Annotated in this window: 49 protein-coding genes and 1 riboswitch (2 of these 50 running past the window's edge); of the genes, 25 read left to right on the top strand and 24 right to left on the bottom strand. The window is 62.6% G+C overall.

Going from position 1 to position 57,146, the window contains the following annotated elements; genetic code table 11:
* Positions 1–127, top strand: partial view of a cytochrome b/b6 domain-containing protein gene (locus tag AC1DWZ_RS09985; RefSeq protein WP_477168736.1) — the 3' portion only. It extends 416 nt beyond the left edge of the window; only the last 127 of its 543 coding nucleotides appear in the window; its start codon lies beyond the left edge, outside the window; the stop codon is at positions 125–127.
* Positions 128–267: 140 nt separating this feature from the next.
* Here AC1DWZ_RS09985 and mddA read toward each other — a convergent pair whose 3' ends face one another.
* Positions 268–1,071 (bottom strand): methanethiol S-methyltransferase, encoded by an 804-nt coding sequence (mddA, locus tag AC1DWZ_RS09980; RefSeq protein ID WP_477168735.1) that lies wholly within the window; start codon positions 1,069–1,071, stop codon positions 268–270.
* A gap of 215 nt (positions 1,072–1,286) precedes the next feature.
* Between mddA and AC1DWZ_RS09975 the strand changes: the two genes are divergently transcribed.
* From AC1DWZ_RS09975 to AC1DWZ_RS09965, 3 genes are read left to right on the top strand one after another with little or no spacing between them, the layout of a single operon-like run.
* A complete protein-coding gene (locus tag AC1DWZ_RS09975) occupies positions 1,287–3,065 on the top strand; it encodes an outer membrane protein assembly factor BamB family protein (RefSeq protein WP_477168734.1) in 1,779 nt (592 codons plus the stop codon).
* Between the two features lie 43 nt (positions 3,066–3,108).
* Entirely contained in the window at positions 3,109–3,732 is a 624-nt protein-coding gene (locus AC1DWZ_RS09970) for a TetR/AcrR family transcriptional regulator (RefSeq protein WP_477168733.1), read from the top strand.
* Positions 3,729–5,837: an alpha/beta fold hydrolase gene (locus AC1DWZ_RS09965; RefSeq protein ID WP_477168732.1), complete on the top strand. Its 2,109-nt coding sequence runs from the start codon at positions 3,729–3,731 to the stop codon at positions 5,835–5,837. The genes AC1DWZ_RS09970 and AC1DWZ_RS09965 overlap by 4 nt, the downstream gene beginning before the upstream one ends.
* A gap of 6 nt (positions 5,838–5,843) precedes the next feature.
* Here the strand turns inward: AC1DWZ_RS09965 and AC1DWZ_RS09960 are convergent, their stop codons facing one another.
* Together AC1DWZ_RS09960 and rpmE are read right to left on the bottom strand one after the other, a co-directional pair.
* The gene (locus AC1DWZ_RS09960) at positions 5,844–7,421 is read right to left on the bottom strand and encodes an alkaline phosphatase D family protein (protein ID WP_477168731.1); all 1,578 of its coding nucleotides are present in this window, start codon (positions 7,419–7,421) and stop codon (positions 5,844–5,846) included.
* 372 nt (positions 7,422–7,793) lie between these two features.
* A complete protein-coding gene (rpmE, locus tag AC1DWZ_RS09955; protein WP_477168730.1) occupies positions 7,794–8,027 on the bottom strand; it encodes a 50S ribosomal protein L31 in 234 nt (77 codons plus the stop codon).
* A gap of 240 nt (positions 8,028–8,267) precedes the next feature.
* Between rpmE and cyaY the strand changes: the two genes are divergently transcribed.
* The 8 genes from cyaY (at position 8,268) to AC1DWZ_RS09915 (ending at position 17,237) form a co-directional block, all read left to right on the top strand.
* On the top strand, positions 8,268–8,615 hold the full coding sequence (gene cyaY / locus AC1DWZ_RS09950; protein ID WP_477168729.1) for an iron donor protein CyaY: 348 nt from the start codon (positions 8,268–8,270) through the stop codon (positions 8,613–8,615).
* Positions 8,616–8,622: 7 nt separating this feature from the next.
* Positions 8,623–10,413 (top strand): ABC transporter transmembrane domain-containing protein, encoded by a 1,791-nt coding sequence (locus tag AC1DWZ_RS09945; protein WP_477168728.1) that lies wholly within the window; start codon positions 8,623–8,625, stop codon positions 10,411–10,413.
* A gap of 5 nt (positions 10,414–10,418) precedes the next feature.
* Positions 10,419–11,354 (top strand): carbohydrate kinase family protein, encoded by a 936-nt coding sequence (locus tag AC1DWZ_RS09940; RefSeq protein WP_477168727.1) that lies wholly within the window; start codon positions 10,419–10,421, stop codon positions 11,352–11,354.
* On the top strand, positions 11,351–12,262 hold the full coding sequence (locus tag AC1DWZ_RS09935; RefSeq protein WP_477168726.1) for a pseudouridine-5'-phosphate glycosidase: 912 nt from the start codon (positions 11,351–11,353) through the stop codon (positions 12,260–12,262). Before AC1DWZ_RS09940 ends, AC1DWZ_RS09935 begins: the two co-directional genes overlap by 4 nt.
* Before the next feature lie 347 nt (positions 12,263–12,609).
* Positions 12,610–13,836, top strand: a complete 1,227-nt coding sequence (locus AC1DWZ_RS09930; protein WP_477168725.1) for an aromatic ring-hydroxylating oxygenase subunit alpha — start codon at positions 12,610–12,612, stop codon at positions 13,834–13,836.
* A 68-nt stretch (positions 13,837–13,904) separates the two neighbouring features.
* A complete protein-coding gene (betI, locus tag AC1DWZ_RS09925) occupies positions 13,905–14,546 on the top strand; it encodes a transcriptional regulator BetI (protein ID WP_477168724.1) in 642 nt (213 codons plus the stop codon).
* A 30-nt stretch (positions 14,547–14,576) separates the two neighbouring features.
* Positions 14,577–15,764: an acyl-CoA dehydrogenase family protein gene (locus tag AC1DWZ_RS09920; RefSeq protein WP_477168723.1), complete on the top strand. Its 1,188-nt coding sequence runs from the start codon at positions 14,577–14,579 to the stop codon at positions 15,762–15,764.
* Positions 15,765–15,959: 195 nt separating this feature from the next.
* Positions 15,960–17,237, top strand: a complete 1,278-nt coding sequence (locus tag AC1DWZ_RS09915; RefSeq protein ID WP_477168722.1) for an MFS transporter — start codon at positions 15,960–15,962, stop codon at positions 17,235–17,237.
* Positions 17,238–17,385: 148 nt separating this feature from the next.
* On the opposite strand, the gene AC1DWZ_RS09910 is transcribed toward AC1DWZ_RS09915, so the two are convergent.
* Positions 17,386–19,452 (bottom strand): oxidoreductase, encoded by a 2,067-nt coding sequence (locus AC1DWZ_RS09910; protein ID WP_477168721.1) that lies wholly within the window; start codon positions 19,450–19,452, stop codon positions 17,386–17,388.
* Positions 19,453–19,594: 142 nt separating this feature from the next.
* Here AC1DWZ_RS09910 and AC1DWZ_RS09905 point away from each other — a divergent pair, with 142 nt between their 5' ends.
* Positions 19,595–21,070 (top strand): M81 family metallopeptidase, encoded by a 1,476-nt coding sequence (locus AC1DWZ_RS09905; RefSeq protein WP_477168720.1) that lies wholly within the window; start codon positions 19,595–19,597, stop codon positions 21,068–21,070.
* A gap of 44 nt (positions 21,071–21,114) precedes the next feature.
* On the opposite strand, the gene AC1DWZ_RS09900 is transcribed toward AC1DWZ_RS09905, so the two are convergent.
* The 7 genes from AC1DWZ_RS09900 to AC1DWZ_RS09870 form a co-directional block, all read right to left on the bottom strand.
* On the bottom strand, positions 21,115–22,038 hold the full coding sequence (locus AC1DWZ_RS09900; RefSeq protein WP_477168719.1) for a ribokinase: 924 nt from the start codon (positions 22,036–22,038) through the stop codon (positions 21,115–21,117).
* Positions 22,035–24,245 carry an MGH1-like glycoside hydrolase domain-containing protein gene (locus AC1DWZ_RS09895; RefSeq protein WP_477168718.1) on the bottom strand — a complete coding sequence of 737 codons (2,211 nt, stop codon included), beginning with the start codon at positions 24,243–24,245 and terminating at the stop codon, positions 22,035–22,037. Before AC1DWZ_RS09895 ends, AC1DWZ_RS09900 begins: the two co-directional genes overlap by 4 nt.
* Positions 24,242–24,832: a cysteine hydrolase family protein gene (locus AC1DWZ_RS09890; protein WP_477168717.1), complete on the bottom strand. Its 591-nt coding sequence runs from the start codon at positions 24,830–24,832 to the stop codon at positions 24,242–24,244. Before AC1DWZ_RS09890 ends, AC1DWZ_RS09895 begins: the two co-directional genes overlap by 4 nt.
* A complete protein-coding gene (locus AC1DWZ_RS09885; RefSeq protein ID WP_477168716.1) occupies positions 24,829–25,902 on the bottom strand; it encodes an ABC transporter ATP-binding protein in 1,074 nt (357 codons plus the stop codon). Before AC1DWZ_RS09885 ends, AC1DWZ_RS09890 begins: the two co-directional genes overlap by 4 nt.
* The gene (locus AC1DWZ_RS09880) at positions 25,895–26,710 is read right to left on the bottom strand and encodes an ABC transporter permease (protein WP_477168715.1); all 816 of its coding nucleotides are present in this window, start codon (positions 26,708–26,710) and stop codon (positions 25,895–25,897) included. The genes AC1DWZ_RS09885 and AC1DWZ_RS09880 overlap by 8 nt, the downstream gene beginning before the upstream one ends.
* Positions 26,710–27,570, bottom strand: coding sequence for an ABC transporter permease (locus AC1DWZ_RS09875; protein WP_477168714.1), 861 nt, complete (start codon positions 27,568–27,570; stop codon positions 26,710–26,712). The genes AC1DWZ_RS09880 and AC1DWZ_RS09875 overlap by 1 nt, the downstream gene beginning before the upstream one ends.
* 74 nt (positions 27,571–27,644) lie before the next feature.
* On the bottom strand, positions 27,645–28,760 hold the full coding sequence (locus tag AC1DWZ_RS09870; protein WP_477168713.1) for an ABC transporter substrate-binding protein: 1,116 nt from the start codon (positions 28,758–28,760) through the stop codon (positions 27,645–27,647).
* A gap of 306 nt (positions 28,761–29,066) precedes the next feature.
* Here AC1DWZ_RS09870 and AC1DWZ_RS09865 point away from each other — a divergent pair, with 306 nt between their 5' ends.
* Together AC1DWZ_RS09865 and AC1DWZ_RS09860 are read left to right on the top strand one after the other, a co-directional pair.
* Positions 29,067–30,308, top strand: coding sequence for an aminotransferase class V-fold PLP-dependent enzyme (locus AC1DWZ_RS09865; RefSeq protein WP_477168712.1), 1,242 nt, complete (start codon positions 29,067–29,069; stop codon positions 30,306–30,308).
* Between the two features lie 31 nt (positions 30,309–30,339).
* Positions 30,340–31,011 (top strand): Fe2+-dependent dioxygenase, encoded by a 672-nt coding sequence (locus AC1DWZ_RS09860; RefSeq protein WP_477168711.1) that lies wholly within the window; start codon positions 30,340–30,342, stop codon positions 31,009–31,011.
* Between the two features lie 4 nt (positions 31,012–31,015).
* Here the strand turns inward: AC1DWZ_RS09860 and AC1DWZ_RS09855 are convergent, their stop codons facing one another.
* The 7 genes from AC1DWZ_RS09855 to AC1DWZ_RS09825 form a co-directional block, all read right to left on the bottom strand.
* Complete coding sequence (locus AC1DWZ_RS09855; RefSeq protein WP_477168710.1) at positions 31,016–32,827, bottom strand: S9 family peptidase; 1,812 nt, start codon at positions 32,825–32,827, stop codon at positions 31,016–31,018.
* The gene (locus AC1DWZ_RS09850; protein WP_477168709.1) at positions 32,824–34,659 is read right to left on the bottom strand and encodes a S9 family peptidase; all 1,836 of its coding nucleotides are present in this window, start codon (positions 34,657–34,659) and stop codon (positions 32,824–32,826) included. Before AC1DWZ_RS09850 ends, AC1DWZ_RS09855 begins: the two co-directional genes overlap by 4 nt.
* A 3-nt stretch (positions 34,660–34,662) precedes the next feature.
* The gene (locus AC1DWZ_RS09845; RefSeq protein WP_477168708.1) at positions 34,663–35,646 is read right to left on the bottom strand and encodes an ABC transporter ATP-binding protein; all 984 of its coding nucleotides are present in this window, start codon (positions 35,644–35,646) and stop codon (positions 34,663–34,665) included.
* Positions 35,643–36,659, bottom strand: coding sequence for an ABC transporter ATP-binding protein (locus AC1DWZ_RS09840; protein ID WP_477168707.1), 1,017 nt, complete (start codon positions 36,657–36,659; stop codon positions 35,643–35,645). Before AC1DWZ_RS09840 ends, AC1DWZ_RS09845 begins: the two co-directional genes overlap by 4 nt.
* On the bottom strand, positions 36,634–37,536 hold the full coding sequence (locus AC1DWZ_RS09835; protein WP_477168706.1) for an ABC transporter permease: 903 nt from the start codon (positions 37,534–37,536) through the stop codon (positions 36,634–36,636). The genes AC1DWZ_RS09840 and AC1DWZ_RS09835 overlap by 26 nt, the downstream gene beginning before the upstream one ends.
* Positions 37,529–38,449: an ABC transporter permease gene (locus AC1DWZ_RS09830; RefSeq protein ID WP_477168705.1), complete on the bottom strand. Its 921-nt coding sequence runs from the start codon at positions 38,447–38,449 to the stop codon at positions 37,529–37,531. Before AC1DWZ_RS09830 ends, AC1DWZ_RS09835 begins: the two co-directional genes overlap by 8 nt.
* Before the next feature lie 73 nt (positions 38,450–38,522).
* Entirely contained in the window at positions 38,523–40,112 is a 1,590-nt protein-coding gene (locus AC1DWZ_RS09825; protein ID WP_477168704.1) for a peptide ABC transporter substrate-binding protein, read from the bottom strand.
* Between the two features lie 260 nt (positions 40,113–40,372).
* On the opposite strand from AC1DWZ_RS09825, the gene AC1DWZ_RS09820 reads away from it, so the two are divergent.
* Positions 40,373–41,680, top strand: coding sequence for an aspartate aminotransferase family protein (locus AC1DWZ_RS09820; RefSeq protein WP_477168703.1), 1,308 nt, complete (start codon positions 40,373–40,375; stop codon positions 41,678–41,680).
* Between the two features lie 149 nt (positions 41,681–41,829).
* Here the strand turns inward: AC1DWZ_RS09820 and thiQ are convergent, their stop codons facing one another.
* From thiQ to AC1DWZ_RS09800, 4 genes are all read right to left on the bottom strand, one after another.
* The gene (gene thiQ, locus AC1DWZ_RS09815) at positions 41,830–42,531 is read right to left on the bottom strand and encodes a thiamine ABC transporter ATP-binding protein (RefSeq protein ID WP_477168702.1); all 702 of its coding nucleotides are present in this window, start codon (positions 42,529–42,531) and stop codon (positions 41,830–41,832) included.
* On the bottom strand, positions 42,518–44,125 hold the full coding sequence (gene thiP / locus AC1DWZ_RS09810; RefSeq protein ID WP_477168701.1) for a thiamine/thiamine pyrophosphate ABC transporter permease: 1,608 nt from the start codon (positions 44,123–44,125) through the stop codon (positions 42,518–42,520). Before thiP ends, thiQ begins: the two co-directional genes overlap by 14 nt.
* The gene (gene thiB, locus AC1DWZ_RS09805; RefSeq protein WP_477168700.1) at positions 44,125–45,150 is read right to left on the bottom strand and encodes a thiamine ABC transporter substrate binding subunit; all 1,026 of its coding nucleotides are present in this window, start codon (positions 45,148–45,150) and stop codon (positions 44,125–44,127) included. Before thiB ends, thiP begins: the two co-directional genes overlap by 1 nt.
* Before the next feature lie 64 nt (positions 45,151–45,214).
* A riboswitch (TPP riboswitch) is annotated at positions 45,215–45,328 on the bottom strand.
* A gap of 28 nt (positions 45,329–45,356) precedes the next feature.
* A complete protein-coding gene (locus AC1DWZ_RS09800; protein WP_477168699.1) occupies positions 45,357–46,238 on the bottom strand; it encodes a phosphotransferase in 882 nt (293 codons plus the stop codon).
* Positions 46,239–46,378: 140 nt separating this feature from the next.
* On the opposite strand from AC1DWZ_RS09800, the gene AC1DWZ_RS09795 reads away from it, so the two are divergent.
* The 3 genes from AC1DWZ_RS09795 to pip all read left to right on the top strand — a co-directional run bounded on the left by AC1DWZ_RS09795 (position 46,379) and on the right by pip (position 49,071).
* A complete protein-coding gene (locus AC1DWZ_RS09795; RefSeq protein ID WP_477168698.1) occupies positions 46,379–47,296 on the top strand; it encodes a diguanylate cyclase domain-containing protein in 918 nt (305 codons plus the stop codon).
* A gap of 210 nt (positions 47,297–47,506) precedes the next feature.
* Entirely contained in the window at positions 47,507–48,031 is a 525-nt protein-coding gene (locus AC1DWZ_RS09790; protein WP_477168697.1) for a hypothetical protein, read from the top strand.
* A 98-nt stretch (positions 48,032–48,129) separates the two neighbouring features.
* Positions 48,130–49,071: a prolyl aminopeptidase gene (gene pip / locus AC1DWZ_RS09785; protein ID WP_477168696.1), complete on the top strand. Its 942-nt coding sequence runs from the start codon at positions 48,130–48,132 to the stop codon at positions 49,069–49,071.
* 131 nt (positions 49,072–49,202) lie between these two features.
* Here the strand turns inward: pip and secA are convergent, their stop codons facing one another.
* The gene (gene secA / locus AC1DWZ_RS09780; protein WP_477168695.1) at positions 49,203–51,839 is read right to left on the bottom strand and encodes a preprotein translocase subunit SecA; all 2,637 of its coding nucleotides are present in this window, start codon (positions 51,837–51,839) and stop codon (positions 49,203–49,205) included.
* A 214-nt stretch (positions 51,840–52,053) separates the two neighbouring features.
* On the opposite strand from secA, the gene AC1DWZ_RS09775 reads away from it, so the two are divergent.
* From AC1DWZ_RS09775 to AC1DWZ_RS09755, 5 genes are all read left to right on the top strand, one after another.
* Complete coding sequence (locus tag AC1DWZ_RS09775; protein ID WP_477168694.1) at positions 52,054–52,989, top strand: peptidylprolyl isomerase; 936 nt, start codon at positions 52,054–52,056, stop codon at positions 52,987–52,989.
* A gap of 67 nt (positions 52,990–53,056) precedes the next feature.
* Positions 53,057–54,292 (top strand): bifunctional glutamate N-acetyltransferase/amino-acid acetyltransferase ArgJ, encoded by a 1,236-nt coding sequence (gene argJ / locus AC1DWZ_RS09770; protein WP_477168693.1) that lies wholly within the window; start codon positions 53,057–53,059, stop codon positions 54,290–54,292.
* Positions 54,273–54,857, top strand: coding sequence for a GNAT family N-acetyltransferase (locus AC1DWZ_RS09765; protein ID WP_477168692.1), 585 nt, complete (start codon positions 54,273–54,275; stop codon positions 54,855–54,857). Before argJ ends, AC1DWZ_RS09765 begins: the two co-directional genes overlap by 20 nt.
* A gap of 28 nt (positions 54,858–54,885) precedes the next feature.
* Positions 54,886–55,278, top strand: coding sequence for an 8-oxo-dGTP diphosphatase MutT (gene mutT / locus AC1DWZ_RS09760; protein WP_477169491.1), 393 nt, complete (start codon positions 54,886–54,888; stop codon positions 55,276–55,278).
* Between the two features lie 75 nt (positions 55,279–55,353).
* On the top strand, positions 55,354–56,046 hold the full coding sequence (locus AC1DWZ_RS09755) for a FecR family protein (protein ID WP_477168691.1): 693 nt from the start codon (positions 55,354–55,356) through the stop codon (positions 56,044–56,046).
* A gap of 12 nt (positions 56,047–56,058) precedes the next feature.
* Here the strand turns inward: AC1DWZ_RS09755 and AC1DWZ_RS09750 are convergent, their stop codons facing one another.
* The gene (locus tag AC1DWZ_RS09750) at positions 56,059–56,961 is read right to left on the bottom strand and encodes a methyltransferase domain-containing protein (RefSeq protein WP_477168690.1); all 903 of its coding nucleotides are present in this window, start codon (positions 56,959–56,961) and stop codon (positions 56,059–56,061) included.
* A 105-nt stretch (positions 56,962–57,066) separates the two neighbouring features.
* On the opposite strand from AC1DWZ_RS09750, the gene AC1DWZ_RS09745 reads away from it, so the two are divergent.
* On the top strand, positions 57,067–57,146 hold the beginning of the coding sequence (locus AC1DWZ_RS09745; RefSeq protein ID WP_477168689.1) for a double zinc ribbon domain-containing protein. It continues 673 nt past the right edge of the window; the window shows 80 of its 753 coding nt (coding positions 1–80); the start codon lies at positions 57,067–57,069; its stop codon lies beyond the right edge, outside the window.

Genomic DNA, 57,146 nt, shown 5'->3' with positions numbered 1-57,146 from the left:
GCTGGCACTCGTCGGCCTGCATGTGGGCGGGGTCATCCTGGCCGGATTCCGGCACCGGGAGAATCTGATCCGCGCCATGGTGACCGGCCGCAAGCGTGCGCCAAGCAGGCATGAAGCGGCCGAATAAACGAGATCTAAACAAGAATGCGGCGACATCGCGGGAAGCTGTTCCAGCGATGTCGGCAGCAATTCGTCGACGCGGCGCATCATGTCGGCGACGCTGATAGTCCGCTCCAAAAGGCAGAAACAGGACGAAGTCGCAGCGGATTAAAGAGGTGGTGCCCGATCTGCCATCCGCTGGGTCATCTCCGGCCGTTTCCCCGCTTGGTCGCCGGTGTATTTGCGGCCGGGCAATGGAATGAGCATGCCGACCTGCCGGCGATAATGGCGATACTGATCGCCGAAGAGGGCGACAAGGTCGCGTTCTTCGAGATAGATGCCGATGAGAATGTAGCCGGTCGTGGCGAGCGCAAAGAGCAGGTGACCGGCCGTCATGGTGGGCGCTGACCAGAAAGACAGCAGGAAGCCCAGATAGATCGGATGCCGCACCCGGCGATAGACCGATGGCGTCTTGAATTCCGGCTTGGGCGTTTGCCAATGCAGCAGGCGGCCGATGACCTGGCGCAGGCCAAAGAGTTCAAAGTGATTGATGAGGAATGTGCTGAACAGCAGCAATGCCCAGCCAAGCCAGAAAATTCCCTGAAGCAATGCCACACCGAGCGGGTTCTCGACCGACCAGATAATTGGTTCTGGAATCGGTCGCCACTGCCAGCACAGGAGCGCCAGCGCCGCGGTGGCGAAGAGCACGTAGGTGCTGCGCTCGATTGATTCGGGCACGATGTACGTCCACAATTTCTTGAAGCCGGGACGCGCCATCACGCTGTGCTGCAGGGCGAAAATTCCCAACAGCACGATGTTGATGATCAGCGTTTCGCCGAGCGGGCCAAGGGCTTCGGAATCGATCGTCTTCGGTACGACAATATTGCCCACGAAGCAGATCGCGTAAGCGAACGTCACCAGAAAGAGCAGGTAGACGATTGCGCCATAAATCGTTGCCAGAAAGCGCGACATGGAATCCTCCTGTCCGAGATTCCCCGTACCACCGCGGGCCGGCGCATGCGCTCAGCTCAGGGTTGACACTAGGGCGCCGATTCTTAATAATTCGGTCGACCGACCGAATTTGGCCGAAGACGATAGCTGAAGTCAAGAGGGACTTAAAACCGCATGGAATTGTCCTGGAAAAGCGCGGGCGAATTCGATGGCCCGCTCACTGTGGAGGCCCGCTGATGACCAAACACCCTACGCTCGTTCGCGCGCTCTTGGGCTCGATCGTGCTTGCGGAAATGATCGCCTTCTGCCTGTTCAGCCCCGCAGCGCACGCCCAGGCATGGCAGCGACCACATGCCGACGGTGCCAATAACGGATTTCTGAATGTGACCACGGCGCCGGCGAAAACGGCGCCGATCACGGTTCCCGGCCTTGGCAAGTTCGCCGTCGGCGCCGGGCCGGTCGTGGCGCCAGACGGCACGGTCTATCTGGGGACACGCGAAGGCAAGCTGATCGCCCTCCATCCCGACGGCAGTCCGTTCTGGAGCCGCGACATCACCCGCGGGCAGTCCATCGTCGCTTCACCGGTGATCAGTTCCGATGGCTCGATCTACGTCGTCGGCGTGCGGCAATACCGCGACAACCGCGCTGGCGCAAATCCGCCGGGCGAGCGGGCCGAATCGATGCTGCATCATTTCACGTCCAGTGGCGGCTGGCTGGAACAGACGCCGTTCCCTATGCATGACCGCGGCCCCGCGGCACTGGCCGCGCCGAACATCTGGCGCTCGGGGAACACCGAAATCATCATCGTGCCGACCAGATACCAGTTCATGTATGGCGGCGGCCATTCCGTGGAACTGATCGCCTTTTCCACTGACAGCAGCTACGTGGCCCGCCAGGTGGTGACCAGCTACGTGCCGGAAGTCCATGGCGGCGCCGGGGTGTCGAACCTCAGGCTCGCTCTCTGTTTAACGCCGGCGTTCCTGACTTGCATACTTCCCCCGGGTTTTAACCCCGGGGAAGTGCGCTCAAACTTTGTGCTGCCGCCACCCAGCGTCGACATCTTCACCGCAGCCGGCGGCGCCATACCGTTCGTCATCGTGTCGGATCACATCAAGGATTTGGTCGGCTATTCCTTCTCCGGCACTGAATTTACCGAGCGCTTCCGGGTGCACAGCGACGACCGTTTCATGCGATCGGCCCCCATGACCCTGCCGGACGGGCGCACGTTGATCGGCATACAAAGCGTGGAACGTGATCCCAACGGAGGGGAATCCGTTGGCCCCGACGGCGGGATTGTCTTTGCCGGCCCGAACGCGGACAACTCGGCGCCAATCACCGGCCTGCGGCCGGTCTTTGCCACGCCAACCCGCATGGCGGATGGGCGGGTCTTCATCGTCGGGGGCTATGGGCACCTGGCCGTGCTGCAAGGCAACCAAGTGGTAGCGAAAATCGACGTCCCCAGCGGATCTCTTGTTTCCGCTGCGGCGTCGCGCACTCATGTCTTCGTGTCGACCGCAGATGCGTTTCTGACCTACGACACCAACTCCTTGGCGGAGGTCGCCCGGTTCGACTGGGCCGGTGGCGGGCGGAACCCGCCGGCGATCGGACCCAAGGGCCATGTCTATGCCATCGCCTCCGATATGCTCTTCATTTTCCCCCCGTCGATGCCGAAACCGGGCGACACCGTGGCGGAACCCGGTGCGCCCCCGGTTGCGACCGGCGCAGCAACCGCGCCAGAAGCTCCGGCCGAGGCGCCGCAGGCGCGCGAGCAGAGCTACCAGCCACCGATGACGGTGAGTGGCAACCGCCTCTTCGCCTGCGAAAAGCTCGACGGCGACGATTGCGGCAAGGGCGATTATCGCACGATCGCCAAGGCCTTCTGTGCGGCCCAAGGCTTCACCGCGGCGGACGATATCGACGTGGACACCAAGAAGGTGAAGGCCGAAACCCTCGACGGGAGATTCTGTGCCAAGAACAAGTGCAAGGTATTCGACCGGATCGTCTGCAAGCTCTAGGATGGGCTCCGGTGGCGTGACGATTGGGATGAGAAAACAGGAAATGGCACGGAAAGAAGCCGCGGCGGCCAAGCCGGACTCGGAGACGCGGCTGGCCCTTCTCGCGGCAGCGGAAGAATGCCTGCACGCGCATGGCTATGCGGGCCTGTCGACGCGCCGTGTCGCGGACGCGGCCGGTATGCCGCTCAGTCAGATCCACTATCATTTCGGCTCGAAGGATGCCCTGGTCTTGGCCCTCCTCGATCATCAGAATCGCCGGCTCCTGGAGCGACAGCGGGTGACCTTCGCAGCCGACCTCCCCTTGTGGAAACGTTGGGAAAAGGCCTGCGACTATCTCGACGAGGATCTGGCGTCCGGCTATGTGCGGGTGCTGCAGGAGATGATGGCCGCCGGCTGGTCCAACCCGGAGATCGCGGTCGCGGTGCGGAAGTTTCTGAAAGGCTGGTATGTGCTGCTGGAAATGGTCGCAAAGGAAGCGGCGACACGGTTCGGCGGCCTCGGCCGCCTGCGCCCCGACGATGTCGCCTGTCTGGTCGGCAACCTTTTCCTGGGATGCGAAGCCATGCTGCTGCTGGATTTCGAGGAGGAAGGCATGGCGATCCGGCGGGCGCTCAGGCGATTGGGGACGCTGATCCGTCGCCTGGAGGAAAGCGGGGGGACGCGGTGACACGTGCGCGGCAACCCGACCATAGCGGTTACGTCCTGCGCAACGGCGTCCGTACTTACTACGAGATCCATGGGTCAGGTGCTGCCACCATCCTGCTTCTGCCGTCCTGGTCGATCGTGCATTCCCGCTTGTGGAAGGCGCAGATTCCCTATCTCGCCCGGCACTACCGCGTCATTACATTCGATGGCCGCGGCAACGGCCTCTCGGACCGGCCAACGGGCGCCGACGCCTATATTTCGCAGGAATTCGTCGCCGATGCCGTTGCCGTCCTCGATGAGACCAGGACCGATCGCGCCGTCATTGTCGGCCTGTCTCTTGGCGGGCATTACGCGGCGATGCTGGCGGCGCTGCATCCGGAGCGGGTCATCAGTGCCGTCCTGATTGCACCCACTGCGCCGTTCGGACCCAGCGCCGAAGGGCGTTCCGCACAGAATTTCGAAGTGCAGCACAATTCCTATGAAGGCTGGGCCAAGTACAATAGATATTACTGGCAGCAGGACTACCGCGGCTTTGCGGAGTTCTTCTTCGGCGAGGCGTTCAGCGAACCCCATTCGACCAAGCAGATTGAGGACGCCGTCGCATGGGCTTTGGGGACGACGGCAGATACGTTGATCGACACGGTCCTGGCGCGCGCACTGTCGCACGACGATGGCGAGGCGCTCTATCGGACCATTCGACGACCGGTCCTTGTCGTGCATGGCGACCAGGACCACATCGTGCCCCATGCCAAGGGCTTGCTCGTGGCAGAGGCCATTGGCGCGCCGCTGGTGACATTGGAGGGTGCCGGCCATATTCCGGTCGCACGCGATCCCGTGATCGTGAACCGGCTCATTCACGATTTCGCGGACCGCACGACGGGATGCCTCGTGCCGGCACCTACGGTTCTGCGGCGCGGTCCAGGCCGCCGTAAGCGCGCACTCTATCTCTCCTCGCCCATCGGCCTGGGGCACGCGAGGCGCGATATCGCCATCGCGCGCGAGCTGCGAAACCTGCATCCCGACCTTGAGATCGATTGGCTGGCACAGCACCCCGTCACAGCGCTGCTCGAGGCGGCCGGCGAGGCGATACATCCGGCAAGCCGCCTGCTGGTCAATGAATCGGGCCATATCGAGAGCGAGGCGGGCGAGCATGATCTTCATGTGTTCCAGGCACTGCGCAGCATGGACGAGATCCTGGTAGCCAATTTCATGATGTTCCAGGAAGTCGTCGAGGAGTGTTCCTATGATCTCGTCATCGCCGACGAATCCTGGGAGGTGGATCACTTCTGGCACGAGCATCCTGAGCTGAAACGTGCTGGGCTCGCCTGGTTTACCGATTTTGTCGGCTATCTGCCGATGCCGGAGGGCGGCGACAGAGAGGCCTATCTGACCGCAGACTATAATGCCGAGATGATCGACCATATCGCGCGCTATCCGCGCATCCGCGACAGATCGATCTTTGTCGGCAATCCGGACGATATCGTCCCAGATAAATTTGGTCCGGGCCTGCCGGAAATCCGCGCCTGGACGGAACAGAATTTCGACTTCTGTGGTTATATCACCGGCCTCGACCAGACCGAGATGGCCGACCGGGCCGCACTACGCGCCCGCTTCGGTTATGGCGATAGCGAAAAGATATGCATTGTCACGGTCGGTGGTTCAGGCGTCGGTGCCCCGCTCTTGCGGCGGATTATCGCCGCCTTTCCGGCCATCCACCGGCAATTGCCCGAGCTGCGCATGATCGTCGTCGCCGGGCCGCGGATCGATCTACGCAGCTTGGCCCGTCCTGCCGGCGTTGAAATTCATGGCTACCTCCCGGACCTCCATCTTCGCCTTGCCGCGTGCGACATTGCGCTGGTGCAAGGCGGCCTCACGACCTGCATGGAACTGACCGCCGCCCGCATACCTTTTCTCTATTTTCCACTCCGGAATCATTTCGAACAGAATGTGCATGTGCGCCATCGCCTCGGGCGCTATGGCGCGGGCCGCGCCATGGATTATGACACGGCGAGCGCCGAGGAGATTGCCGATGCACTGTGCGATGAGCTGCGGCGCCCGATCGCCTACCGCATTGTCGAAAACGACGGTGCAATGCGCGCAGCGAAGATGCTGGCATCGCTCATCTGACGGCTATCAGGCCTTCTGCGGAGGCAGGTCGACCGACCAGAGCGCCTTGTCGTCTGTGTCGCGCAGGGTCACGGTCATGGTGCCACTGTCGGCCGCAATCTTTACATGACCGAAGAACTGCAGGCCCGCGGCGGGACCGATCTTTTCCTGCCCCGGTTCCGGCGCCTTCACGAACTTCACCTGTGGGCCGAAGGTCTTGTCGATCTCGTTGGGGCCGAAGCTGCCGGCATGGATGGGACCTGACACAAACTCCCAGAACGGGTCGAACTCCTGGAAGGCGGCCTGATTGGGATCGTAATAATGTGCAGCCGTATAATGCACGTCGGCAGTGAGCCAGATGGTGTTGCGCACCTTCGCCGATTTCATGAAGCGCAGCAGGTCGGCAAATTCGAGTTCGCGGCCCAATGGCTTGCCGGGTTCGTTGTTGGCAACCGCCTCGAAGCCTTTCTTGTCGGCAGCGTTGTTCCAGACCAGCAGCGAGAGCGGCATGTCAGCGGCGATCACCTTCCAGGTGGCGGTCGAGAGTGCCAGTTCCCGCTTCAGCCAGGCGAGCTGTTCCTGGCCCAGGAAAGCGGCACGACCGCCCTTCGCGGTTTCCAGATTGTCGCCGTTGGGGCCGCGATAGGTACGCATGTCGATCATAAAGACATCGAGCAGCGGGCCATAGGCAATCTTGCGATAGACGCGGTTGGGTTCCTCCGCCACGGTCGCGATCGGCATGTATTCGTGGAAGGCGCGGGCGGCGCGGGCCGACAGCAGCGCAATCGACTTCTCCTTGTAGGTGTCCGGCAGAACCTTGGAGTCAGACCAATTGTTGGTCACTTCATGATCGTCCCATTGCGTCAGCACCGGGACCTGCGCATACATCGCCTGCACATTGGCATCCATGAAATTGTATTTGTACTGCCCACGGAATTCGTCGAGCGTCTCGGCCACCTTGGATTTCTCCGGCGTCACCAGATTCTTCCAGACGGTGCCGTCAGCCAGGGGCACTTCTGCCTGAACCACGCCGTCGGCATAGACGTTGTCGCCGGAATGGATGAAGAAGTCGGGCGCGTGCTTCAGCATCGTGGCATAGCCCTTCATGCCGCCGCGATCCACGTCGATGCCCCAGCCCTGCCCCACCGTATCACCGGACCAGACGAAGGAGACATCGCGCTTGGCGCGGGGTGCGGTCCGGAAGTGGCCGATGATCGGCTCGCTGTCGAGGCTTGAATCGGCGAGGTCCTGGAAGCGAACGCGGTAGAAGATTTCCTGGTCCGATGGCAGATGCGTGGCCAGGATCTTCGCCGTGAAATCCGATTCCGGCAGGGCCGCCACCTTCGGCAGATGGCGCACATCCTTGAAACTCTCGGTCGTCGCCCATTCGAAGATCGCGTTGGCAGGACGATCCGTCCGCGACCACAACACACCACGGTCAACGCCGATATCGCCCGATTGGATACCATGGGTGATGACCGGCCGCTGCGCCGCGCGGCTGAGGCGCGGGCAGGCGATGCTGCCCGCCGCGACCAGGCCGGCCGCCGCCGTACTGCGCAGGAAATGGCGACGGGAGAGGCGGTTTTCGATCATGCGGAAAGCCATCGGGGACTCCATGCTAGCTGAGCAAGAAAGCGACATCGTTATCGGGGCGCAAGAATTGCCAACCGACCATGACAGAACGTTAAGCGTTTGATGACGAATGCGTCACAGTTGCTGCGGTTGGCTGAGTAATGGACAGTGAGGGTGCGGGCGACAGAATTCGCCTCCCCCCTTGAGGGGGAGGCCGCGCAGAGCGCGGGAGGGGGGGTGCGACAGGGTTCGCTCAATCGAGTGGTGGAGAGATACCCCCCTCCCCGGCCCTCCCCCTCAAGGGGGGAGGGGGAATATTGGAGCGGAGAGGCAACGCCCCCAAACGCAAAACGGCCGCCCCTGGGGGCGGCCGTTCGCGAACCTTGCGGCAAATGATTTGCCGTCTTAGTCGTTGTTGTTCTTGAGACCGAGGCCCGAGAAGCGCTTGTTGAACTTCGCGAGCTGGCCGCCCGAATCCAGGAGGCGGTGAACGCCGGTCCAGGCCGGATGCGACTTCGGGTCGATATCGAGGTTGAGCGTGTCACCCTCTTTGCCCCAGGTCGAACGGGTCTTGAACTTGGTGCCGTCGGTCATGACGACATTGATCTCGTGATATTCCGGATGAATGTTGGCCTTCATGGCGAAAACTCCTAGTCGATACCCATGGGTTAAGACCCACGGGCTAAGACCCTTGGGCGAATTTGGCCGGGTTATAACCAAGGGGACCCTATATGGCAAGCAGGGATGTCGTTTGCCGTCCCATGGGCCAGGCGCCTTATTTATGGTTAACAAAATGGTTAACGGTGCGACGACAATAGCCGTTGCAGGCCGTGATCCAGGCGGTTATTCCAAAGTCGACCAATGAAAGCTTGAAATACCATGGACGAAGCCGCGTTCGACCGCCTTGCCAGCCTGACCCTGAAGCGTCTGCTGACCGCCCTGGAAGACGGGATGGAAGATGTTCTCGACGATATCGACCTGCAGGGATCGGTCCTGACCGTCAAACTGGAAGATGGCGGCACCTACGTCATCAATAAGCACGGGGCGAACCAGGAAATCTGGCTCTCCAGCCCCAAGAGCGGGGCGGCCCATTTCAAGCCGGACCTCACCAGCGGCGAATGGCTGCCGACCCGCGGCGGTGACCCGCTGCATGCCCGGTTGGAGGCGGAATTCTCCGCCGTGCTCGGCCGGCCGCTGGGCCTCACCGCCCTCACCAGCGAGGCCTGACCCGATCATGGCGCGTGGTGCTCCCCTGCCCGACCGGCCGACCTCCCGCGAATTCCGGCGCTTGACCGACCTCCTGCGCTTTGTTGCCCCCTATCGCCTGCGCGTGGTGGGCGGGACGCTGGCCCTGCTGGTTTCAGCGAGCACGGTCTTGGCGCTGGGCAGCGGCATGCGCTATCTGGTCGATCGCGGCTTTGGCCTCGGCGATCCGCATATCCTTGACCAGACGGTCCTTGCCCTCTTCTGCGTCACCGTCATCATGGCGGTCAGCACCTATGCCCGCTTCTATTTCGTGACCTGGGTGGGCGAACGTGTGGTAGCCGACATCCGCACGGCGGTGTTCGACCATATCGTGAGCCTGTCGCCCGGTTTCTTCGAGGTGACGCGCACCGGCGAGGTGATCTCGCGCCTCACCACCGATACCACCTTGCTGCAGACCGTGGTCGGCTCCTCCGCCTCGATCGCACTTCGGAACACCATCATGATGGTGGGCGCCACGGTGATGCTGTTCATCACCAGCCCCAAGCTCACCGGGCTGGTGTTCCTGGTGGTGCCGTTCGTGGTAGCGCCGATCATCATCTATGGCCGCAAGGTGCGGGTACTCTCGCGCCTCTCCCAGGACAAGATTGCCGAAGTGTCGGCCGATGCCAGTGAATCGCTCTATGGCATCCGCACGGTGCAGGCCTTCGCCCATGAGGTCGAGGAGCGCAAGCGCTTCGGCGCGCGGGTCGAGGAATCCTTCGATGCGGCGACCGCCCGGGTACGCGCCCGTGCCTTCCTCACAGCGCTCGTCATCCTGTTGATCTTCGGGGCGATCAGTATTGTGTTGTGGATCGGCGGCGCCGACGTGCTGGCAGGCAGCATTTCAGCAGGCCAGCTCTCGGCCTTTGTCTTCTACGCCATCGTGGTGGCCGGTTCCTTGGGCGCCATCACGGAAGTGGTGGGTGATCTACAGCGGGCAGCCGGCGCCATGGAGCGGATCATCGAGCTTCTCAACACCAAGCCGATCATCACGGCGCCTGCCTTGCCGAAACATCTGCCGCAGCCCCTCACCGGCCGCATCAAATTCGACCATGTCACCTTCTATTACCCATCGCGGCCGGAGACGAAGGCGCTCGACGATTTCAACCTGGAGATCGCGCCGGGCGAAACGGTCGCCATCGTCGGCCCGTCGGGTGCCGGCAAGACCACGGTCATGCAGCTGCTGATGCGCTTCTATGATGCCGACCAGGGCGGTATTTCCGTCGACGGCATCGACATCCGCGACGTGGTGCCGGAAACCTTGCGTGGAACCATGGGGCTGGTGCCGCAGGACCCGGTGATCTTCTCCTCAAGTGCCGCCGAGAATATCCGTTACGGCAAGCCCGATGCCGACGATGCCGCTATCCGCAAGGCCGCCGACGCCGCTCATGCCACGGAATTCCTCGACCGGCTGCCACAGGGGATCGACACGCATCTCGGCGAGCGCGGTGTACGCCTGTCGGGCGGCCAGCGCCAGCGCATCGCCATCGCGCGGGCGGTCCTGCGCAACCCGGTGCTGCTGCTGCTGGATGAGGCAACCTCGGCCTTGGATGCCGAGAGCGAACAATTGGTGCAGGCAGCGCTCGACAAACTGATGGTCGGCCGCACCACGCTGGTGATCGCGCACCGCCTCGCGACGGTCCTCAAAGCCGACCGCATCGTGGTGCTCGACAAGGGCCGCATCGATGCCATCGGGACGCATGCCGAACTCATTCGCCAAGGCGGCCTCTATGCGCGCCTTGCCGAACTGCAATTCGACCAGCCGCAAGCCGCGGCTTAAGTTTCATGAGCATCATCGTCATCGGTGGCGCCAATCTTGATATCAAGAGCGTCATCCAAGGCAAGACTGTGCCGGCGACCTCCAATCCCGGCAGCAGCTCGCTGAGCCTGGGCGGTGTCGGGCGCAACATCGCTGAGAATCTGGCGCGTCTCGGCGCTGACGTGGCATTGCTCTCCGTGGTCGGCGACGACGATGCCGGCGCACGGCTGATCGAGGGCTCGGCCGCCGCCGGCATCGATATGAGCCTCACCAGCCGCGCCAAGGGCAATACCGGCACCTATGCCGTCGTGATCGACCGCAAGGGCGAGATGGTGATCGGCGTTGCTGACATGCGCCTGGTCGATGGCATGACACCGCGCCTCATCGCACGGCATCGGAAACAGCTGGCGGCGGCAAGGCTGCTGGTGGCCGATTGCAATTTGAGCGCCGAGACTCTGGCGGAGATCGCGAAGATTGCCGCCATGGCCGGGATTCCGTTGATCATTGAGCCGGTCTCGGTGCCCAAGGCCAAGCGCCTGGCTGACCTGCTGCGCAGCGGTCTGCCCATCCACGCCGTGACGCCGAACCGCGATGAGCTGGCGGCGCTGGCGGGCTTTCCGGTCCGGACCGACGCAGCCTTGAAGCGCGCTGTCCGCTTGCTGCACCGGCGCGGTGTCCGGCATGTGCTGGTGGGGTTGGGGCCGTTGGGTTGCTATCTCTCCTCCGCGCATGACGACATCAATTTTGCCGTGCAGCTGCCGGCACCAGCGGGTGCCAAGGTGCGCGATGTCACCGGTGGCGGCGATGCCATGGTGGCTGGCTTCGCCCACGGCCTTGCCCGCGGCAAGAGTGCCGCGCAAGCTGCAAGGCTGGGCCAGGAACTCGCCGGCCGTGCCGTGCATTCATTGACCAGCGTCGCCATCACGGCACGTGCGGTCACGAAACAGAAGGAGCGGCCATGAACCAATATCTCGATATCGCCCCGGAAGTCGCTGCCGCCCTCACGGCCGGCGCGCCGGTGGTGGCGCTGGAATCGACCATCGTCGCCCATGGCATGCCCTACCCGCAGAATCTGGAAACGGCACGCATCGTCGAAGACATCGTGCGCGACGGCGGCGCCCTGCCGGCCACCATCGCCATCCTCGATGGGCGGCTGAAGGTCGGCCTGTCCCCGGCCGAACTGCAACGCGTGGCACAATCGCCGGACATGGTGAAGGCTAGCATCCGCGATATGCCCGTGCTGGTCGCCACCCGCGGCAACGGTGCCACGACGGTCGCCAGCACCATGCGCATCGCTGCCATGGCCGGCATCCAGCTATTCGTCACCGGTGGCATTGGTGGCGTGCACCGGGGTGCTGCCAAGAGCTTCGACATCTCCGCCGATCTTGAAGAGATGGCAGAGAGCAATGTGGCGGTGGTCTGCGCGGGGGCCAAATCGATCCTCGATATCGGCCTCACTCTTGAATATCTCGAAACCGCCGGTGTCCCGGTCATCACCATGGGCAGCGATATTTTCCCGGCCTTCTATTCGCGCGACAGCGGGCACAAATCGCCCTTTACCGCGGACACTGCCGGCGAGATTGCGGCCATCATCCGCACCAAATGGGAGCTCGGCCTCAAGGGCGGGCTGGTGATCGCCAATCCCGTCCCGATCGAGGACGAGATTCCCGCCGCCGAGATCGACCGCCAGATCCAGGGCGCGCTCATCGAAGCCGACACCACCGGCTATCGCGGCAAGAATTTGACGCCCTTCCTGCTGAAGCGTGTGGCAGCCCTCACCGAAGGCCGCTCGCTCACCACCAACATCGCCCTGGTGCGCAACAACGCACATCTGGGTGCCGCGATCGCGGTGGCGTTGGCGCAAGGGTGATATTCGTCGGTTAGGCCCTACCCCCCTCCCCGGCCCTCCCCCTCAAGGGGGGAGGGGGAAGATTCTCGAAACTCTCATCCGTCTCGTTGCAATCCTCTCCCCCCTTGAGGGGGAGAGTTAGAGAGGGGGGTGTCTTCAGCCCCCCAACCTTCGCCCTTCCCACTTAAATCCCGCCCCTGTCCCGGCCGCTTAGGACTCCCCGGCCAAGTCTTTGATTTTCTTCATTTTTGATTGAACCATCATTCAATATATTAACTCTATTAATATGAAATCATTGACTTTATTGATTATACATTGTAGAAATCATCTCATATAGACGCGGACAAATCGGGAGCGGGATGATGACCATGATGGACCAGATCAAGACGAAGGCGGTGCGGGACGAATTGCATGGCGGGTTGGCGGTGAGCTTGCCGGCCTGGGCCTACACCAGCACGGAGCTGGTCGACCTCGAATACGAGAACCTGATCCTGCCCAGCTGGCAGTTCGTCTGCCACATCAGCGAAGTGGCCAAGCCCGGCGACTATGCCACCCTGGACCTCAAGCGCGATTCGATCCTGGTCATGCGCGGCAAGGACGAGACCTTGCGCGCCTTCATGAATGTGTGCCGCCACCGGGCGGCGAAGCTCCTCGACGGCACCGGCAATTGCCGGGCGCGCATCACCTGCCCCTATCATGGCTGGAGCTATGACCTCTCCGGCGAACTCAAAGGCATCCCGGCCGAGAAGACCTTCCCCGGCGTCGAGAAGGACAAGCTTGGCCTGCGGGAGATCGAGATCGAGATCCTCTCCGGCCTGGTGTTCGCCCGCGTGGTGCCGGGCGGCCCGACCTTGCGCGAGACCTTCGGCGAGATGGCCGACATCATCGCCAGCTACCGGCTGGAGGAAATGGTTCCGGCCGGCAAGGCCTGGACCGAGACCTGGGACTGCAATTGGAAGATCGCGGTCGACAACAATCTCGAGAATTACCACATCACCATCGGCCATCCCGGCCTCAACCGGATGCTGGACAGCGACTTGACCGGCGTCATCAACGAGCATGGCGTTGCCTACAGCAAGAGCGTGCTGAAGGGCATTCCCTCGGCCAACCGGGCGGAGCGGATGTATCAGCACCTCGCCAAGGAGGCTTTCCTGGACCTGCCCGAAGAGGCGCGCAAGACCTGGACCTTCTTTTCGCTGGCACCCAATATCGGCCTCGACATCTATCCGGACAGCTTCGACATTTTCCAGATCCTGCCCATGACCGGCCAGACCTGCGTCATGCGCTATCCGATCTATGTCCGGCCCGTGAGTGCCGAAGCCACCCGGGAGGCCAAAGCCATGCAATGGTTGAATGCCCGCATCAACCGCCAGGTGGGTGCCGAGGACCGGGAACTCTGCGAGCGGGTCCAGCTCGGCATGAGCTCACACGGCTATGAGCCGGGGCCGCTTTCCAATTACGAGCATGCGGTGGTAGATTTCCACGACCGGATTCGGGCAGCCTGCCCCATCGTGAATGAGGTGCAGGCGCCGGCGGCCGGGACATTGCGGCGGCGCAATGACGCTTTGCTGGGCGAAAGCCGGTCGGCGGCCTGACACTTGGGGGCCCCGACATGGCTGTGATCCGCTGGCCGGTTCTGCCGCCCGAAAGGGAAATACCTGGCATGAGCCGCGAATTGGCCAAGGAGGCCCGGCGCCGGCAGCTCATTGAGGCGACGATCGACGGGATTGCCCGCAAGGGCTTTACCGAGCTGAAGATCGCTGACGTCGCCGCAGAGGCAGGGCTTTCCGTCGGCATCGTCAATTTCTACTTCAAGAGCAAGGACGCGCTGCTCATCGCGACGTTCAAGCATCTGGTCGAGGATTACGAGCAGCATATGCAGAGCGTGCTGGCCAAGGCCGGGAAATCGGCCGCCGCCCAGCTCGACGCCATGATCGAAGCCGATTTTGCCCGGACGCATGCCAACCGGAAGCAGGTCACCGTCTGGTATGCCTTCTGGGGCGAGACGCGCTGGCGCCCGGAATTCCTGAAACTCTGCGCCGACCTTTCGACCGCCTTCCAGAAAAGTACCACCGAGACCTTCCAGGCCCTCATTGACGAGGGTGGCTATCAGGGGCTTGACGCCGGCCTCATCGCCCGCGGCTTCAACGCCATGATCGACGGGCTGTGGCTCGACATGCTGCTCAATCCCAAGCAGACCGACCGCGACACGGCCCGGGCCAGCGTCCGCGCCTTTCTGGGCGGGCTGTTCCCCAAGGAATTCGGCGGCAAGGTGGCGGCTGCCAACGGCAACGCCGCGGCCTGACCCTCCCTCTTTCCAACCGGAGCTTTCGTCATGACCATCCCCTTGCCGCCCCGTGCCCGCGAGATCAAGGCGCGCGTGCGCGCCTTTGTCGAAGCCGAGCTCATCCCCTGGGAAGAGCATGCCGAGATGCATGAGGGGCTAGTGCCAGACGACATCTGGACGCGCATGAAAACCAAGGCCAAAGAAGCCGGCCTCGACAATATGGACATGCCGGAATCCATGGGGGGCCGCGGCTATTCCAAGCTGGAGCAGGCGGTGGCGCAGGAGGAGACCGGCCGCGCCACCAATGCGCTGGGCTGGTGCTCGAACAACCCGCAAGCCTGGATGCTCGAAGCCTGCTCCCCCTATCAGATCGAGACCTGGATCAAGCCGCTGATGACCGACGCGCGGCACGAATGCTACGCCATCACCGAGGCCGAGGCCGGCTCCGACGTCGATGCCATCCAGGCCACCGCCCAGTTTGTGAGCGGGGGCGACGGCGATCATTATGTGCTCAACGGCGAGAAGTGGCATGTGACCAGCGCTAATCTCGCCGACTTCATCTTCTTCCAGGCAAAGATCGCCGAGGGGCCGAAGAAGGGCGCCCATGCCCTCTTTTTCATCGACCAGGGAACGCCCGGTGTCGAACTGGTGCGGACGCCGGCCTATACCCATACCTACCGCGCACATCACCCGATCTATCGCTTCACCGATGTGCGGGTGCCGGTCGAAAATCGCATCGGCGCGGAAGGGGCCGGCATGGATTTCACCTATGCCTGGTTCCGCCATGAGCGCCTCATGATCGCCGCCCGCTGCTGTGGTGCCGCACAGCGGTTGATCGAGGAGGCGACGGCATTTGCACAGAAGCGCATCATCTTCGGCAAGCCTTTGGCCGAGCAGCAGGCGGTGCAGTTCATGCTGGCCGACAGCTTGACCGAATTGTTCGCGGCGCGTCTCATGACCTACGAAACTGCGCGATCCATCGACGAGGGTGCGGATTTGAAGACCGCCCATGCGCAATGCGCCATGGCAAAGCTCTATGCCAGCGAGATGGCCGGCCGCGTCGCCGATCGCGCCGTCCAGATTTTCGGCGGCCGCGGCTATATGCGCGAAAACGTCGCCGAACGCTTCTTCCGAGAACTCCGCGTCGACCGCATCTGGGAAGGGGCCAGCGAAATCCAGCGCGCGATCATCGCCAACGGGCTGTTGAAGCGCGGCGCGAGGGCGCTGGTCGATTAGAAATCTTATCCCTCCCCCTAAAGGGGGATGTTAGGTGGGGGCATGGGCGGCAATTGCCGCAAAACGAAACTGGCATCGCCCCCCACCCCGGCCCTCCCCCTAAAGGGAGAGGGGGAAGATATAGCCAAACCACCCACCGACGCACTACAGTCCGCCGGGGTCCAATCCGCGGAAAGCGGGCAGTCGGGGGTTTTGATGTTTCAGGCGATCTGGCGCACCACACAGCCGGTCCTGCCCGTGCTCATCGGCATTACGCTGATCGAGCTGGCCTTGGGCGTACTGATGCCGCTCATCGGCATCCAGCTGGCGCGCTGGGGTGTTTCCACCATCATCGTCGGTGTCGCGGCCTCGGCCTATTTTGTGGGCTTCCTCGCCGGCACGCTGGTGTGCCAGCGTATCATCCGGCGCGTTGGCCATATCCGCGCCTTCGGCGTCTTCGTGGTGCTGGCGGCGGATGCCACGGTGCTGCATCTCGTCATCCAGGACGCCTATTTCTGGATCGCCTTGCGGGCCATCGCCGGCTTTTCCCTGGCCGGCGGCTTCGTGGTGATCGAATCCTGGCTAAACGACAAATCGACCGACGAGACCCGGAGCCGTATCTTTGCGATCTACACGGCAGTGAGCTGGGGTGCCTCGGGCGTCTCACCACTGCTGCTCAATGTCGACGACCCCACCGGCATCCTGCTCTTTGCGCTCTGCACCTTGTGCCTGGCCAGCGCCATGATCCCATTGGGCCTCACCAAGATCGGCAATCCGATCATCAGTGAACACACACATCTTTCCATCCGGCGCCTGTTCAAGATTTCACCGCTGGGTGTTGTCTGCTGTTTTGGTGCCGGTTTCCTCAACGGCGCGCTCTACGGCCTGCTGCCGGCCTATATCGACGCCATGGCGATGGGTGAGCGGGAGCTCTCCTTTCTCATTTCGATCGGCACCATCGCCGTGCTGATCGCACAGTTCCCGATCGGCCATGCGGCGGATGTCTATGGTCGTCGGCCGATCATCATCGGCACGGTCACGGCCTCGGCGCTGCTGTGCCTGATCATCTACGCGACGCCGGAACTCCCCTACATGTTCCTGCTGGCGCTTTTCTTTTTGCTCTCGGCCTTCCAGTCGCCGCTTTATGCGCTGGGGATCGGCCAGACCAGCGACTATATCGCCAGGAAGGATTTCGTCGCAGCCTCGAGCGGCCTGCTGTTCGCCTGGGGTCTTGGCGCCTCGATCGGCCCCTCGCTCGCCGGCCTTGCCATGAACGAGCTGGAGCCGCGCGCCTTGTTCCTGTTCGTGGGATGCGGCTATGCCCTCATCTTCGCCTTCGCCCTCTACCGCGTGTGCCGCCGCAAAGCGAAGACACCACAGGAGCAGGGCAATTACGTCGCCGTCCCCGCCGTCCAGGGTGCCTACGGTGCGCCGGAACTTGATCCCCGCGGCGAACACATGCCGCATGTGGGCGTGAGGGCGATGCCGGATTAGAGGCGAGCGAGGGGTCCCCCTCACCCCAACCCCTCTCCCGCGAGGGGAGAGGGGCTATTCCACGCGGCACCTCTGAGATCGTTTACTTAAGCCGACAGATCTCATCCCCTCTCCCCTTGCGGGAGAGGGTCAGGGTGAGGGGGCTCTATCAGCTTGTCGTCATCAGCGGCAGCGGTCTCCGGAATTTCACTTCGCCGACATCATTGGTATCCAGTTCGCGGGCGTAGCGGTGGCCGGCATAGACGGCGTAGGCGATGAGGCCTGGTGCCAGGCAGTCGCCGATGCGGGTGACGGATTTGATGCCGGCATCCTTCAACGCCGCCTCATCCGACATGAGATCGTGATAGAGCGCTTCTTCCGGCAGGCGTGCGGTCACCGGCACGACGGCATCGAGGGCGATGTGGAGCGGCTCTTCACCATAGGCGGAGGCGAGTTCGGCCACTCCCTCGCGCACGGCCACGAGGTCATGGGCGGTGATCACCTTGACGCCAAGGGCGCGCAGCCGCTTGTTGATGAACAAGACTTCCAGCGTGTTGATGGTCCAGCTCGACGCCGTGTCACCCGGCGTCACATAGACGACATCGAGCCCCGCCTTGACCAGGCGTTCGGCCAGCACACCGGCCAGATAGAACATGTCATCGTCATAGATGAGGACCGTGCCGGCGGGCGGCAGGCGGCCGGCCATGATGTCGTCCGGCGAGAAGACATTGGCATCGTCGAGACCGGGAATCATGAAGGCGTGAGAGCGCCCCACCCCGTCCTTGCGCCAATGGCAGCCGGTCGCCAGCACCACCCGCTCGAAGCCCTGCTCCAGGATGTTGGCAGCACTCATGCGACTGTCGAGATATGTCTCGACATTGCTCATCTTGGCAATCTGTCCCAGGCGATAGTCGCGCACACGACCCCAGGCCGATAAACCAGGCAGGCGCGATTCCGAATTCACGCGGCCGCCAAGTTCGGTCGAGGCCTCCGCCAGCGCCACCTCATAGCCGCGCAGACCCAGGGCGCGCGCGGCTTCCAGACCGGCCGGGCCGCCGCCCACGATCAGGACGCGGTCGGATGAGGCTTTCACCGGCATGATTTCCGGATGCCAGCCCTTGCGCCATTCCTCGCCCATGGTCGGGTTCTGCGTACAGCGGATCGGCGTGATCGTGTAATCGCCGGAAACGCAGATGTTGCAGCCGATGCATTCGCGGATGTCGTCGAGGCGACCTTCCTCGATCTTCTTCGGGAGATAGGGGTCTGCGATCGAGGGCCTGGCGGCGCCGATCATGTCGAGGACACCCTTCTTGATCAGCGAGACCATGCGGTCTGGCGACGTATAGCGGCCGACACCCACCACTGGCTTGGTGGTGAGCGATTTCACGAAGGCGGTGAAGGGTTCCTGGAAGCCTTCCTCGGAAAAGCGCGAGGTCTGGGAATCGTATTTCCAGCTGGAAAGATTGACGTCCCAGAGGTCGGGATGTTCCGCCAGCATGGCAACGATCTCGGGCGCTTCGCCGTCTGCGCTGATACCGTCCGCACCCATCATCTCGTCGACCGCAAAACGCACGGCAACGGCGCAGCGATCGCCCACCGCGGATTTCGCCTCCTCAATGAGCTCGCGGAACAGGCGCACGCGGTTCTCGAGCGAGCCGCCATATTCGTCGGTGCGCTGGTTCCGGCGTTTCTGCATGAAGTGCATCGGCAGAGAAAGATCATGCCCCGCATAGACATAGACGATATCGAAACCAGCCTTCTTCGCGCGAACGGCCGCTTCGCGGTGCCAGCGGCGATAGTTGCGGATGTCCTCGCGGTCCATGGCACGGGCCTGGAACGGGTAATAGCTGGTCGGCTGATGGATCGGTCCCATCGGCACTTCACGGCTGTAGAGGTTGGAGGCGGACGGGCCGTTATGAACCAGTTCCACCGCCGCCAGCGAACCGTGGCGATGGACGGCCTCGGTCATCATCGAAAGATAGGGGATGTCGTGATCGTCCCAGATGCGCGCCTCGACATAGGGGGTGACGTCGCCGGAGGGATGGATTTCACATTCCTCGGTCGCCACCACTGCCCAGCCGCCTTCCGCCTTCATGCCCCGCATGGCGGCATGGCCTTGGGGATGCTGGTGGCCCATGCCGTTGCAATGCGGCACCTGGAAGAAGCGGTTGCGGGCGGTCACCGGCCCGATCTTCACCGGTTCGAACAGGATGTCGTAACGTGGGTCGCGGGCCATAATCTTTCCCCATTACCTAATACTTGGGCCTAGAACGTGGGTATGCGGGTCGCGCCGGGACTGTAGACGCGGTGGCGAGATGGACGCAAGCCGCAGCCTGGGCTATTTTTTGCACCAGATCTGCTGACAATAGCCGGTGGCAATGACAAAAAAATTGGCGGTGGCGCGGCTGTGGTATGAGGGCAATTCCTTTTCGCCCCTCACGACCGATCTCGATACTTTCCAGGCGCGGGAATGGGCGGAAGGTGCTGACGCCATCAAGCTCTACCGCGACACGGCAACCGAGATTGGTGCCGCCGTCGCCTTTGCCGACAGTCACCCCGATTGGGAGGTGACGTTCCTGCGCTGCGCCGCGGCACCGCCGGGCGGGCCGGTCACCGACACGGCCTTTGCCACCATCCGCGGCGAGATCCTTGATGGGCTGCAGCGGCAAAAATGGGACGCGGTATACCTGTCGCTGCACGGCGCCATGGTGACCTGCGGCAACCCGACGCCGGAACTTGAACTGCTGGAAGATGTGCGGGCGCTCATTGGCAAGACACCGCTTGCGGCCAGTTTCGATCTCCATGCCAACCTGGGTGCGGCGATGATCGAGCTCGTCGACGTCGCCACCGGCTACAAGACCTATCCGCATATCGACATGGACCAGACGGCCGCAAGGGCACTGGAACTGCTGACCGGGATGGCCGAGGGAAAAGTGAAGCCGGTGGGGGCGATTGCCAAGGTGCCGGCGATCTATACCAGCTTCAACATGCGCACGACCGACGGGCCGATGGCGGAGATGGCCAAGCTCGCCGCCGACTGGCGCGCGGAACCCGGCATTCTGGAAGCCGCCATCTTCGGTGGCTTCGCCTATGGCGACTCACCCTTTGCCGGCCCCACCGCCATGGTGTTCGCCGATGGCGACCGGATGCTGGCGCAACGCGCGGCAAAGGCGCTGGCCAGCGAAATGGCAGCACGGCAGGCGCGCTTTCAATCGCGGCCACCCTCGCCCGCCGATGCCATTGCCCTCGCCTTGGCGACACAAGGCGACAAGCCAGCGGCGATCACCGATCCTGCCGACAATCCCCTTTCGGGGGGCATCGGTGATACCACGGCCTTGTTCCGGGCACTCCTTGATGAGAAGCCCGATGTGCCTTGCGTGTTCGGCTTCTTCTGGGACCCGGATCTGGTCGAACGCGCGCGCAAGGCCGGTATCGGCGCCATGATGGATGTCTCTTTCGGCGGGCGTGTCAGCCCGCATTTCGGCAAGCCGGTGCGGATCGGCGCCAAAGTGCTGGGTCTGACCGACGGCAAGTTCCGCAATGTCGGCCCGTATGAAAACAATCTCACCGTCGACGTCGGTAATACGGCCCTGTTCGAGGCCGAGGGCATAAAGGTGATCGTCACCTCATCCTGCCAGACACCCAACGATCCGGCCTACTTCACGTTGCACGGCATCGACCTTGCCAAGGTCGGGCTGCTGTGCGTGAAGGCAAAGAACCATTTCCGCGCCGGCTTCACGCCGCTCACCCGCGCCATCATCGAATGCGATGCGCCTGGCCCCGCGGGCGTGACACTCGATCACTATGATTTCCGGTATGCGCCGAAGACACTGTATCCGCTGAGTTTGCGGTAGCGCTCTTTTAACGTCATGCCCGGGCTTGACGCAGTTTAGAATGGTCAGACCTTCTGCACCGCCGGCAAATCCGCGAGCCGGCTTTCGATCGCTGCCAGTAACGGCAGGCTTGGTTGCGCGCCAGGTTTCAGGCAGGCGAGCGCACCACCCACCGCGGCGTAGCGCAGGGCATCGGCAAGATCGTGACCGCGGTCGGTGGCGGCAGCGAAGCCACCGACGAAGGAATCGCCGGCACCGACCGTGTCCACCGGCTGGATAGCCAAGGCGCCGACCGCTACACCACCGCCTTCTCCGAGATAGGCCGCAGCACCGGCTGCACCCAGGGTCACGATGACGGTTGCTCCATGGGCCTTGGCAATAGACTGGGCCGCTGCCCGTGCGTCGTCCGTCTTGTGGCCGAGACCGGTTGCGATCTGCTTGGCTTCGTTCTCATTGACGATCAGCCAATCAAGGAGCTTCAGCACATCGGCTGGAATGGGAGCTGCGGGCGCTGCATTGAGGAGGATGCGCGCGCCCTTTTCCTTGGCGCGGCGGATAAGCGACCAGTTTTCAGTAAGCGGCACTTCCATCTGCAGCACAAGGAGCGTCTTTGGCCCCAGCAGCGCGTCCGGAAATTGCGAAGCCTTGGTCTGGCGGTTGGCACCGGACGCCACCACGACATGGTTTTCGCCGAGCTTGTCAACACAGATGGCGGCAAGGCCGGTGGGATCAGCGACGGTGGTGAGTGTCGAGAGATCGACCCCCGCCGCACGAAGATCGGTCAGAGCCGTCTCCGCCAGCGGATCGCCGCCGACGCAGCCGATCATCTTGACCTCGGCGCCAGCGCGCGCGGCGGCCAAGGCCTGGTTGCCACCCTTGCCGCCCGCCGTCAGCTGATAGCCGGGGCCGAGCACGGTTTCGCCAGGCAACGGCAGATGATCGACTGCGATCATCACATCGACGTTGAGCGAACCGAACACAACGATCATGAAATTCCCTCGATCACACAAAGTTGGCGCACGGTCGCAGGGGGCAACTCGATGACAGTCTCCCCACCGATCTGCCGCGCGGTCACGACACTGGCACCGTAACTGACACGGCCCACGGGACCCTTCAAGAAAATCCTGCCGCCGGCGATGGGCGGCTCAAAGGCAAGCCTGCCCGCCGCGATGTCGATATGCCGGAAGCGGCCGGCAATGTCGGTGGTAAAGACCTCGCGGTCCTTCACGGTGAGGGTAAGGCGCCCGTGCCGCGCCTGGATCAGGGTCTTGGCGCCGAAGGCGTTCAGTGGTCCCAGCTGCCAATTGCCTGGCTTATGAGTGAGTTCCCAGCCATGCCACGGGGTGACGTCGATGATCTCATTGACGGCGATGATGGGCATCAAGGCGCCCCAGCCGTAGAAAAGATCGGTATCCGGCTGGTCGTCGCCAAGGCCGGTCTCGGCGGAGAAATTCTCCGGGCATTGCCGGCGCGCCCAGGCTGCGTTGAATATCTCGCCGGAATCGGCAGCAAGCTCACCGGCCATATCGTCAAGCTCAGCCCGCTTCAGCCCCTGATAGGTGAGGTAGTTGAGCGGCGGCCAGACGCGGCCGCGCCAATAGACATTGTCGTGATAGCCAGGATCGTCACGGGTGATCGAGGGCAGGCGCCATTTGCCGCCGAACTTCCTGGGGTCGTTGAGTGCTGCGCAGATACCTTTCTCCTGGCGCGCATCGGCGGCGTCCGCCAGCAGCGGATAGCAGCTGGTGGGTGCGAGGCTGCGTACGAAATCGCCGGACCAGCGGCGGTTGGCGAAGATCTGGCGGCTGTCGTCCCACAATTCGGCGCCGATGCGGGCCCGCAGCGCATTGGCGCGCGTAAGCAGCCGGTCGGCGGTCGCCTGGTCGCCCAGGGATTTCGCCCAGGACGACAGCACTTCGGCATCCACCACCAGGATGGAATTGAGGCCGACATCGGCAGCGTCCAGGCAACCGGTCGCGGGATCGAAGATCGTGTCATCATGGAGCGGCGAATTGTCCATGGTGGATTCGTTCTTGGCGCCGAGCTTGGTACCCTTGTAGAGCCCGTCGCCGACACTGGCGGAGGTGCCCCAGCCCATCAGTCCCTGCTTCTTGCCATCGCGATGGCTGAACCACCAATCATGATTCTTCAGCAGCTTCTTGTAGCCGAGTTCGATGAGATCGTCGGCGCCGGTATGCTGCCAGATCTTCCACAGCACGAGCGAGCAGACCGGCAATTGCGAACGGTCGATCCAGCTGTCGCGACCGGTGAGCAGGCAGGCAAGGTTGCCCTCCGGCGTTTCGCGGTCGAGGACGGCGCGGATGTTCTCGCGTGCCATGTCGGTGTTGAGCAGGCTGGAGGCCAGCGCGTGATAGAAGATATCGTCGAGCCACAGGCCGAAGCCGCCGAACTTCTGGGCGACCCAGGTGCGGCTGAGGCTCATATAGGGCCAGTCATTGATGAAATCATGGACTGAGTTCCAGCCCACGATGTCGCGGATGGCATCGAGCGGCTGGGCTTGCGGCAGATCGCCGGGTTCCGGGGCAGCGAGTGCTGCCCCGGCGCGGGCCAGGGCATCCGCCTCTGTCGCCGCAACGCCGACGGCAAAGCGCATCTTGGGCGTTTCGTCGAGATTGTAGCGCAGCGCCGGGATGCGGCCCTTCGTACCGCGGGAGCCGAGGAAGAAATAGCCTTCCCGTTCGAACTCATCAGCGAGAGCCTGGCGGCTGTCGTGGAAGGTCGCCATCAAGGGGATGGCATCGCCCACCACAGCCACGTGCTGGCCATCGATCACGCTGGTGAGCACACCGGTCGCGGGATCGAAGCGCCATGAAATGTCGTCACGGCCAACGACTGTAAAGACCGGCATGATCCAGAAGCGGAGGCCCCACTCGCCATAATCGGTGGCAACCCACGCGCCACGCACGGCGCCTTCCACGGGCTGGTCCCAGCGCCAATCAAAACCCGTGCCGGCATGGCGTGCGCTGAAGCCGATCTGCGATCCGGTCACATCGCGCGGACCGTAGGTGAGCTGGCCCTTTGCTGCCGGAAAATCGGTGAAGCTGTTCTTGGCCCCGGAATAAGCCGCCACCGTGACGGTGAGGCCCAGGGGCAGGTGCATCATCTGTGCCGGATATTCGCTCTGCCAGCTGTTCCAGTGCCGTGCGGGCGCGAGCGCCGGATAGGACCCGCTCACGGCCATTGCTCCAGGATCGTCGCCACATCGGCGGTGAAGACCTGGGACTTCAGCCGGCGCGGGATCACGTCCATGATCTGCTTGTGGCCGTCCACATCGCTGCTGGTCAGCGCGTCTTCCGGCATCACCACGAAATAGCCGCGATCGACCGCCTCCAGCAGTGTCGCGAGGACGCAGACATCGGTCTCGATGCCGGACAGCACCAGCGTGTCGGCCTGACGTTCTTTCAGGGCCGCGACGAAGGCCGGGTTGTGAAAGGCGGAATAAGTCGGCTTGTCGAAGACAGCGTCAGACCTTGCCACCAACGGCAGCAGCGAGGGCAGAATATCCATCTGCGCACCGGCCTCGAGTGTTGCACCCGGCCACAGGCGATAGAGCGCCGCCCAGGATCCTTCCGCCTGCTCGGCCGAATGGGCCGAGATGAAGCGGGTCCACAGCGTTTGCGCCGGTTTGGCTGCGGCCAGTCTGGCAATTGCCGGCACGATGGCATGGATACCGGCAAAGCCCCATTGCGGGTTGCTGGCGAAGACTTCCTGCATATCGACGACGACGTGCTGGCTGCGATTGGTAAGCGGCAATTTGCTCAAGGTTTCACCACGACATTATCTGCAGCCGGCCATTCCAGGATGACGGCACTCTGTTCAGGCAAAGGCGCCCGGCTTTTATTCTGTTCGAAGACGATGACAGTCCGGTCGCCAACCGCCACCCGGTAGGTGAGGCTGGAGCCCGAGAAGATCGCCGCACTTACTTTGCCGAGAATTCGGTTTGGCTGGACCGTGGCAGCAGGTGGCGCCGGATCGATGCTGATCTTTTCCGGCCGCAAGGCAACCAGGACCGGATCGCCAGCAGCCAGACCGTCGGCCGGTGTCAGAATCTCCCCGCCCGTGTCCAAAGCCACGCGGGCGCCACCGGCGCTGATGCTCCCCACGCGGCCTTCGAGGAAGTTGGCCTCGCCTAAGAAGCCGGCGGCAAAGCGGTTGACCGGGCGTTCATAGACCGCACGTGGCCCACCTGCCTGCACGACCTGGCCTTTGTTGAAGATGGCAACGCGGTCGGAGAGCGTCAGCGCCTCTTCCTGGTCGTGCGTCACGAAGATGGTGGTGATGCCGATCTGGCGTTGGATGCGGCGGAGTTCGACCTGCATTTCCTGCCGCAAATGCTTATCAAGTGCACTTAGCGGTTCATCGAGTAGGAGCACCTGCGGCCGCGTCACCAAGGCACGCGCGAGGGCCACGCGCTGCTGCTGGCCACCGGACAATTGCCTGGGCCGGCGCTGCTCAAGGCCGGAGAGGCGCACGAGATCGAGGCTCTCGCCCACCCGCTGCTTGATCTCGGAGACCGGCACACCGCGCACATCGAGGCCAAAGGCGATGTTTTCCGCGACACTCATATGCGGGAACAGAGCATAATTCTGGAACACCATGCCGATATTGCGCTGGTGCACCGGGATACGCGAGATATCGGTACCATCAATGCGGATCTCGCCCTGGTCCAGCTCGATGAAACCGGCGATGGCGCGCAGCAAAGTGGTCTTGCCGGAGCCGGACGGCCCCAGCAGGCCGAAGAATTCGCCATCGGCGAAGGTCAGATCGACCCCGTCCAAGGCGGCGACAGTACCGTATCTTTTGACGGCGCCGATGACGGCAACTTCACTCATTACCCGACCTTTCCCCACCGAAGCGATAGAACCTGGCCACGATCAGCATCAAGCCCATCGACACCGCGATGATGATGGTCGAGATGGCGTTGATCTCCGGCGTGAAGCCCTTGCGGATCGAGGTATAGATCTCGACCGGCAAGGTGGTGACGCCAGGTGGGGCCAGGAAATATGAAATCACGAATTGATCGAACGAGACGGCAAAGGCAAAGAGCGATGCCGCCACGACACCGGGCGCCAGGATCGGCACAGAGACACGCCGGAACACCTGCCAGGGTGTCGCGCCCAAGGTGGCGGCCGCTTCTTCCAGCGCCTTCGGATAATCGTTGAGCCGGGCACCCACGACGAAGATGACATAGGGCAATGACAAGGCGACGTGGCCCAGCAGGATTGCGTGCAGGCCCCGTGCGATGCCGGGATAGCCGATCGCCCGGCCGATCCAGAAGAAGAACACCAGCATCGCCGTGCCGATCACCAGCCATGGAATGGCAATGGGCGGAAAGAGCAGCGCCTGCATCATGGTCTTGCCGCGGAAGGTGTAGCGGCCGAACGCCACCGCCGCCATGGTGCCGAGCGAGGTTGCGATGACCGTATTGGCAAGGGCAATAAGAATGCTGTTGAGGCCGGCCTTCAGCAACCGGTCGTTCTCGGCCAGCGCCTTGAACCAGACCAGGTCGAATTCGAACGGCAGCGCATAAAGCGGCGATTTGTTGAAGGCAAGGAGCGCCATCACCAGGATCGGCAGATAGAGGAAGACCAGCACCAGGATGAGATAGAGGCGGATACCGCCGTCGAGCAGCTTCTTCATCAATTGCCTCCCTGCTTGCGGAGGATCGGATAGAGAATGCTAAAGATGACCAGCACGATCGCGAGCAGGATGAAGGAGAGCGCTGCCCCTAGCGGCCAGTTGGCGGTCACAGTGAATTGTTCCTCGATATTCATGCCGAGCGTCGCCCCCTTGGTGCCACCCAGGATGCGCGGTTCCATGAAGGAGCCGATCACCGGCACAAAGATAAGTGCCGCGCCCGAGACGATGCCGGGCAGGCTCAGCGGCAACACCACGCGGCGGAAGGTGGTGATTTTCGAGGCACCCAGCGACCTGCCTGCCTCAATGAGACTGTCGTCAATCGCCTGCAAAGCGATGTAGCAGGTGAGAATCATGTAGGGCAGGTAGGAATGGACCAGGCCGATGACGACGGCTGGATAGGTGAACAGAAGATCGACCGTGGGGGCGCCTGGAAAGACCGACTGCACGCCAAGATCGACGATGCCATTGGGCCGCAGCACCATGGTCCAGGAGAAGATGCGCACCAGTGCATTGGACCAGAAGGGCAAGACGATCAGCAGGAAGATCGCTTCACGCCAACGCCCCTTGACGCGCTTGGCCAGCGCATAGGCGGCGGGATAGCCGATCAGAAAGCAGAACAGCGTGACCCAGAAGCCAAGCTCGATCGACCAGCGGGTCAGCGACCAATAGAAAGGCTTGCCGAAAAACGCCCCATAATTGGCGAGGGTGAAGCTGGCGGGCTTGGGGACGAGCGGCGATTTATCGAGAAAGCTCAGCACCAGCATTGCAGCGATCGGCAAGAAGATCGTGCAGGCCAGCCACAGATAAGCGGGCCCAGTCAGGCTGAGAATGGCCCAGCGCGTGCGCGTCGTCGGTGTCATGCAGAATCCCTCGAACGCGGACGCCGCCCAGCTTCAAAGCCGAGCGGCGCCCTTCGTTCATGCGCGAGCCGCGACTACTTTGCGAACTCGGTCTTCACTTCCGCCCAAAGGTCGGAATAGGCCTGGCGCTCTTCATCGGTGAGGGGGGCCATGAATTGCAGCCGCTTGATGGCCGCCTGGTCGGAATACAACGTCTTGTCGTCGCTCTCCGGCATGGCCGCCATTGCCGCATTGTTGGCCGACGCCGGCGCACCGATCTTCGTAGCCCATTCCACGTAGAAGGTCGGGTCGATCATGTAGTTGATGAACTTATGCGCACCCTCGGCATTCGGCGCGTCCTTGCCGATGGCAAGACCGTCGAACCAGCCTACTGCGCCCTCGTCCGGCACCACGAAACCGACCGGCAGCTTGAAGTTGTTCTTGCTGCGCAAGGCCGAGCCGCTCCAATAGATCGAGAGGTCAAATGCCTTGGCCTGGAACTGCTTGTTCCATTCGTCTTCCGACGACCACAGCAGAGCAAGGTTCGGCTTCAAGGCGAGCAGCTTTTCCTTCACCTTGGCCAAATCCTTGGGATGGTTCATGTCCTGGCCGGTGGCGATGGCGGCAAAGCTCACCGCTTCGATCGCGTCGTCGCGGAACGAGACGCGCTTGGCGTTCTTGGCATCCCACAGGGCTTCGACCGATTTCGGCGCATCCTTGAACACCTCGGTCGAATAGGCGACGGCGGTGATGCCCCAGACCCAAGAGACACCGTAGACTTTGCCGTCGGCGCTGAGCAGGTCCGAGTCACGGAAGGAGGGGTTGAGGTCGCCATAGTGGCCGATCTGGGCAGTGTCGATCGGCTGGATGACCCCCAGCTCAGAGGCCCGGTCGTTCCAGGCGGAATTGGTGACGATGACGTCATAGACGCCGGGATTGGTCTGCAGCTTGGTGATCATCTCCGATTCGGAGTTGTAATATTCATGGACCACATCGAGGCCGGTCGCCTTCTTGAAGGCTTCAAGCGCCCATTTCTCGTCCGTGCCGTAACCCTGCCAGTTGAGAACCTTGACCTCGGTGCTGGCCTGCGCCCGGCGGCTGATGAAGGGTGTCAAACCCATCCCGACGCCGAGTGCCGACGCACCTGCAACAAAATGGCGCCGCGACACGTTGCCGAAGCTGCCCTTACCGCCACCCGTCTTCCCAGTCATTTTCTTCCTCCTCCAGTGGCACACGGAGCGGTGCCATCAGCATCGAGCAAAACATGGATTATGGTCACATTCAAGCAAAGATCATTTGCATGCAAACAATCTTCCCATCACCTGTGGGTGATGGGGCTATGGTCCGCAAATCCTGACCAATAGTATAAAATAAGCTCTCACCATCCCCGGGTCATCCCTGGGCCCACCCTTGAGCCAAAAATGGCCGGGGATCCACTTTCACAGCTGATAGAGTGGATCCTCGGGTCAAGCCCGAGGATGACAGACAAAACGGAAAACAGGCGTAGATTTAGGAACATGTCGAGCCCGCTACCCATTCTCAAAGCAACGCCTGGCGACGAGGCCTTGGTCCCGCGCGACATGTTTCCGGTGCTGAAAAACCACCCGGACCTGGTCTATCTCGATAGTGCCGCGAGCGCCCAGAAGCCGGCTTCCGTCATCGACCGGTTGGTCCGCTTCTATAGCGACGAATATGCCAACATCCATCGCGGCCTCTATCCCTTGAGCGAGGGGGCGAGCGAGGCCTATGACCAGGCCCGCGCGCGGGTGGCCAAGTTCCTCGGCGCCGACAAGGACGAGATCATCTTCACGCACAACGCCACCGAGGGCATCAATCTGGTGGCCCATGCCTATGGCGACAATAATCTGCGGCCCGGCGACCTCATCCTCATCTCGCTGCTGGAGCATCACGCCAACATCGTGCCCTGGCAATTGCTCAAAGACCGCAAGCGGTTGCGCCTCGCCGGCATTCCGATCGATGCCAAGGGCGACCTCGACCTCGCGCGCTTCGAGATGCTGCTGTCGCGCGAGCCGAAGCTGGTCTGTATCACGGCTGCCGCCAACACCATCGGCACCGTGACGCCTCTCAAAAAGATCATCAACATGGCACATCGCGCCGGCGCCCTGGTGATGGTGGATGCCGCCCAGGCAGCACCCCACTTCGCACTCGACGTCAAGGCGCTGGATTGCGACTTCCTTGTCGTGACCGGGCACAAGCTCTATGGCCCGGACGGGATCGGTGCACTTTATGTGAAAGCCGGTATCCTCGACCAGCTGCCGCCTTTCCTCGGCGGTGGTGGCATGATCCGGTCCGTGACCCTTGAGTTGACCGAATTTGCCGACGGGCCGCGACGTTTCGAGGCCGGGACGCCAGCCATCGGTGCCGCCATCGCTTTTGGCACCGCTCTCGATTTCATCGACGGGATCGGCTTTGCAGCGGTCGCCGCCCACGACGCCGCCCTCACCGCCTATGCCGGGGAGCGGTTGCCGGAAATTGCCGGCCTCAAGATCATCGGTGCGCCGGCAGAGCGCATTGGCATCATTTCCTTCACCCTTGATGGCCTGCACCCCCATGATATCGGTACTTTGCTGGGGGAAAGCGGGGTCTGCCTGCGCGCCGGGCATCATTGCGCTCAGCCTTTGATGGAGCATCTGGGTATCACGGGCACCGCCCGCATCTCGTTCGGCGTTCACAATACGCGTGGCGATATCGACCGGCTGGTTGACAGTCTCGGCCGGGTACGGCAGATGCTTCGGTGAGGTTACTGTCTGCCACAATGGAAGCCGCCGCATGATTGTCGTCATTCCCGATGTCCTGACCAAAGACGAGCAGCAGCAGTTGATCAAGCTTGCTGCCCTGTCGACCTTCGTCGACGGCAAGGAGACGGCCGGGCACCGCGCCAAGCTGGTCAAGAACAATGAGCAGGTGTCCAAGGATGCCGAGAACAAGAAGCAGTTGCAGGAAATCGTGGTGACCGCCCTGAACCGATCGCGGGACTTCCGCCGCGGCGCCGTCCCGCACCGCATCCGACCACCCCTGATCAGCCGCTACCGCCCCGGCATGACCTATGGCCCCCATGTCGACGATGCGTTGATGGGATCCGGCAACAAGGAACGCACCGACGTCTCGGTGACCGTGTTCATCAATGACGCCACCGAATATGAGGGTGGCGAGTTGGTGATCCACTCGCCTTATGGACCGCAGGAAGTGAAACTGCCGGCGCGCTATGCCGTGATCTATCCATCCGGCACGCTCCATGAGGTGGCCGAGGTTACCAAGGGCGAGCGGTTGGTCGCCGTCACCTGGGTGCAATCCTATATCCGCGATGAACGGCAGCGCCAGTTCCTGTCCGACGCCGCGGAAATCCGCGACAAGCTGCACACGCTCGATCCCAAGGCGCCGGAAACCGATACCGCCTTCCGGCTCTACACAAATCTCATGCGCATGTGGGCAGAGACCTAACGCGCTACTTGGTGAACGCTTCGGCGAAGAAGTCCGCCATCTCGGCAAGCCAGCGCGCGCGGTTGCCAGCCTTATAGATGCCATGGCCTTCGTCGGGAAAGGTTAGCAGCCGATAGGGAATGTTGCGGGCATCGAGGTCCTTGACCGCCGCCTCGGTATTGGCTGGTGAGACATTGCTGTCGGCAAGGCCATGGACGATCAGCAGCCGGCCCTTGATCCGATCCACGAAATTGCGCGGCGAGGCGTTGAAATAACGGTCCGGGAACTGTTCCGGCGTACCGCCCATCATCTCCTCGCTATAGGCGCGGCCATGGGGCATTTCCGTCTTGTGGTAATCGATGCCAAGCTCGTACATGCCGCAGATCGGGCACGCCGCATCAACGAGGTCGGCAAACCGCGTGATCGCCACCCAGGATGAATAGCCGCCATAGGAAAGGCCCGCGACGCCGATGCGACCGCGCTGCGCCTTGCCGGCATCGATCAGAGCTTCGATTCCGGTGCGGATGTCATCCTGTTCGCGCCCGCCCCAGCCATCCTGCTTGATCAATTCGCGGAAGCGCCGGCCAAAGCCGGTCGAGCCGCGGTAATTGGGATCGAGCACGGTGAAACCTGCCTGCACCAGGAATTGCAACACCGGATGTGCCCAATCCTCGCTATGCCAGGTAGGACCGCCATGGACCCAGACAATGAGGCCGCGGCTTTGCTGCGCGGGTTCATAGAGCCAGCCCTGGATCTTTTCGCCGTCGCTCGAGATCCAGCGGAAATCCTGGGCAGCGATGTAGCTGCGTTGCTCCAGCTGCGATGCCAGCAAGACGGCACCACCGGTCGCCGGATCGAGGCGGAGAAAGGCATGCGGCCCGCTGGAAGTATAGGTCTCGACGATCCAGCTGCCATCGGGACATTGCTGGAGCGGCAGGACGCTCCGACCGCCAAGCTCGATCCTGCGCGCCTGGTAGGTCTCGAGGTCGAGCAGCCATGGTGTCAGGCGGCCGTCGACAAATTCCACCAGCATGGCCCGGCTGCCGTCATGGCCAACGACGACGTCCTCGATGCCGCGTGCGGGATCATCGATGATCCAGTCGATATCGCCGGTATCGATCTCTAGAATGCCGAGCCGCATATGCGTCTCTGTCTCCGCCAGCACCAGGATGCGGTCGTCATCCAGCCAGTATCCATGCGCGCGGAGGCGGTCGCCGGCCGCAAAGAGCTCGCGATCGCCGGAACCGTCCCACTGCGCCAGCCAGATCTGCGTGCCGGCCGGATGCCGATCGCTGCGGTGATAGAGAGCATATCGGCCGTCCGGGCTGATATCCGGCGCGCGGTCGACGATCGACTGCGCGCGCGCCATGACGCGGCGCTGGCCCGTCACCAGATCCTGTACATAGAGCCAGGAACCATCGGTTCCCGCCTTGGCTTCGTAATCATGATCGGCCGTGTAGAGCAGCGAGCGGCCGTCGGCATGGAGGGTGCCGCCAAAGACATAGTGATCGCTCTGTTCTGGCGTCAAGGCGACCGGCTTTGCACCGTCTGCGAGATCGAGGCGAAACAGGCGATCATGCTCGTTGCCGCCCTTCCCTTGCGCCAGGATGAGCGTCTGGCCGTCCTCGCCGATGCCGTGCACGAAAAAATGGTCACTGCCCTCGGTGACCTGGCGCGGCGCGGCCGAGCCATCGGTCGGGACAATCCAGACATTGCCGCTGTCGGTCGGGCCGCTCCAGGTCCAGGCGAGCCATTTGCCGTCCTTGGAAACATGCGGCGTCCAGGTCACACCGTAGCGCGACCAGGATCCGGCAAGCTCCGTGAACGATCCGCTCATGCAGCGAAGGCACGGGCGAAGAAGTCGGCGATGCGGCGATAGAGCACGCGCTGGTTCGCCGGCCGGCCGATACCATGGCCTTCGTCGGCAAAGGTCAGCAGTTCGAAAGCGACCCCTGCCGTCTTGAGACGCGAGATAACGTCGGTGACATTCTGTGGTGTCACATTGGGATCATTGTCGCCCTGGATGATCAGCAGCTTGCCTTGGATGTTACCAACAAAATGGATCGGCGAGCGCTCACGATAGCGAGCCGGTGCTTGCGCGGGCGAACCACCCATCATCTCCTCGGAATAGGGGCGGAGATCGGGACGCGTCGTCTCGTAATCGATGACGAGATCCGTCATGCCGCAGATGGGAGCGGCAGCAGCAATCGTGTCGGTCGGGAAATGCGTGATCGCCCACCAGGAGGAATAGCCGCCATAGGATGTGCCGGTGATGCCGACCTTGCCCTTGGCGGCGATACCGTCGCGGATCAACGCTTCGGCGCCTGTGCGGATGTCTTCCTGTTCCAGCCCGCCCCAACCCTGCAGCTTGATCGAGTCCTGGAAGGCAAGACTGAAGCCGGTCGAGCCGCGATAGTTAGGTGTCAGCACATGGAAGCCGCAGGCGAGGTAATATTGAATTTCAGGGTCGAATGCGTCTTCGTCGTGATGCGTCGGGCCACCATGGACCAGCAGGATCGTGCCGCGCAGCTTTTGCCGGCTGCGATAGAACCACCCCTGGATCTCCAACCCATCGATGGACTTCCAGCGATAATCTTCGGCCGGGATCAGTTCTGCGGAATCGATACCGGCGCGTGTCGGATGCTGCGCCAATACACCGAGAGCCTTGTACGTTTTGCCAAGGCGCAGCAGGCGCGCCGGGGTCTGCGCGTCATAATGCCAGGAGATCCAGGCACCATCTGCCGTCAGGCCGATCGGATCATAGGTGCCGGCGCCGGGCTTGAAGGGTTCCTCGGTGCGCGTCTTGGGATCAAGGAGCGACATCAGCGTGCGGGCATCGCGCACTTCTTCAACTATGATCTGCGACATGCGCCGCAGCCAGACCGCGTCTTCAACATTGCGCGCGGGATCGTCGACCAGCCAGTCGATGCTGCCGTCCTTCAGGTGCCACAAGCCGATGCGGTGATGCGTTTCGCTCTCGGCCGCCAGCACGATGCTTTGACCGTCTGGCGTCCAAGCACCATCGACCTTGGCCTTGTCACCGACATTGACGATCTCGCGGTCGAAGCTGCCATCGACCGCCGCCAGCCAGATCTGGCAGCCGGATGGATCCCGGTCCTTGCGTTCATAGAGTACATGCTGGTCATCGGGCGAGACCAGGGGCCACATGAAGGCGGCCTTCTCCGGCCTTGCAATGACCTTCTTGCCGCCCGTCTCGATGTCATGAAGATAGATGAGCGCGGGTTCGATTTCCGCACCGCTCACCGGATCGACATTGGCGGCATAGATGAGATGTCTGTTGTCGGCCAGCAACTGGCCGCCATGGATGTAATAGTCCGGCTCTTCCGGCGTCAGGCGCCGCGACGGTCGCCCATCGAGAAAGACCTGCAGCAGGCTGGTGCGCTCGTCGCCGCCCGACGATTGGCCGACGACGATCGAGCGGCTATCCCGCGCCCAGATCAGATAATCGCAATCGCGCCCGTCATCAACCAGGCAGCGAGGCTGCGCACTGCCATCGGCCGGTTGCAGCCACAGCTGCGTGGTGGGTGCGAGCTTGGCCCAGATCCACGCGAGCTGCGTGCCGTCCGGCGACAGGCCGGCGGAATAGATTGTCGGCAAGTCGAGAAGCCGGTCGAGGAACGGATCGATGGTAGTGAGATCGTTTTGCATGAGTCAGATATCGATGTGATGGCAGGCCGCGAGATGGTTCTTACCATAGCTGACCAGGGGTGGCTCCGTCTGGCCGCAAATCGCGGTCGCCTTCGGACAGCGCGATTGGAAGCGGCAGCCCGCAGGCGGGTTGATCGGCGAGGGCAGATCGCCTTCCAGCAGCAGGCGCGCCCGTTGCCGTTCGGTCCGTGGGTCGGCGATGGGGACGGCGGAAATCAGCGCTTCAGTGTAGGGATGGAGGGGTTTTGCATAAAGATCGTCGCGGTCGGCGATTTCCATGACCTTGCCGAGGTAAAGCACCATCACCCGGTGGCTGATATGCCGCACCACCGCCAGATTGTGCGAGATGAACAGCAAGGAGAGGCCGAGGTCGCGCTGCAACTGCATCAGCAGATTGATGATCTGCGCCTGGATCGAGACGTCGAGGGCCGAGACCGGCTCGTCACACACGATCAGCTTCGGTTTCAGGATGATGGCGCGGGCGATGCCGATGCGCTGGCATTGCCCGCCGGAGAATTCATGCGGGAACCGGTTGGCCATGCTGGGTGCCAACCCCACCTGTTGCATGGTCGCCAACACGCGGGCGCGTACCTCTGCCCGGCCAAGTTCAGGATGGAAGATGCGCAGGGGCTTGGCGATGATCGCTTCCACCGACATGCGCGGATCAAGCGACGCCAGCGGATCCTGGAAGATGATCTGCATGTGCCGGCGCGCATCCCGCATCGGCCCGGGCCTAAGGCCGAGCAAATCCTGCCCCATCCACAGCACACGGCCCTCGGTCGGTTCGATGAGGCGTAAAATGGCGCGGCCGAGTGTCGTCTTGCCGCAACCGGATTCGCCGACAATGCCCAGTGTCTCGCCCGCCTGCAGTTCCAGCGAGACACCATCGACCGCACGCACCGGCGCACCCTTCCCGCCAAAAAGATGTGCCGCCCGCATCGGGAAATGTACTTTGAGGTCGTCAACCTTGAGGAGGGCGTCGCTCATGCCATGACCCCGCGCATATGACAGGCGAGGCGGTGGCCGGACGGACCGGTCACCAGCGGCGGCATGGTCGCGGTGCAGATGTTTTCCTTCAAGGCACAGCGGGGCGCAAACGGACAGCCCGGCAGGTCACCCATCGCGGCACGCGGCTGGCCGGGGATGGTGACCAGTTCGCCATGGGTCGCCGCATCCAACCGCGGGGTCGCTGCCAGCAACCCGCTGGTATAGGGATGGCGCGTGTCGTGGAAGATATCATCGACCGCTCCCTCCTCCATGATACGGCCGCCATAGAGCACGATCACCCGGTCGCAGAGCCGTGCGATGACGCCGAGATCATGAGTCACGATGGCAACCGACGTCCCAAGATCACGTCCGAGATCCGCCATCAGTTCCAGGATCTGCGCCTGCACCGTGACATCGAGCGCCGTCGTCGGCTCGTCGGCCAGCAGCAAAGCCGGCCGGCACAGCAGGGCCATGGCGATCATCACGCGCTGGCGCATGCCGCCGGAAAATTCGTGTGGGTAGAGGCCGATGCGGCGCCTGGCATCCGGAATGCGGACACGGTCCAGCATTTCGGTGGCGATCCGCAACGCCTCGCCTTCCGACATGCCCTGATGCGCGGTCAGCACCTCGGTCAGCTGCTGGCTCACGCGCATGTAGGGGTTGAGCGAGGTCATCGGATCCTGGAAGATCATCGACATGGCCGAGCCGCGGATATCATCGAGCTCGGACGCCGGCCGGTTCAGCAATTCGGTGCCGCGGAACTTGACGCTGCCATTGGCTTTGCCGTTGCTGGCCAGCAGCCCCATGATCGAGAGCAGGATCTGGCTCTTGCCGGAACCTGATTCTCCGACGATGCCGACCACCTCGCCAGGCTGGATACTGAAGGCCACATTGTCGACCGCCGTCACCCAGCCCTGCGGCAGCTTGAAGCGCACGGACAGACCGTCGACCGCGAGCAGCGACCCAGCCGTCTGCGGCGCGACGCTTTCAGCGCTCGTTGGGATCAAAGGCATCGCGCAATCCATCGGTGATGTAGTTGAGGCAGAACAGGGTTAATGCCAGAAAACCACCCGGCAGCAGCAACAGCCGCGCATCGGTTTCCAGCTGTTTCGCGCCATCGGAAATGAGGGTGCCCCAGCTGGCGGCCGGTGCCTGGACGCCGATGCCGAGGAAGGAGAGGAAGCTTTCGGTGAGGATCGCCTCCAGCACCAGAAGGCTGGAATAGACGATCACCACGTTGACGGAATTGGGCGCCACATGCTGCCAGATGATCTGCCAGCTGCTCATGCCGCCTGCCCGCGCCGCCTCGACAAATTCGCGCTTGCGCAAGCTGACGGCCTGGCCACGGGCGATGACGGCGGGTGTCAGCCACAATGTCACCACGACGGCGATGAACAGCGAGACATTCTTCATGCCCAAAAGATCACCAAGGCTGACATTGATCATGATCACCAGGAACATGAACGGGACGGAGAGCAGGATATCGACAAAGCGCATCATCAGATCGTCGACTTTGCCGCCCAGATAGCCGGCCGTCGCACCATAGACGACGCTGATGAGGACCGAGGCGATGGCGCCAAAGAAGCCAAGCGCCAACGATACCTGGCCACCGCTCAGCACGCGGAGCAGCAAATCGCGGCCGAGATCATCGGTACCGAACGGGTGGATGGTGAAGAGATTGACCGGCGCCGACAGGTTCTCGAAATCCGCATCCTCAGCCGTGAACGGCATAAAGAACGGGACCACGAAACAGCCGAGGATGATCAGCGCCAGGATAAACAGGCTGACCACGGCCAGGCGATTGCGTGTGAAACGGTAGAGTGACGCGCGGAAGGGCGAGAGGCCCTGCGCTACAGCCGGGACGGGAACTGCGGCAGTGATGTCACTCATAGCTCACCTTGGGATCGAGCCAGCTGCGTACGAGATCCGTCAGCAGATTGGCGCCGATGACGATGGCGCCGTAAAACATGGTAACCCCCATGACCAGCGGATAATCGCGCCCCGTGGCACCTTCGACGAAATAGCGGCCAATGCCGGGAATCTGGAAGATCTGCTCGATCACGATCGAGCCCGTTATGGTGACGGCGGTCGCCGGCCCAAGATAGGCCACCACCGGCAGGATGGCGCCCCTCAATGCATGGCGGATGATCGTGCGCCGGGCGCCGATGCCCTTGGCGCGGGCAGTGCGCACATAATTGCTGCGGAGCGTCTCGATCATGCTGGCCCGCATCAGCCGCGAGACATAGGCGATACCGGGCAACGACAAGGTGATGATGGGGAGGATCTTGAAGGTCCAGCTGCCGTCCCAGCCGGCAATGGGCAACCAGCGGAGATCGAGACCGAAGACCAGCTGCAGTACCGGGCCGATGACGAAGATCGGAATGGCTAGGCCCACCATGGCGATGGCGCCGGCACCGTAATCAATGGATGTGTTGCGGCGTAAGGCACCGGCGATGCCGAGCCCCAGGCCAATGAGCGTTGAGATGATCATCGCCCAGATGCCGACTTCCAGCGATGTCGGCAGGCCGATCGCGATCAGTTCCGAGACATTGTAGTCGCGATATTTCATCGACGGGCCGAAATCGAAATGCAGCACGCCCCATATCCAGCGGCCGAACTGCATCCACAGCGGCTCATCAAGATGGAACGCCTTCTCGACATTGGCGCGGATTTCATCTGGCACCCGGCGGTTGCCGGAGAAAGGCCCCCCGGGCGCGATGCGCATCATGAAGAAGCTGATCACCGCGAGGGCGATCAGGGTCGGCACGGCACCGAGGATGCGGCGGATGGCATAGGCGAACATCAGTGTGGCTTTTGGCTGACTGTGTGTGGTGATGAAAAGGGGGCGAAATCCAAAGATCCCGCCCCCGCTTTCATTACTCGGCGATCGACATGAAGCGCGTCGGGTGCGCGTCGGCCGGATTGTCGGCCCAGCCTTGCAGCTTCTTGGCGATGAGATGCCGGTTGGGGCTGGAGGCAAGGGGTGCCACCAGATAATCATCAAGCAGCGCCTTCTCGGCCCCGGCCAGGACCTTCCAGCGTTCCGCCTGGTCGGTGAGCGGCATCGCCTTGTCGAACGCCGCCTCGAAGGCCGGGCTCTTCCAGTGGTAGCCCACCTCGGCGCGCGGATCCATGTAGGCGAGATAGGTTTCCGGCCCCGGGAAATCGCCGATGAGATTGTCGTTGAAGACATCCCAGCCGCCCGCATTGAACGCCGCCAGCCAGCCATCGCGATCCTGGGCATTGACCTTGGCATCGACACCCAGCACCTGCTTCCACATCACCGCGACCGTCTCCGCCTGCTTCTTGTAGGCATCGTTGGTGCTGGATTCGATGGTGAGCGACAGCGGCTTGTCGGGACCGAAGCCAGCTTCGGCATAAAGCGCCTTCGCCTGTGCGATCCGGTCTTCCTTGCTCATGCCGGCTTCAGCAACCTTGGGTGCATCGTAGCTGGGGATCGGCACGACATAGCCGTAGGAAACGACATAGCCACCCTTCACCACCTTGTTGACCAATGTTTCGCGGTCGATCGCCATACTCAAGGCTTGGCGCAGTTTAATGTTATCGAACGGCGGCTTCGTGATGTTGAAGCTCATGTAATTGGTTTCGGTCGAGGGCGAGATATGCACCAGATCGGCGAACTCGCCTTTGAGCGCGTCGATCTGCGCGGTCGGGATGTCGGCCGTGGTATCGAGTTCACCCGCCCGCCACAATTTGACGGCGGTGCTGTCATCCTCGGTCACCCGGTAAACCACTTTGTCGATCTTGACGTTGGCTGCATCCCAATAATTCGGATTCTTGACTAGGGTCACCTGGCTCTGCGGCACGTTTTCGGTGAGGACATAGGCACCGTTGGTGACGATATTGCCCGGCTTGATGAAATCCTTGCCGAACTTCTCCAGGCTCGCTTTGTGCAAGGGCGGCGCATAGAAGGAACCCAGCACGAACAATGTATGCGGCGCCGGCGCATCCAGCTTCAGCACAACCGTTCTGTCGTCTGGCGCGGAAATGCCGACGCTCTTTGGATCCTTGCTCTTGCCATCGACCAGATCCTGCGCGCCTGCGACCCGGATGGTCGAGGTGAAGATATAGGCCTTGTCGGAGGCCGTTTCCGGCGAGATGGTGCGGATGATGCCGTCGACGAAATCCTGCGCTTTCAGCGCATCGCCGTTCGACCATTTCAATCCGTCGCGCAGATGAAAGGTATAGGTCAGGCCATCGTCGCTGATGTCCCACTTTTCGGCAGCACCCGGAATGACAGCGCCGGCCGCATCGCTGCCGACCAACCCTTCATAGAGATCGTCGAGTACCCAGCCTTCCCAGGCGAGAAAGTTGATATGCGGGTCGAGCGTGCCGATGGTGGCACCTATGCCACGGTTGAGCACCGTTTCAGCCGATGCGGTAGCGGCCGAAAAGGCCAGCAGCGCAGCGACACTGGTCGCCAGCGCGAACTTCCTGAACAACATGACCCAGATCTCCCAATCCGTTTGTTTCAAGTCCCTGTAGCCCAAAGCGCCGGCCGGTTGATCCAGCCTGGTCGCCAGCGTTGTCGAGCGCCAGCCTAGCCCCGCTCGCCCGTTGCACACAAATGCGCTAAAACGAATCCCGCGGCGCGCCTGTTGCGACGCAATAGAGAATTATCGCCAGCTGTATACAGCTGGCCAGCCACTCTAATAGACGAGCCGGGGGCTCTGTCAAGCGGAGCCGCCCCCAATTTGAGGTCCCGATGAACGTTTCCCTGGATGCTGCCCTTGCCGAAGCCGAAAGTCGCTTTGTCGTAGCCAACCCAACGAGTCTTGCCCGCCACGATGCAGCGCGCAGCGCGATGCCGGGCGGCAATACACGGACCGTCCTCCATTACTCCCCCTTCCCGCTCTCCTGGAGCCGGGGGGAAGGCGCCACCCTCACCGACCTCGACGGCCACACCTATACTGACTTCCTCGGTGAATATTCGGCCGGCCTCTATGGCCATTCCAACCCGCTCATTCAGGCCGCCATGCACAAGGCGATCGAAGACGGCACCGTGCTGGGCGGTCCCAATGTCTATGAAGGGGAACTGGCCGCCCTGTTGAAGAGCCGCTTCCCGTCGCTGCAGCAATTGCGCTTCTGCAATTCCGGCACCGAAGCCAATGTCTTTGCCCTGATGACCGCGCAGGCGGTGACCGGCCGCAAGAAGATCATGGTGTTCGACGGCGGTTATCATGGTGGCGTCCTCTATTTCGGCCATGGCGGCATTCCCATCAACCTGCCGCTGGACTGGGTTCTTGCCCCCTATAACGATGTCGAGGGAACGCTGGCTCTCATCCGCCAGCATGGGTCAGACCTTGCCGCCATCCTGGTCGAACCGATGATGGGCAGCGGTGGCTGCCTGCCGGCGCGGCGCGATTTCCTGGGTGCGCTCCGCCAGGCCGCCAGCGAGCTCGACATCATCCTGATCTTCGACGAGGTGATGACGTCGCGCCTCTCCTCCGGCGGCCTCCAGGCGGCATTGGGCGTCACACCGGACATGACGACACTCGGCAAATATCTCGGTGGCGGCGCCTCGTTCGGCGCCTTCGGGGGACGCGCCGATATCATGGCGCATTACGATCCGGAAAAACCCGGCTATTGGCCCCATGCCGGCACCTTCAACAACAATGTGCTGAGCATGGCAGCGGGGCTCACGGGTCTGCGCGACATCTATACACCGGCCGCCGCCATGGAACTCAATGCCAAGGGCGATCGGTTGCGCGACGGGTTCAACATCTTGGCACAGAAACATGATGCCGGCCTGGGTGCCACCGGCTGCGGCTCCTTCATCGGCCTGCATTTCACCAAGGAGATCGTCGATCGGCCCACGCATCACACGGATGAGGAAGAGGCGCGGCGGAGCAAACTCCACAAGCTGATGCATCTCGACTTCATCGCCGCCGGCCTCTATTTCGCGCGGCGCGGTTATATGGCGCTGAGCCTGGCACTCACCGACACGGACATCGACCGGTTCCTGGCGCAGACCGAGGAATTCATCCTCTCGCGCCGCGCGCTTATCGGCTAGGGCACTTCAAGTCCTACCAAACCCCTCTCCCCGCCCTCTCCCCGCCCTCTCCCCGCAAGCGGGGCGAGGGGGTATTGACCGAGCGTCGCCTTGAGCCCCTCGCCCCTCTGGGGAGAGGGGTTGGGGTGAGGGGTGATTCAAGAATACCTCTAAGTCCCCAGATAGCTGCGGATGGCGGGGTGCTGGGATGCCAGCACGGCCGCCGTTGCACCGCTCATCACCACCTTGCCGTCAGCGATGAAGCTGGTGCGGCTGGCGGCGAAGACAGCGTCCGCCGGATCATGGGTCACCATGAGGATTGTGAGGCCGTTTCGGTCTTTGAGATCCAGCACCAACTGCAGCATCTCGTGCCGCAGCGCTGGTCCCAGTGCCGCAAAGGCCTCATCCAGCATCAGCACCGGGCGTTTCCTAAGGATGCAGCGGGCGATGGCAACGCGCTGACGCTCGCCGCCCGAGAGCTGGCCCGGCAACCTTTCCTCGAAGCCGGTGAGGCCGACCTGCTCCAGGCCCCAGGCGACCGCGACACGGTCTTCGTCGCTGAGGCGCAATCCCGGATGCAGACCGAGGCCCACATTCTGTGCGACGCTGAGATGGGCAAAGAGATTATGGTCCTGAAACAGCGTCGTCACCGGCCGCGCATCGGGGGCGAGATCGGTGATGTCGACGCCGTCCACGGTGATGTTGCCGGCCTGCGCGGCCTCGAAGCCACCAATGAGGGCGAGGAGCGTGCTCTTGCCGGCACCGCTCGGGCCGACGATGGCCATGGCCTCGCCTTGCCCGACCGCAAGGTCGAACTGCATCACCAGATCTTCATAGGTGAATTGCAGGCCGGCAATCTCAATGTAGCTCACGACCACCCACCACCCGTTCGATCGTCCCGTAAAAGGCCAGCGCCAGGGCCAGCAGGATGAGGGCCGTGCTCGCCGCCCCATCCAGCCGATATGCCCCCAGCTGGTTATAGAGCAGCAGCGTGAGGTTGATCATGTCCTGATTGCCGAAGAGGGCGATGGCGCCGAGATCGCCCATGGCAATGACACTGGACAAGGCAAGCGCGGTCGCGATCGGCTTCCTCATGGTCGGCCAATCGATGTGGAGAAATCGGTTCCAGCCCTTGATGCCCAGTGCTGCACAAAGACGGTCATGGCGTTCCGCGGTCACCGTCAGCGCCGGTTCCAGCACGCCCAGCACAAAGGGCAACGCCATGATGGCGCTGAGCAGAATGACGCCAGGTGCCGCGATGCTGTAGAGATCGACACGACCGGCGGCCGCCAGAAAAATGCCCGTCCCGATGACCATCGGCGAGATGAACAGGCCGAGACGGCCGGCAAGACCCAGCAGCATGGCGCCGCGTCTGGCATGTGCCGTCAGCGCCTGCTGCCGTGCCTCGGCAATGACATAGCCGATCACCGTCGCCATGAGGCCACCGGCGAGGCCGAGGCCAAGACTAATCGACCCAGCCCGCACTAGGCTGGCGATGGGGGCCGCCGCGACCATGCCGGCAAGCCCCCGCTGCACCAGCGCCAGGATCGGCAGACCGATAAAAATGGCACCGAGGATGATCGTCCCGAAATCGAACGCGCGTGCCACGCGGGTGCCGCCGTCATAGCGATGCGCCACCAGGCGCGTGCCATTGCCAAGCACCATCTGCCTGCCCGTGCGCCACACGAGCCAGGCACCGGCGGCGCAGAAACCGGCCTGCAGCAACGCCAGCAACGCACCCAGCCGCAGATCGAAATCGAAACGCAGGGCCTGATAGATGGCAACCTCCAAGGTCGTCGCCTTGGGACCACCGCCCAGGGTCAGCGCCACGGCAAAGGTCGTGAAGCACAGCATGAAGATGATGACGGCGATGCCCGGCAACTGCTGGCGCAGCAGCGGGATCTCGATGATGCGGAACACGTCGCGGCTGCGCATGCCAAGCTGTGCGGCGAGGCGCCAGGTTTCCGCCGGTACCGAGGCGAAGGCCGGCAGCAGCAGGCGGATGGCGAGCGGCAGATTGAAGAAGACATGGGCGATGAGAATACCGCCCATGCCGTAGAGCCGCGGCTGCCAATCGAGCCCCATGAAGCTTGCAGTGCTGGCGAGATAGCCGCTGCCGCCATAGACCGCAACGACACCGAAGATGCCGACGATGGTCGGCATCACCATCGGCAGGGCACAAAGGCGCAGCAGCAGCAGGCGTCCGGGAAACGCCGCCTGGCGCGCCAAGGCCCGCGTCATCGGCACGGCAGCCAGCAGCGACAGCAGGGTCGAGAGCAGCGCCTGGCCCAGCGTAAAACCGAGTACGCGGCCGATATAGGCATAGGACCCGGCCATGTGATCGCCACCACCCGCTGCCAGCAGCAGCACAAAGACGGCGATCGCCAAGCCACCCAGAACCGTGGCCAATCCGAAACCGGTCAGGACGGTTGCGGAAAGGCCGACGGCTCCGGGGGATCGCGCCATCACTGGCTGACGATATCCATCCATTCCTTGGTCCAGGCATCGCGGTTAGCGGCGGCATCGCCCGCCGACAGCAGCAGGGATTTTGCCGGCTTCGGCAGCGCCGTGAACTCCTTGGGCAGGTCGGCGCCGATGTCGGTGACCGGGTACATGTAGTTGGTGGTGGGAATGACCTTCTGCGCGTCCGGCGAGATCAGGAACTGCAGGAAGGATTTCGCGAGATCAGCATGAGCCGAGCCCTCGATGCGGGCCGCCACCTCGATCTGCATGTAATTGCCTTCCGGAAAGACCAGGGCTTGATAGCGTTCGGTCTTTTCGACGATCTCGTGATAAGCGGGCGAGGTCGTATAGGAGAGAACCAACGGCGCTTCGCCCTGGGTGAAGAGGCCGTAAGCCTCGCTCCAGCCCTTGGTCACGGTGAGGATCTTCGGTTTCAAGCCGGCCCAGATCTCTGGCGCCTTGTCGCCATAAACCTGGCGCAGCCACATCACCAATCCCAGGCCCGGCGTGCTGGTGCGCGGATCTTCGATGATGATCTTGGGCGTATCCTTGCCGTCGGCGAGTTCCGCAAGGCTCTTGGGCGGATCTTTGAGCTTCTCGCTGTCATAGACGAAGGCGAAATAGCCCCAATCATAGGGCACGAAATCGGCATCATCCCAGGCGATCGGTAATTTCAAGGCCGACACATCGGCACCATGCGGCGCAATCAAGCCGGTGGCTTTGGTCTCGGCGGTGAGATTGGTGTCCAGGCCCAGCACGACATCCGCCTTGGTGTTCTTGCCTTCGAGCTTCAGGCGCGCAAGCAGGGCCGCACCATCTTCCAGCGCCACCCAGCTGACGTCGCAGGCGCACTGCGCCTCGAACGCCTTTTCCAGCACCGGGCCGGGGCCCCATTCGCTGGTGAAGGAATTGTAGGTATAGACGGTCAGTACCGGCTTCTCGTCAGCCCAGGCTGAAAAGATTGGGGCCGAGACGACAGCAAGAACAGATGCCAGGACCGTCGATGTCAGTATGGCGCGCAACCGCATGATCTATCTCCTCCGCTTGGGCGCTGGATAGAGAGACAGAAATCGGGATTGGGACCGTGTGGCTTGCAATCGCTGACTCATATCCCTCCGCCGGCATGACCCGGATCAGGTTCCGCGGGTTGAAGCGCGCTTTCGCTTCTCTCAGCCCCTGCAAACTGGGGCACCCCGTTGAGTGGCGGCCACTTTCGTCAGGAAGGCCCAATTTGTCAAGCGTGCTGCAGCCAAGCGGCGTGATGCGGGTCAAGGAGCCGCTGTTCCAGCCGTTGGATGCGCCGGTCACGCAGATCGATCAAATCGTTGGAATCGTTGCCGGCTGCGATTTCCGCCTCGCACCAACTGGCAGCCACCAGATTGAGGCTGGTTTTGTAGAGCTCGAAGCGCGGCAGCTGCGTTGGGCCGATCAACGATTCGATGATGGTGGGTGTCTCGTCAAATCCGGCCTCGAGCGTCACCGCGGCAAGATCCCAGAGCGGTTCTTCCATCGCCGCAAATTCCCAATCGATGAGTTTCAGGCTTCCATCATGGCAGCGCAGGAAATTCGCTGGATTGGGATCGATGTGGCAGGGCGCCATCGGCATCGGATTGCGCGTGAGCGCTGCCTGCACCGGCGCCAGCCGGCGGCGCAGGTCCAGCATGCGCGGGGCTGGCGCCAAAGTGAGATAGAGATCGATCGCCTGGAACAATCCCTGCCGGAAAGGAAAGCGGATCGGTGCCCGGTGCAATCTGGTCAGCAGCGACAACACCTCTGCAAAGATCTCGGGCAGCGCAAAGTCCGTCGGGGTGAGTGGCCGCGCACCGGTTTCATAGGCCGTGATGTACCAACCCTGCGCCGGGTCCGCCGCCAGCACGCGCGGGCTGAGGCCCAGATCCGCCACCGCCTGCGCATTGGCCGGTTCCGCGCTGCGGTCGAGATAGCGCGAGGCACTGGCGCCGGGCCAGCGCAGCACCAGATCCTCATCTTGCGCGCGCAGCCGGTAGCTGCGGTTGGTGATGCCGGCCAAGGGCGTCACCCGCCAGTCGGCACGCGGCACCGCCGCCAGCAGCGGCTGGGTGCGGAAGAGTGTCTCGATGTCGCTGTCCAAGGTCATGGTCCAGCCGCATAGCGGAGATGTGGCCAATCTGGCAAGCCTTCTCGAAAGCCATCGGAAAGCTATCTGTTGTCTTGTTTGGCCGCCTCTGTCACCGTGGCCAAAGATTTTCTCTTAAGCTGCAGGCGAGCGCCGATTTCATGAGCGACACCACCAATTCTACCGAGGCCATCATGACCCTGGTCGCCCTGACCGGCGATGCCGGCCTCGGCGCCGATCTCAAGCGCCAGATCGCGGAACGGCCGAGCGATCCCCTGGACCTCGTGATCGCCACCGATCCGGAAGCGACATTGCGGGCCCTTTCGGTCGCTGGCGCCCGCGGCGTGGCACTCTATGATCTGCGCGGTGCCGGCCGGGCCCATCATAATCTGCTCTCAGCCATCCCGATCATTTCGCGGGCGGGTCCGGTCATCGCCCTCGTCGACAGTGACGGATCGCAGATCGCACAGGCAGCAGCGGCAGCTGGCGCCATCGATATCGTGGCTGCGGGTGATCTTTCCGCCGTCGTGCTGCGTCGCGCCGTCCGCTACGCCCTCGCGCGGCGCGATTCCGAACGCAAGCTTGCGCGCCTGCGCCTCTTCGATCCGGTGACCAGCCTGCCCAGCCAGATCCTGTTCTGGGAAATCCTGTCCCTCGCCGTCCGCCGCGCCAAGCGCAACAAGGATTTTTTCGCCATCCTGCTGGTCGATATCGAGAACCTGCCCGATGGCCACGGTGAGGACGGTGCCTATCAGGATCTGGCCATGCGCGAGCTGGCCGAGCGCATCACGCCCACCTTGCGCGGCAGCGACACCATCGCCCGTTTCGAGCAGCAGCAATTGGCGATCCTTGCCGAATCGATGCCGCGGGTCGAAGACATCCAGATCGTTGCCGAAAAGATCATCGAGGAGATCGGCCGCCCGCTCTCCGTCGGTATCGGCCCGGTGGCCCTCAATGCCGCGATCGGCATCTCGCTCTATCCCACCAGCGCCACCGGGGCCGAAGGGCTGCTGTCTCGCGCCACCGACGCCATGCTGCAGGCCCGCGAGCGCGGTGCCAACATGTTCGTCTTCGCCTGAACCGAACTCGCCAGTTCTCTTCGATACACTCCAACTCGTCATCCTCGGGCTTGACCCGAGGATCTGCTGGCAACAGCACGGCAGCTGGACCTGATCCTCGGGTCAAGCCCGAGGATGACGGCGTTAAGTTGCGGCGGGCCTGAGAGTCACCCACGGCACAGGGTTTGCATCGTTTCCCCCAGATGGTGAACCAAGGGGAAGAATCTGCCCATGTTGTCCATGTTCTCGAAGAAGACGGAAGCCGAAAAACCCAATAACCGCAGCAGGATAGAACCGGAAGCGGGGAGACCCGCTTTGGCCGGCAATGTGACGCCCTTGAAGGTACCGACGGCATCCGTTGCCGCGCGCCAGGAACCGCCCCGCGCCCTTGAAACCAGGCCAGCGGTCCCGCAGCGCGCCAAGGTGTTCGAGAATGTGCCCACCGTCGGGCAGTATCTCTATCACCTCAACAACGATATCCGCGCCTTCACCCGGTCCGAAACCGAGCATGCCGTCCATGCCTGCACCCCGGTCGAGGTGCAACGCGTGGCCCGGTTGCTGGCCAAGCTCAAGGGCCGCTATCTCGCCCAGATCGTCGATCTTGGCAGCAACAAGCGGGCGCCCATCGGCGAACTGGATATCGCCGATATCCGCCGCTCGCGCGAAATGGCGGAAGAGCTGGAACTGGGCCTCAAGGCCCTGCGACACGCGATCGAGAATGGTGATCTGTCGCTGGACGGCGTGAAACACGATTGATCCAACGGCATGCGGGGCACCTTGCCCCGCATGCCGGGATCGCCTAATCCTGAGGGCTCAGTTTCTTTCTCCTTTTGAGCCTCCAGGACGGATCCAGCATGCGCACGCTCTACCCGGCGATCGAACCCTATCGCACCGGCTATCTTGAGACTGGCGACGGTCATCAGGTCTATTGGGAAATCTCCGGCAACCCGGACGGCAAGCCCGCCGTGTTCCTGCATGGCGGCCCAGGCGCTGGTTGCAGTCCGGCGCATCGGCGCCTGTTCGACCCAAAGAAGTATCGCGTATTGCTGTTCGACCAGCGTGGCTGCGGCCGTTCGAAGCCGCATGCCAGCCTGGAAAACAACACCACCTGGGATCTGGTGAAGGATATCGAGAAGCTGCGCGGCATCATGGGTGTCGAGCAGTGGCTGGTGTTCGGTGGCTCGTGGGGGTCAACTTTGGCGCTGGCCTATGCCGAGACACATCCCAAGCAGGTGAGTGAGCTCGTCGTGCGCGGCATCTTCACGCTGAAGCCGCGCGAGATCGCCTGGTATTATCAGAATGGCGCTTCGAATCTGTTCCCGGATCTGTGGGAAGCGTTCCTTGCCCCCATTCCCGAGGCTGAGCGTGGCGATCTGGTGGCGGCCTACCGGAAGCGCCTCACCGGCACCGACGCCAACGCGCAGATCGAGGCAGCGCGCGCCTGGAGCATCTGGGAGGGCAGCACAATCAAATTGCTACCTAACAAGCAGAACAGCACCAGCTATGGCCAGGACCAGTTCGCTCTCGCCTTCGCCCGCATCGAGAATCATTATTTCGTCAATCACGGCTGGCTCGAACCAGACCAGCTCATTCGCGATGCCCACAAGCTGAAAGATATTCCTGGCATCATCATCCAGGGCCGCTACGACATCTGCACCCCAGCCGTCACCGCCTGGGAACTGCACAAGGCCTGGCCGGAAGCCGATTTCGTCATCGTCGACGATGCCGGGCATGCGTTTGACGAGCCGGGCATCATGAACCAGCTCATTGAAGCAACGGACCGGTTCGCGAAGTAAGTAAGCGCCCCCTCACCCCAACCCCTCTCCCCAAAGGGGCGAGGGGCTTTTATAGTGAGCTCGCTTGAAGCTCCCTCGCCCCGCTTGCGGGGAGAGGGTTGGGGTGAGGGGATTGAGCGAGCGGGCCCGCTCTACGCCGTCAGTTGCCCATGGCAATGCTTGTACTTCTTGCCCGATCCGCAAGGGCATTCGGCGTTGCGGTTGAGATTGGCCCAGGTCGCCGGGTTGTTCTTGTCGATCCCGTTCGAGATGACCGGCGGCGGTGCGGCGGGTGCAGCCTGCTGCGGGGCTTCTGCCCGGATTTCAATGTGCGAGAGCATCGAGGTCGCTTGTTCCCTGAGGCGGTCGAGCATCGCCTCGAACATCTCGAAACCTTCGCGCTTATACTCGTTCAACGGATCGCGCTGGCCATAGGCCCGCAAGCCGATGGCGTGACGCAAATGATCCATGTTGAGAAGATGCTCTTTCCAGTTCTGGTCCAGCACCTGCAGAATCAGCGACTTTTCAATGGCACGCATGAGGTCCGGGCCGGTGTTGGCGGCCTTTTCGGCCATGCGGCTGTCGACCGCTTCGACCAGGCGCTCGCGCATGGCTTCATCGGCGATACCTTCTTCCTTGGCCCAGGCCGCGAAGGGCAAATCGAGCGCGAAGATGCGCAGGACCTCTTCATGCAGGCCCTTCACGTCCCATTGTTCGGCGAAGGCTTTTTCCGGCACATAGCGATTGATGAGGTCGTTGATGACCTCGTGGCGCATGGAGGCGACCTCTTCCTTGAGGTCGGTCGCTTCCATCATTTCCTTGCGCTGTTCGTAGATCACCTTGCGCTGATCGTTCATGACGTTGTCGAACTTCAGCAAATTCTTGCGGATCTCGAAGTTGCGCGCTTCGACCTTCTGCTGTGCCTTCTCGAGCGCCTTGTTGATCCAGGGATGGACGATCGCTTCGCCTTCCTTGAGCCCCAAGCGCTTCAGCATCGTATCCATGCGCTCGGACCCGAAGATGCGCATGAGATCGTCTTCCAGGCTGAGGAAGAAGCGTGAGGCACCCGGATCGCCCTGGCGGCCCGACCGGCCGCGCAGCTGATTGTCGATGCGGCGGCTTTCATGACGTTCGGTCGCGATGACGAAGAGGCCGCCGGCGGCAAGGGCCACCTGCTTGGCTGCTTCGACCTCGGCCACGATCGCGGCAATGCGCGCCTCGCGCTCGGGGCCTGCCGGCATGTCGGCCAATTCGCGCTCGATGCGCATCTTGACGTTGCCGCCCAGCTGGATGTCGGTACCACGGCCGGCCATGTTGGTGGCAATGGTGACCGCACCCGGCACGCCGGCATCGGCGATGATATAGGCTTCCTGCTCGTGATAGCGGGCATTCAGGACCGCGTGCGGGATCTTCTTTTTCTTCAGATGCTCGGAGAGGAGTTCCGACTTCTCGATCGAGACGGTGCCGACCAGGACCGGCTGGTTGCGCGCCCGGCATTCCTCGACCAGTTCGCTGATCGCCTTGAACTTCTCGGCGGCCGTGCGATAGACCTCGTCGTCATAATCCTTGCGGCTGACCGGCACGTTGGTCGGAATTTCGACCACGTCGAGGCCGTAAATGTCGGAAAATTCCGGGGCCTCCGTCATGGCCGTGCCGGTCATGCCGGCAAGCTTCGGATACATGCGGAAATAGTTCTGGAAGGTGATCGAGGCCAGGGTCTGGTTCTCGTTCTGGATCGAGACGTTTTCCTTGGCTTCCAGCGCCTGGTGGAGACCTTCCGAATAGCGGCGGCCTTCCATCATGCGGCCGGTGAATTCGTCGATGATGACGACCTTGTCGTCCTTCACGATATAGTCGACATCGCGGGTAAAGAGCTTGTGCGCGCGCAGCGCCTGGTTGACGTGATGCACCAGGCTGATATTGGCGGTGTCGTAGAGCGTCCCCGACTTCATCAGCGCCACACCGCGCAGCAACTGCTCGATATGCTCGTTGCCGGCATCGGTCAGCGTCACATGACGCGACTTCTCGTCCTTCTCGAAATCCTCGTCGACCAGATGCGGGATCAATTTGTCGACCTTGTAATAGAGGTCGGAATTGTCCTCGGTCGGACCTGAGATGATAAGCGGCGTCCGCGCTTCGTCGATGAGGATGCTATCGACTTCGTCGACGATGGCGAAATTGAACGGCCGCTGCGTCATGTCCTCGACGCGGTGCTTCATGTTATCGCGCAGATAGTCGAAGCCGAATTCGTTGTTGGTACCGTAGGTGACGTCGCAGGCATAGGCGGCGCGGCGTTCCTGGTCGTTGAGGCCATGGACGATCGAGCCCACGGTGAGCCCGAGGAACTGGTAGACCTGCCCCATCCAGCTGGCGTCGCGCTTGGCCAGATAGTCGTTGACCGTGACGACATGGACGCCCTTGCCCTCGATGGCATTGAGATAGACCGCGAGGGTCGCGACCAGGGTCTTGCCTTCGCCGGTCTTCATTTCGGAAATCCGGCCCTGGTGCTGGACCAGGCCACCCTTGATCTGGACGTCGAAATGCCGCTGCCCAAGGGTGCGCTTGGCCGCCTCCCGGACGGTCGCAAAGGCATCCGGCAGGATATCGTCGAGGGTCTCCCCCTGCTTCAAGCGGTCGCGGAGCCAGCCCGTGCGGGCGCGCAAATCCTCGTCGCTCAAGGCCTTAACTTCTGGCTCCAGGGCGTTCACCGCAGCGACCGTCTTGTCCAAGCCCTTAATAAAACGGTCATTCGCGGATCCGAAGACCCGCCTCGCCAACGCCGCGAACATGCTTAGAAACCCTTAAAATTCCGGATTGTGGTTGCGGAAGAGATAGGTCGCGGGCGGCGCCCTGTCAACTTGGGGTGAAGTCACGGAAATCCTTGACCTTTCCGCTTGTAAGGCCGAGCACCGTTCGGCATAGTCCCCGGCGCTCGCTGGGTTTTCGGCCTCCAAAGCCTGTCCCCGGCACCCCATAAAGGCACCAAAGGATACCCCCAATCCCATGGCCACTCAGATCTTCCGCCAGGCGCTCGTCGCCGGCGTTATTCTCGCTTTCGGCGCTGGCTTTGCCCAGGCCCAGGACAATACGACGACCACGGCGCCGGCGACCGCCCCCGCTGCGACCCCGGCCAAGCCCGGCGTACCCGACCCCAAGCTGGTCGTGGCCAAGCTCAACGGCACCGACATCACGCGCCAGGACATCATCGATTCCGCGGCCGGCCTGCGTGAGGATATCCGCAACAATATCGACCAATTCTTCCCGCAGCTCCTCGACCGCTACATCTTCCTGAAGCTGGTCGCCGAAAAGGGCCGCGCCGACGGCCTCGACAAGGATCCGGAAGTGGTCAAGATGGTCGCCGATTCCGTGAAGCAGATCGAAGACAATGCCGTTCGCGAGATCTTCTTTAGGAAGCAGATCGAGGCGAAGATCACCGATGCCGCGGTCGACGCCCGCTATGACGAGCTCAAGAAGAAGTTCGACGAGGAGGTCGCCAAGACCCCGCCGCAGCGCGAGATCGACGCCAGCCACATCCTGGTCAAGACCGAGGAAGAGGCAAAGGCGCTCATCGAACAGCTGAAGGGCGGCGCCGATTTCGCGAAGCTCGCCCAGGAAAAGTCGACGGATACCAGCAGCGGCAAGAATGGCGGCGAGCTTGGCTGGTTCACCCAGGACGTCATGGTCAAGGAATTCGGCGATGCCGCCTTTGCCATGAAGAAGGGCGAGGTCAGCCAGACCCCGGTGAAGTCGCAGTTCGGTTTCCACATCATCAAATTGAATGATGAACGCACCAAGGCGCTGCCGGCATTCGACAAGCAGAAGGACGAAATCCGCCTCGATCTCGTCGAAGAACTGCGCCAGGAAGTGGCAAAGAACCTGAAGGAAGCCGCCAAGCTCGACATCATCGATCCCAATGGCGGCGTAAAGCCGGCCCAGTAAGGCCGTTTACGTCAGATCGTTCATTATCGTTATCGTTCGCAACAACCCGACGAAAGGCCGACAACAGATGGGCGCCAAGGTCTCGCCGCTTGCACCGACCGTGTTTCATCCGTTGCCGGCCTTGGCCGGGCTGCGGCTCGCCGCCAGGGAATGCGGCGTCCGCTATAAGGGCCGCAAGGACGTCATGCTGATGGAGGTTGCCGCCGGCAGCACCATCGCCGGCGTGCTGACGCGCTCCCTCACCTGCTCTGCCCCGGTAGATATCTGCCGGAAGCATTTGAAGGGCGGCAAGGCTCGCGCCATCCTGGTCAATGCCGGCAATGCCAACGCCTTCACCGGCAAGGTCGGGCTTGAGGCGGCGGACCGCTGCTTGAAGGCCACGGCGAAGGCGCTGAAGTGCCAGCCGCGGGAAATCTATATCGCGTCCACGGGCGTCATCGGCGAGCCGCTCAACGACAAGGCAATCACCGAGAATCTGCCGGCCCTGATCAAGGACCTGCAGGCCGATGCCTGGAACGATGGCGCCCGCGCCATCATGACCACCGATACGTTCGAAAAGGTGGCGAGCCGCACAGCCAAGATCGGCGATGCCGAAATCACCATCAACGGCATTGCCAAGGGGTCGGGCATGATCGCCCCGGACATGGCGACCATGCTGGCCTTCGTCGCCACCGATGCCAAGATTCCGGCTGCCATCCTCCAAACACTGCTCACCAAGGCGGTCGACCGCTCGTTCAACTGCATCACGGTGGATGGCGACACCTCGACCTCGGACACGCTGCTCCTGGTGGCGACCGGCCAGGGGCCCAAGCATAAGAAGCCGGCCTCAGCCACCGATCCGATCCTCAAGGAATTCCGCGCCGCCCTCGAGTCGCTCCTCACCGACCTGGCTGTCCAGGTCGTGCAGGACGGCGAAGGGGCCGAAAAGCTCATCACCATCGATGTCACCGGGGCGGCCAGTGCCGCTGCCGCCCGGCGCATCGGCCTCTCGATCGCCAATTCCCCCCTGGTCAAGACGGCGATTGCCGGCGAAGACGCCAATTGGGGCCGCATCGTCATGGCTGTCGGCAAGTCCGGCGAGAAGGCCGACCGCGACAAGCTCTCCATCAGCATCGGCGGTGTCGAGATCACACGCAACGGTCAGCGCCGCCCGGACTATGACGAGACGCCGGTAGCCGCCCATATCAAGACCCGCGACGTCAAGATCGGCGTCGATGTCGGTATCGGTACGGGCAAGGCCCGCGTCTGGACCTGCGACCTCACCCATCGCTATATCGAGATCAATGCCGATTATCGTTCCTGATATCGAGACCGACCGCTTGCTGCTGCGTCCGCTCACCCAGGCGGACGCGCCGGAGATTGTGCGCCTGGTCAACGATTTCGACGTGGCACGCTACACCTCGACCATTCCGCATCCCTATGACATGCAGATGGCATTGGATTTCATCGCGGCGCCCGAAGCCGACCCACAGGCAGCATCGCGTTTCATTGACGATCCGGAAGGCGCCATCGTGCTCGGCATCATCGTCAAGGCAAGCGACACCCTGGTGGGCTGCGTTGGCCTGCAGAAAACGCCGGAAGGGCCGGAGCTCGGCTATTGGGTCGGACGCGAACATTGGCGCCGCGGCTATGCCTCCGAAGCTGCCGGCCGCCTGGTGCGGTTGGCATTCGAGAATTTCGCCTTGCCGGAACTGGTCGCCTCCGCCGTCACCATCAATGATGCCTCGCACAAGGTGCTGGAAAAGATCGGCTTCACCATCTGCGGTACCGGCGAGATTCACAGCCGCGCCCAGAACTGCCATCTGCCGGTCATTCACCGCCGGCTGAAGCGGAACGACTGGCTGCGGAAAATCGGACGGGCTGCGTGACGGTCGCGGCGTGAGCGACTCCAAAAAGATGCTGCTGGTGGTGGCTGTCGCCCTGGTCGATGCCGACGGCCGCGTGCTGCTGGCCCAACGCCCGGAAGGAAAGAGCCTTGCCGGCCTGTGGGAATTTCCCGGCGGCAAGGTGCATGAGGGCGAGACGCCGGAAGCAGCGCTCATCCGCGAGCTTCATGAAGAGCTTGGCATCGACGTCAAGGAAAGCTGTCTCGCCCCCCTCACCTTCGCCTCGCACAGCTATGAGGCGTTTCACCTGCTGATGCCGCTTTATGTCTGTCGCCGTTGGGAAGGTTCCGTCACCGGCCGCGAGGGCCAGCAACTGGCCTGGGTGCGGCCGGCGCGCCTTGGCGATTATCCGATGCCACCCGCCGACAAGCCGCTCATTGCCATGCTCATCGATTTGTTGTGAGATCAGTGGCACCATGTCAGCGCCCAGGAAACATCGCTTGGGAACATTGCTGGTGTACATTACTGGGGGCATCACATGCGATTCCGTGACCTTGTCATTCTGGGCAGCGCCAGTCTCGTCCTGACCTGGGTGGCCGGAACAAGCCCCAGTGCCGCGGAAGCCGTGGGCCTCGTGCAACGCCTGCAGAATACCGTCTACGGCACGCCCCCCATGGCAGAGCGCGCACCCAAGTACCGGCGCGATGGCATCGAATCCCGCGAAGTGATCGAGACTGCCCCGCACAGCGCGGTGGATATCGGCTTCATCGACGGGTCCGATCTCACCATTGGTGCCGAGGCTACCGTCATGATTGACGAATTCGTCTTCGATCAGGACACCGATACCGGCCAGGCGGTGGTCACGCTGACGCAAGGTGCTTTTCGCTGGATCACCGGCGTCATGCCTTCCGGCCGCGTGCGCTTTGAGACGCCGACCGCGACCATCACCGTCCGCGGCACCAATGTGAAGGTGGCGGTGAAGCCCAACGGTGATTCACTGCTCGGCCTTACCGAGGGCGAAGTGACGATCATCCCGAAGGGCAAGGGTGATACGGTCAAACTGATCAAGGGCCAGAGCGCCCGCGTGACGAAAAAAGGCGTCGAGGTCGTCGAACAGATTCTGTCCGTGGCCGACCCCATCGTCGATGGCGGCTGGGCGAATGCCACCGATTTCGGCCATGACCGCGACAGAAGCAACCGCGATCGCACCAACGACAACAGCAACAACTAAGAACGCCGCCGCCTAGCTGCTGCAATCCTTTGCCGCAAAGACGTTGGCGAGGCTGATTTCGCCGCTGCCGCGCCGCGCCGGTTGCTGCTGGTTGGCGCTGGGCGCCCAGCCGGTCAGGAACAGCGCCTGGAACGTCACCGGGATGCGCCCTTCGGCATCGCCATAGCGCTCTGCATAGAGGGATGCGGCGCGGGCAATGACGTTGCGGCCCAATGGCTTGCGCGACCGGCTGACCAGGGCGTTCCCCTCCCCCATGCCGCGCAGCTCGTGCATCAAGGCCAGGGCATTGGGGTATGTCACCGTCAGCGTTTCGACATCGGCCACAGGCAGTGCAAAGCTTGCCCGCTGCAGCAGGCCGGCGGCGTCGCGCAGGCCTACCATGGGCGATACCCGCGGGCTGGCGCCACCCGTCTCGGCAAGTTCGGCCTCCATCAGGCACTGCCGCAACTCGGTGAGCGTCTCGCCACCCAGCATGACGCCGAGGAAGAGGCCATCCGGCCGCAGGGCATCGCGCATCTGAATGAAGGCGCCGGGCAGATCGTTGACCCAATGCAGCCCCATGCAGGACAGGATGAGGTCAAGGCTGCCGGCCCGGAACGGCAGGGCTTCCTCGGTGCAGGCGACACGCAAGGCGCCGCCGCCGGCAGATGCCGCGATGACACCCTCCCCGGCTTCGATCAACGTATCGATTCCACCCAGATTGCCGCCCATCGCCTGCCATACGGCGGTGAGCCCCCCGATTTGGGGCGAGAGATCGACCGCCAGCGGAAAGGATTGGCGAATGTCGGCCAGCCGGTCGAGCAGCCGCTCAGCGAGTTCGCGGAACAGGAAATCGTGACGTCCGAAGTCGGCTGCGGCGCGGCGGCGCTGTTGCCGGACCTGCGCGCGGTCAAAGACATGTTGCTGCTCGTTCATGGCAGCGGAGTATGCGCAAGCCGCGCCGCCGCGCAACGTCAAATCGGGACCCTACCCAGGGTTGACGGATGCCATCTTATTTCGTGAAATGGCGGCATGACTTATATGAGTGAGCTGCGAGGCCCTTTGGTGCGCGTCTTTGCCCGCGCCCTCGATTCCGTCTTGCCGCCGCGCTGCCTGAAATG

The organism is Dongia sp. P2_B8 (assembly GCF_056404715.1).
Note: the sequence above shows the minus strand (reverse complement) of the source record. Positions and strands in the feature narration are given on the sequence as shown.

What these genes read in the sequence shown, in the direction of transcription:
- mddA (WP_477168735.1), bottom strand. Translation starts at nt 1,071, where the DNA reads ATGTCGCGCTTTCTGGCAACGATTTATGGCGCAATCGTCTACCTGCTC.
- AC1DWZ_RS09975 (WP_477168734.1), top strand. Translation starts at nt 1,287, where the DNA reads ATGACCAAACACCCTACGCTCGTTCGCGCGCTCTTGGGCTCGATCGTG.
- AC1DWZ_RS09970 (WP_477168733.1), top strand. Translation starts at nt 3,109, where the DNA reads ATGGCACGGAAAGAAGCCGCGGCGGCCAAGCCGGACTCGGAGACGCGG.
- AC1DWZ_RS09960 (WP_477168731.1), bottom strand. Translation starts at nt 7,421, where the DNA reads ATGGCTTTCCGCATGATCGAAAACCGCCTCTCCCGTCGCCATTTCCTG.
- rpmE (WP_477168730.1), bottom strand. Translation starts at nt 8,027, where the DNA reads ATGAAGGCCAACATTCATCCGGAATATCACGAGATCAATGTCGTCATG.
- cyaY (WP_477168729.1), top strand. Translation starts at nt 8,268, where the DNA reads ATGGACGAAGCCGCGTTCGACCGCCTTGCCAGCCTGACCCTGAAGCGT.
- AC1DWZ_RS09945 (WP_477168728.1), top strand. Translation starts at nt 8,623, where the DNA reads ATGGCGCGTGGTGCTCCCCTGCCCGACCGGCCGACCTCCCGCGAATTC.
- AC1DWZ_RS09940 (WP_477168727.1), top strand. Translation starts at nt 10,419, where the DNA reads ATGAGCATCATCGTCATCGGTGGCGCCAATCTTGATATCAAGAGCGTC.
- AC1DWZ_RS09935 (WP_477168726.1), top strand. Translation starts at nt 11,351, where the DNA reads ATGAACCAATATCTCGATATCGCCCCGGAAGTCGCTGCCGCCCTCACG.
- AC1DWZ_RS09930 (WP_477168725.1), top strand. Translation starts at nt 12,610, where the DNA reads ATGATGGACCAGATCAAGACGAAGGCGGTGCGGGACGAATTGCATGGC.
- betI (WP_477168724.1), top strand. Translation starts at nt 13,905, where the DNA reads ATGAGCCGCGAATTGGCCAAGGAGGCCCGGCGCCGGCAGCTCATTGAG.
- AC1DWZ_RS09920 (WP_477168723.1), top strand. Translation starts at nt 14,577, where the DNA reads ATGACCATCCCCTTGCCGCCCCGTGCCCGCGAGATCAAGGCGCGCGTG.
- AC1DWZ_RS09915 (WP_477168722.1), top strand. Translation starts at nt 15,960, where the DNA reads ATGTTTCAGGCGATCTGGCGCACCACACAGCCGGTCCTGCCCGTGCTC.
- AC1DWZ_RS09910 (WP_477168721.1), bottom strand. Translation starts at nt 19,452, where the DNA reads ATGGCCCGCGACCCACGTTACGACATCCTGTTCGAACCGGTGAAGATC.
- AC1DWZ_RS09905 (WP_477168720.1), top strand. Translation starts at nt 19,595, where the DNA reads ATGACAAAAAAATTGGCGGTGGCGCGGCTGTGGTATGAGGGCAATTCC.
- AC1DWZ_RS09900 (WP_477168719.1), bottom strand. Translation starts at nt 22,038, where the DNA reads ATGATCGTTGTGTTCGGTTCGCTCAACGTCGATGTGATGATCGCAGTC.
- AC1DWZ_RS09885 (WP_477168716.1), bottom strand. Translation starts at nt 25,902, where the DNA reads ATGAGTGAAGTTGCCGTCATCGGCGCCGTCAAAAGATACGGTACTGTC.
- AC1DWZ_RS09880 (WP_477168715.1), bottom strand. Translation starts at nt 26,710, where the DNA reads ATGAAGAAGCTGCTCGACGGCGGTATCCGCCTCTATCTCATCCTGGTG.
- AC1DWZ_RS09875 (WP_477168714.1), bottom strand. Translation starts at nt 27,570, where the DNA reads ATGACACCGACGACGCGCACGCGCTGGGCCATTCTCAGCCTGACTGGG.
- AC1DWZ_RS09870 (WP_477168713.1), bottom strand. Translation starts at nt 28,760, where the DNA reads ATGACTGGGAAGACGGGTGGCGGTAAGGGCAGCTTCGGCAACGTGTCG.
- AC1DWZ_RS09865 (WP_477168712.1), top strand. Translation starts at nt 29,067, where the DNA reads ATGTCGAGCCCGCTACCCATTCTCAAAGCAACGCCTGGCGACGAGGCC.
- AC1DWZ_RS09860 (WP_477168711.1), top strand. Translation starts at nt 30,340, where the DNA reads ATGATTGTCGTCATTCCCGATGTCCTGACCAAAGACGAGCAGCAGCAG.
- AC1DWZ_RS09855 (WP_477168710.1), bottom strand. Translation starts at nt 32,827, where the DNA reads ATGAGCGGATCGTTCACGGAGCTTGCCGGATCCTGGTCGCGCTACGGT.
- AC1DWZ_RS09850 (WP_477168709.1), bottom strand. Translation starts at nt 34,659, where the DNA reads ATGCAAAACGATCTCACTACCATCGATCCGTTCCTCGACCGGCTTCTC.
- AC1DWZ_RS09845 (WP_477168708.1), bottom strand. Translation starts at nt 35,646, where the DNA reads ATGAGCGACGCCCTCCTCAAGGTTGACGACCTCAAAGTACATTTCCCG.
- AC1DWZ_RS09840 (WP_477168707.1), bottom strand. Translation starts at nt 36,659, where the DNA reads ATGCCTTTGATCCCAACGAGCGCTGAAAGCGTCGCGCCGCAGACGGCT.
- AC1DWZ_RS09835 (WP_477168706.1), bottom strand. Translation starts at nt 37,536, where the DNA reads ATGAGTGACATCACTGCCGCAGTTCCCGTCCCGGCTGTAGCGCAGGGC.
- AC1DWZ_RS09830 (WP_477168705.1), bottom strand. Translation starts at nt 38,449, where the DNA reads ATGTTCGCCTATGCCATCCGCCGCATCCTCGGTGCCGTGCCGACCCTG.
- AC1DWZ_RS09825 (WP_477168704.1), bottom strand. Translation starts at nt 40,112, where the DNA reads ATGTTGTTCAGGAAGTTCGCGCTGGCGACCAGTGTCGCTGCGCTGCTG.
- AC1DWZ_RS09820 (WP_477168703.1), top strand. Translation starts at nt 40,373, where the DNA reads ATGAACGTTTCCCTGGATGCTGCCCTTGCCGAAGCCGAAAGTCGCTTT.
- thiP (WP_477168701.1), bottom strand. Translation starts at nt 44,125, where the DNA reads ATGGCGCGATCCCCCGGAGCCGTCGGCCTTTCCGCAACCGTCCTGACC.
- thiB (WP_477168700.1), bottom strand. Translation starts at nt 45,150, where the DNA reads ATGCGGTTGCGCGCCATACTGACATCGACGGTCCTGGCATCTGTTCTT.
- AC1DWZ_RS09800 (WP_477168699.1), bottom strand. Translation starts at nt 46,238, where the DNA reads ATGACCTTGGACAGCGACATCGAGACACTCTTCCGCACCCAGCCGCTG.
- AC1DWZ_RS09795 (WP_477168698.1), top strand. Translation starts at nt 46,379, where the DNA reads ATGAGCGACACCACCAATTCTACCGAGGCCATCATGACCCTGGTCGCC.
- AC1DWZ_RS09790 (WP_477168697.1), top strand. Translation starts at nt 47,507, where the DNA reads ATGTTGTCCATGTTCTCGAAGAAGACGGAAGCCGAAAAACCCAATAAC.
- pip (WP_477168696.1), top strand. Translation starts at nt 48,130, where the DNA reads ATGCGCACGCTCTACCCGGCGATCGAACCCTATCGCACCGGCTATCTT.
- secA (WP_477168695.1), bottom strand. Translation starts at nt 51,839, where the DNA reads ATGTTCGCGGCGTTGGCGAGGCGGGTCTTCGGATCCGCGAATGACCGT.
- AC1DWZ_RS09775 (WP_477168694.1), top strand. Translation starts at nt 52,054, where the DNA reads ATGGCCACTCAGATCTTCCGCCAGGCGCTCGTCGCCGGCGTTATTCTC.
- argJ (WP_477168693.1), top strand. Translation starts at nt 53,057, where the DNA reads ATGGGCGCCAAGGTCTCGCCGCTTGCACCGACCGTGTTTCATCCGTTG.
- AC1DWZ_RS09765 (WP_477168692.1), top strand. Translation starts at nt 54,273, where the DNA reads ATGCCGATTATCGTTCCTGATATCGAGACCGACCGCTTGCTGCTGCGT.
- mutT (WP_477169491.1), top strand. Translation starts at nt 54,886, where the DNA reads ATGCTGCTGGTGGTGGCTGTCGCCCTGGTCGATGCCGACGGCCGCGTG.
- AC1DWZ_RS09755 (WP_477168691.1), top strand. Translation starts at nt 55,354, where the DNA reads ATGCGATTCCGTGACCTTGTCATTCTGGGCAGCGCCAGTCTCGTCCTG.
- AC1DWZ_RS09750 (WP_477168690.1), bottom strand. Translation starts at nt 56,961, where the DNA reads ATGAACGAGCAGCAACATGTCTTTGACCGCGCGCAGGTCCGGCAACAG.